Consider the following 57,549-nt stretch of genomic DNA (forward strand, 5'->3'; position numbering starts at 1 on the left):
TAACAAATTACTCGATGTTAGAAAGACTTCTCCTTCTTCCAAAATGGGCTGGCGTGTTTACAGGGAATTTAAAGTGGATCGTCATGGATGAAGTGCATAGCTATGATGGTACAAAAGGTATTGAGATAAGTCTGCTTCTTAGACGTTTGAAAGCTAGAACCGCCTCAAGTTCAGGAGTGAGATGTATTGCCGCTTCAGCAACTCTCGGCGATGGATCTGAAGCTGACATTTCTCGTGCCAGCAATTTTGCATCGATACTTTTCGGTGAAAAATTTGAGCCAGGAGATGTGATTCTTCCGGAGTATTCTAAGGATTCTCCAGAAGAGGAATTAGTAGACGTTTTGGACGAATCGAATTCTGGAAGTATAGAGAGATACAAAAAAGAGCAAGAGGGTGTGTATCACCTTTTCGTGAAAAATCCGGGCGGCGCATTTATATGCTTATCGACTAATCACCCATCTGGAAAGCCCAGAATGCGATTACAGCAACGCAAATGGTGCCCTGAGTGCATCCAACCTTCAAGAATGATTGAGATTGGAGCATGCAGATCTTGTGGAATTGAATATTTGATTGCAAAACAAGTTGGTGGCGAACTTCTTCCTGTTGACGAGTTTGACGAGGCAGCAAGGTACTTCAGATTAGTGAGCGCAGATTTGCCGGATTGGTCCTCTTCTGAACGTGAAATTCGATCAGATTCTCTCGATGAATCTGATGATGATCAAGTTACGGATTCGGACCAAAGAATGTTTCAGACAAACTGGTATTGCACTGCTTGTTCGACTTTGAACTCAAGTATGAAATGTAGAATGTGTAAGTCAGATTTGAGTATTGAATTGACTGAGGAATTGACAATAGGATCAAATGGAAAATTGAATTGTAATCGATGTAATAGTTCGGGTGGGCGTAGTGCATTTGGTGCCGTTATTCGACCTGTTTCTGGCGTTGATGCATTAACTTCAGTTATCGCGACTGCGCTCTATCAACATTTACCAATCGATAATGAGAAGTCTTTCAAATCAGGTGGAAGGCGTAAACTCTTATCTTTTTCTGACAATCGTCAAGATGCAGCATATTTCGCTCCATATTTGGAGGATTCGTATTTTGATATCTTACGCAGACGAATCATCTTTGAAAGTTTGGGGCGTCTCGAAAAATCTGAAATTCAGTCCCCACCTTTCATGATGAAAGATGTAGCCGCCACTATCCAAAAGTTCTATAAAGAGGTTGACCAAGAAGATGGTGACAATATTTGGCCGTGGACTTGGTTAAGAGGAGAACTTGTTGCAGTTGATAGCCAGCAGTCACTCTCTGGAACTGGCTTAATGAGATGGTTTGTACCAGAAAACAAACTTTCTAATACTTTAGAACTCTTAAAGTCACTTGGACTTACGCAGGAGTCCTCATTTGATCTTGCAAACGCTTTGCTTGAGAGTGCGGCATACGATGGAGCCATCGAATTGCCAGATGGTGTAGATGCCGCAGATCCTATTTTCGCACCAAAGGAAACTCTCAAAAAGCTCTATAAGGTTGGCAAGCGGCCTTCGAATTCTGCGGTCGCATGGACTTCTGAGGCAAGCCAAGGAAACAAAAGAACAAGCATGATTCAAAGAAGTTTTGACGTAGATAAAGTGCGAGGCGAAGAGATACTCAACTTGATTTGGGAATCACTTCTGGCGGATGAAGTCTTTGTCGACGAAGGCGCAGGTTTAAAATCACTATCAAATAAGATTTGGCGTGTTGAAGGCATGAATTCGCTAAGTGCCCCGCAGTTTATATGCCCTGTGTGTCGCCGTGTTTCTTGGTGGAAATTGCCAAATATGCGATGTGTCCAAAAAAATTGTGGCGGGGTTTCTGTCTTATTAACGGCGAAGCCAGATAGCCACTACAAAAAACTTTACATGAATTTGCCTCTAGCATCATTAAGAGCGAACGAGCACACAGCTCAATGGACACCAGAGAAGGCAGAGCAGATTCAAAATGAATTCATCGATGGGCACGTAAATGTACTTAGTTGCTCTACGACATTTGAAATGGGTGTTGACATTGGAGAAGTGGTTGCAGTTCTCTGTCGAAATGTGCCACCCACACCAGCCAATTATGTTCAGCGCGCTGGGCGCGCCGGACGTAGAAGTGGAGATAAAGCGCTAGTTGTCACATTCACGCGAAAAAGAAGTCATGATGCTCAGTTTGCGGCAGATCCAAAACGATTAATTCAAGGTCATGTACCCGTTCCTATCATAAATTTAGAAAATTACGATTTGGTTCGTCGACACATATACGCTCTAGCTCTCTCTGAGTATTTGCGATTAAGGAATCTGCCAGGCGATAAAGTAAATTCATTCTTTGGAGTTAATGATGCAGGTGTTGTGCCCGCTAATGACTTTATTGAATGGCTTATGACTCATCCAGAATCGATTAAAACCAATATCGAAAAGTTGGGACTACCCAGCGCAACTTTGATGCGCCTTGGAGTACAAGATTGGAGTTGGGTGGGTTTGCTCTCTACTCCAGATGTAAATGATAGAGGGGGCTGGCTTAAGTCGATTGAGGACATGTTTAATTCCGAAGATAAATCACTCGAAGAGTGGATAAATGAATTGATCAGGGAATTATCAACTCCGTCCAGTCAGTCTAAAAAAACGTCAGACCGACTTAGTCAAGCAATAACCGTTCGAGAGAACTTGAGGAATAGGCAGTTGGTCGAATTGTTAGCTAACGGTGGAATTCTTCCCAAGTATGGGTTTCCAGTCGATGTCGCAACTTTAACCCCCGGCTATAAGTCACAACAATCTGGTCGTGGTGTCGGACTCGAGTTAAGTCGAGACCTATCTCTTGCACTAACTGAGTATTCGCCTGGTAGCCAGGTAGTTGCTGGTGGAAAACTACTCACATGTGAAGGCGTTAAAAAGCCGAGTCACATTGATTTTGGATCTTTGAGATGGATTTCAATTACTTGCGATTCTTGCGGTTGGTTTTTCCACAAACGTGCTCCCTTTAGTGATTTACCGGACGTTTCTTTGCCCACAAGTTGTGGCAACTGCGGTTTGGATATCCAACAAGATAAAAAGCGACATTTTATAGAACCAAGATTTGGATTTATCGCGAGCATCGACACTAAATCTGCTGGCTCTAAGTCTCGACCAAGAAAACTTGCAACAGCTAAAACATATTTATCAACCGCATCAGGGGATGATGCAAATTGGCAAATTACGCCAAAAGGCATGGCTATTTCTGTCTCGCGAGATGCGCGTTTGCTAACTTTGAGTAATTCTTCCTATTGGTTCTGCTCAACCTGTGGTTATGCAAAACCGGTTCCTTCCCGAAATGCTCGTACAACAGCACCAACCGCAAAACACACTGATCCTCGACGTGAGCAAGATTGCACAAGTACGCGACCATTGGTTCGCACCACATTTGGTCACGAATATGTAACAGATGTGTTACGCATGAAATTCAATTTAGACTTGTTGCCTAAATGCATTTGCGGCGATGCACTGTGTTTAGGAGCACTCGAGTCTGCGGCAGCAGCGATAGTTGCCGGTGCCGTCCGAATTCTTGGCGTTGCGTCCTTCGATCTGAATTCTGCAGTGAACTCTAGAGATAGGTTCAATGAACACAGATTAATGATTTTTGATACGACGCCTGGTGGTGCTGGTTTAGCTCAAGCCCTCAATGAGAGACTAAATGAAGTCTTGGGGGCTGCATTAGGGCTAGCGGCAAATTGCTCAGATTGCACCAAAGATTCATCGTGCTACTCCTGCATTAGAACTTATGGAAATCAGTGGAGGCATGAGCATTTAACTAGGTTAAGTGCAACAGAAGTGCTCAATGGGATCTTGAAGTTAGTTTAATTATTTCCCATTAAAGGATTTTAGAAAAGCTGCTTACGGGTGTTAGGGAATGCTTACCTATTGTATTTGAACTGCTCAACCGAAAATTTGATTGAGCCATAAATGCGAGGGTAAAGTAGAACAGATATTCGCCAATGAAAGAATGAATGGAATGGTAAGGGCATTGTGAATAAGCGACTCGTCAAACTTGTTCAAAAATGGCAAGCAAATGGTTCACCGAGGCAAGAAGGTTTCGACTGGACTCCAAGTAAACATAATTGGATTAAGGCGTTTCCTAATGACAAGAAGTTTATTATGGCGTTACCTTCAGAAATAGACAGAGTCGCAGTTCGCAGAATTTGTGATGCGAAGAAATATTCTGTAAGGGAAAAGTTCTTATCAGTCATGATTTGGGGTTATGGGGATCGCGGCTACGGGCCTTACCGTGTAACCAAAATGCTGAATCAAGAAAATGCCGAAGAAATTTTGACTCAAGTGTTTGCAACTTGTCAAAAAGGTGACCCCAAGTTGGCATATGACTTTTTAAGACGTAATCGGATCCAAATACTAGGGCCATCCTATGGTTCTAAGTTCATTACATTTTGTACTCCTAGAGATATAGGCGCTCCGATCTATGATTCTCTAATAGCGATGTGGATAGGTGAATATGCCAGAAAAGACTTTTTAGATGTTCCAACATCTTCGGAAAATTGGAATACTAGAACCTACTCAAAATACTGGGATTGGGTGAAGAAACATTCTATTGAGCTTGAGTGCTATCCAGACGATATTGAACTCGTGCTGTTTAGAGATGCTGAAAGCAGGTATGCGCGCCAATCTTCATGGAAGGGAAAATAGCTTTAGTGCTTCATAATGAGGCAATAACCTGTTTTTCTCAATTCGAATAAGTAAATTTGTCAGTTCAATCCACTAAACTATTGGCATGAGTTTTACGTTTATAGATTTATTCGCGGGCATTGGCGGCATGCGGGTAGCATTTGAAAAGACTGGTGGCGAGTGTGTCTTTTCCTCGGAATGGGATAAGCATGCTCAAATAACTTATGCTGCGAATTTTGGCGAAACACCTCATGGGGATATCACGCTCGTCGAAGTCATGGACGTACCAAAACACGATGTCTTAATAGGTGGGTTTCCATGTCAGCCTTTTTCGCAGGCAGGATTAAAGAAAGGTTTTGAAGATACGCGAGGAACTTTGTTTTTTGATGTCGCTCGGATAATTGATCATCGGAAGCCTTCGATGGTTTTGCTGGAGAATGTGAAAGGCTTTGTCGGACATGACAAAGGTCGAACTTTGCAGATCGTTAAAGAAACCCTTGAAGATTTGGGATATAACGTTTTCTTCAAGGTATTGAACGCTAGAGATTTCGGTGTCCCGCAGAACCGTGAACGTGTTTATATAGTTGCATTGAATAAACGGAAGATGGGAAGTATTGGATTTCAGTTCCCTAATCCACCATGCAAAGCTACAAAACTAGGGGATATCTTAGAAAAGAATGTTGATCCAAAGTACACGATTTCAAATAAGCTTTGGGCGGGACATAAACGCCGCCTAAAAGAACATCGCGCAAAGGGTAATGGCTTTGGTTATAGCCTTTTCAATTCAGATTCAACTTATACAAGTACGATTTCAGCACGTTACTATAAAGATGGTTCGGAAATATTGATTGATCAAGTCAATTCAAACCCACGCAAAATCACGCCTCGAGAGGCAGCGAGACTTCAAGGCTTTCCTGAAAAATTCGTTATTCCAGTGAGTGATGCGCAAGCTTATAAGCAATTTGGAAACTCTGTTGCGGTCCCAGTGGTACACGCAATCGCTAAGAAAATGGTTGATTTGCTGTTGCATCCAGAGAAGAGAGTGCCATTTTCCGAATGGAAGCAATTGGGTCTCTTATAAAATGTATGGTCACCGAGTCATTTTTGTAGAATTCATCATTTCAATGAGCTAAATTTCTGTCATGGAGCTCGAGAGAGATTTGATCAAGAGTCTTATCGAAGAGCATTTTCAAAAGAATGTTAAAGGATTGATTCCCGATTTATCAGAGTTTAATTCAAACCATGACGGCGCTGAAGGTGATTGGTTAACCAAGAAAATGGGTCTCACGGTCAATGGTCGAAATGAACCAGACTTCAACGGATTTGAAATGAAGAAGGATTCCCCAAAGACAACTTTTGGCGATTGGGCGCCTGACATAGCACTCTATAAATCACCAGCACGTGGTGTGTTGGCGGAGCTAGGCAGGTCTGAATTTCTCAAGATATTTGGAACCCCAAAGAAACATTCTGAATCACGTAAAAACGGACGATTCTCATGGTCAGGTGAAGTTTTCCCGACAGTTAAAGGAGTGAATAAGTTTGGGCAGCTCATGCGGGTAGATGATGTTGGGAATATAGAGGCCACCTATGATTACGATTTTGATCATCGTGAGTCTAAAGTGTCTATTGTTCCTTCAAAATACAAGAAGGGCGAGATAATTCTCGCAAAATGGACGCATGAAAAGTTGAGATTAAGACTTGAAAGAAAGTTTAATCAACTTGGCTGGTTCAAGTGCCTTAAAGATTCAACAGGAGCATATTCTGAAATCCAATTTGGGCGTCCAATTAACTATGAAAACTTTCTTTCCTTAGTGAAAACAGGTGAAGTGTTTTGTGATTGTGGAATGTATGATGGAAATCCACGCCCATACATGACATGGCGCGCAAGCCATCGGGTGTGGGAGTTATTGAAGGAATAACGCATTCTTCGCTCTCAAGTTTAAAATAGAGAGGTAGAAGAGTTCTCGACAAAAGCCACAAATAAGCTAGCTTTCTGATATTACTCTGCGTAAGCTTCAAAAATGGAGATCAAGTGGCAATATTTCCCCAGGTTTGCGTCCGCACCTGAGCACCTTAAGCAAACTGTCATCGCTTTTGAGAATGCAGCTCATGAAATTGCTACGCCCAAACATCAACTATCGAGTAATGAAGTTTTAGAAAAGGTGGCAGATTTCTTAGAGGAATTGAACTACAAAGTCGAGCGAGGAAAGTCGCGTGCGGAAAAGATTCATAGACCTGTCCTATATGGGCGGGATGGTTCAATTGACAAAGCATTTGAAGTTGACGCGTGGCAAGAATCGACAGGAACAATCATTGAAGTTGAGGCAGGTAGAGCTGTTATCAATCATCAGTTCTTGAAGGACTTTTTTGAGGCTTGCGTCATTCAAGATGCAAAATATTTAGTTATTGCTGTTTGTAAAGCATATAAACCTGCTTCACTCAAAACGCCATCTAATGATTTTGAGATCGTTTCCACATTCATGGATACTTTATATTCCTCCGGGAGGCTTCAGGTTCCATTGGATGGAGTTTTAATTATTGGTTATTGAGCCAATAAACACTCTCACTATCCCTCTCTAAAATCCCATACTCAATCATGTAACGCCTGATAGCTGCGGTGTCATCGTGGTACTTGGCGATAATCGCGTTGAGTTCCTTCTCGGGATATTTGGCGGTCGGGGATAGATCTTGAGCAATGCGGTGCAGGACTGCGATCTTCTTGGCGGGTTTAACGGGGATGGAGATTAATGTGCCATCGGGGTTGAAGAACTGGTCGATCTGCTCGGTCATATCCGGAGTGTAAAAGGTATGTTTGCGCAATGAAGCTAATTGCGCGTATTCCGCAGATGGTGTTGGGCTCTGCCTTGGCGTATGCAGGTGTTGGGCACTTAACGACTAGTCGCGTGGAGTTTCGGGCGCAGGTTCCGAGTGTGTTTGCAGATTACGCAGACTTTGTTGTGTTGGCATCTGGGGTTGTAGAGATCGCCCTGGGTATTGGGTTGATTGCGCTGTGGAAGTACCGAGTGCAAATCGGGTGGTTGGTGGCAGCCTTCTTTGTGGCGGTGTTCTGGGGAAATATCTCTCAGTATGTAAATCACGTTGATGCATTTGGATTGGATACAGATACCAAGCGGTTGGTGCGGTTGTTCTTCCAGCCGTTGTTGGTGATGTGGGCGTTGGGAAGTACTGGGGCCTGGAAAAGTTGGCGCGGTAGGCTTAAACCATGACACAGCGGCAAGAGTTCACAGTTCTTAAGAAGTTTGGGGATTTTGAGTTACGTCAGTACTTACCGTGTGTGCTTGCCGAGGTAAAGGTTTCAGCTGATTACTCATCGGCAGGGAGCATCGCTTTTCGATCACTCTTTTCATATATAGCTCAAGGAAATAGCCGAGCAGAGAAAATTGCTATGACTGCGCCTGTAATTGCAGCAACTCAGGACACAACAATCGATGTCAATCAATGGAGTGTTTCCTTTGTAATGCCAGCAGGTAGCACCTTTAGTGATCTGCCTGATCCCAATGACCCGCGGGTGGTTTTGAGAGATTTGGACACAGAGATCTGTGTTGCAACATCATTTCGTGGTCGGGCTAATCAAGGAGCGGCGCAGAAGCAAGTTGCTGAATTACGAATGGCAGCTGCTAGAGAAAACATTAACTTGTCAGATGAGACCAGAATCTGTCGCTTTGATCCGCCCATGAAGCCAGGGTTTATGCAGTACAACGAGATAGTTATTCCAGCTTTCTTATAGACGAAGTTATACTTTCTGCATGACAACACTGGGGCGCACAAAGTCGGCACTGCTTGTAATTGATGTTCAGAATCAAGTTGTAGATGGTGCGTACAACAAGGACCAGGTAGTGGCCAATATCAATATTGCCGTGGATAAAGCACGTACTGCTGGTGTGCCAGTGGTGTGGGTGCAGCATTCAGATGAATGGATGCCGATTGGTTCCGATGATTGGCAGATTGTTCCTGAGTTAAATCCTGAAGCAGGGGAGGCGAAGGTCGGCAAGTTGTATCGCAACTCCTTTGAGGCAACTGATTTAGAGAGTGTTTTAAAGGGCCTAGATGTTGGGCATATCTATGTCAGCGGAGCACAGACAAATAACTGTGTGCGTTTTACCAGCCATGGAGCGTTAGATCGCGGCTATGACGTGACCTTGATTAAGGATGCGCACACAACAACTGATTACACATCAGGTGGGGCAATTGTTCCGGCTGAGGTATTGGTTCGCGACTTAAACGCATCATTTAGCGGTGAAGAGCTACCTGGTCGCTCAGCTAACGCAGTAACGGTGTCCGAGCTTTTTAATTAAGTTATTAGACAAAGCAAAAGCCCCGCAATAGTTTGCGGGGCTTTTGTTTCTAGTTCAACAGATATTAATGCACTTCCATCGCAGGGTGTAAAAAGAATAGCACCAGGCTGTTAAGGAAAAAAGTTATCCACCAAAAAATGCAACAAAAATTCTGAAAGACTTCAAGTCTCTATTTTTCCGTTGTGCCCTCGTAGCTCAACGGATAGAGCACTCCCGTCGCAGGGCAGAGGTTGCAGGTTCAAATCCTGTCGGGGGCACAACCTTGGTGGCTCTGCGTAACTTTTGCGCAGGGCCACTTCTATATTTCGCCGCGCTCTAAACCTTCTAGAACCTCTTGTGCGCGTTCCTTTAATTCAGGTAGATCAGATAAACGTTTTAATCCAAAGACCTGTTGGCTCATGCGATGGTTCTTCGCAAAAGTTTCTTTGTGACGATCTAAGAAGTCCCAGTACAAGGTTGTAAATGGGCAAGCTGTTTCACCGGTGCGAAGTTTTGGGTTGTATTGGCAAGGCTTGCAGTAGTTAGACATTCGAGAAATGTAAGCACCACCTGCTGCATAGGGCTTTGTCATCATCTGTCCGCCATCTGCGTGAACGCCCATGCCAATCACGTTCGGAACCATTACCCATTCAGATGCATCGATAAATACTTCGCGCATCCAATCTAGAAATTGTTGTGGGTTGGTGCCGGTGACTAAGGCAAGGTTGGAAAGCAGCATCAGGCGCGGGATGTGGTGAACCCAGGCGCGATCATTGATATCTGTAACTGTTTGCTTGATGCAGTTCATTTCTGTTTTCGAAGGATCAGAAAAAAGTGGCAGTAGTTTTCTGGTTGCGTTTAGCTGATTGTTGTTGCGGTATTCAGGGCCCAAGAACCAGTACATACCGTTTACATATTCACGCCAACCGATGATTTGGCGGATGAAACCTTCGGCAGATTCGATGGGGACTTTGCCATCGTTAAATGCTTTAACCGCTGCGTGAATGACTTCTGATGGATGCAACAGGTTGTTGTTGATGTAAGGGGATAGCAGACTGTGGTGAAGTGCCCAGTTGTCAGTTGTCATCGCATCTTCTAGCGGACCAAATTCGGCAAAGTGGTTATCGATAAAGTTTTTTAATTGGGCAAGTGCGCCCTTGCGGGTTGTGGCCCAGGTAGTTGTGGGTGTGTGGCCAAGTTCTTGTGCAACCTCTAGATCGATCTCATCGCGTTTGTGTTCTAGATATGCAGGGCCTTCATACTTCTTTGGGGGAGGCAGTCGGTTTTCTTTATCAAAGTTCCAGGCGCCTCCAACAGGTTTATTGCCCTCGGTTAGGATTCCTAACCGGATGCGTTGTGCACGATAAAAGGTTTCCATCAAGAAACTCTTTTGCGCACCTGCCCATTGGGCAAACAGGTCGCGTGGAGTTAAAAAGAAATCATTGGGAACAAAGATGGCACCGAAGTTTTTTAGCTGTTCGTACTGCGTGAATGAAGATGGCTCGGCGCAGGTGATGGGAAGTTGCTTGTACTTCTTCTGAATTGTTGTTAGGCCGTCAATAGTGGTTGGTGCCTTGATGTATTCAACGGTGAAACCTTCTTGTTCTAAGGACTGCGCAAAGTGGCGTGCGCTCGAGATTAAAAAGAGAAGGCGTTCTTTGTGCCAGTTACGCCCCGTGGTCATGCGAGCACTTTCGACCAGGACGATCACATCCTGCTTTGGGTCGGCATCTTTGAGGGCGCCGTACTTGCGGTGCAGGTGATCAAAGGGGATATAGATCAACCGCTGCATGGGTTAATCGTAAGTGCTGTGGTGAATTACTTCAGGTTGGAAAGTGATGCCTTGATCAGGGATTGAATCAACTTTGCATCAACTTCCCAATCAATAGGAAGCTGAATTGTTTTCTTGAGCGCATTGCCCTCTTTGAACTTAGGTGCGAATTGGTGAAGCACATCTTGATCCCATGGGGCGATCAACACGTGCTTAGTTGAAGCAGAGGCTCCGAAAATGTAGTGCTTATCGAGTTTGACCATTGGCTGGTTCCAGGCGATTACTAATTCCAGTTGAGGGTACTTAGTTGTAATCGCTTTGAAGATCGCCTTGATTGTCTTTGCTTGTGGCGCTGGGATTGATTTGTAAAACTCGGTCGGCGTATTGAAACGCTTTGATGATTCAGAACCGCGGCTATACATAACAAGTGCGTTGGCGTGGGCTTGAGAAAAACCGTAGTTCTCGCGCAGGTGTGCGACTTGTTCTGGGTACTTCTTGCCTTCAAGCTTTGCCATGACCTTGAACCAGTAGGCCATCTTTTCGCCGTATCGCTTTTCGATAGCGGGGAAGTGGGCTTCGCGGGATGAGTCTTTGGTCGTCACTGGTCAAGGTTAATGGACATGTGGATGTTGAAACACAGTTTGTCAGGGGTTGGAAATTACAATTTATGTACCGAGTTAAGGAGTTCCCCATGAAGATCCGCCTGGTAGCTGTTGTTGCATTGATTGCATCTGTCCTTGGTTTCGCGCCGGCACAGGCCGCTGAAACTCGAGTTGTGACAGGGGTTAGCGCATTCGTGCGCGTTGATCTTGGGTACATGGTGGGCTGGACAGTGCCTGCAGATACAAAGGGAATTACCGGATACACAGTTACTGCAAACCCTGGCGGGATTACATGTGCAGCTAATGGTGGTTTAACAAATAAATGTGTTTTCCCAATTGCGAAGTTGGGTTATGTAAATACGTATTCATTCACAGTGATTGCAAATACCGCTGCTGGAAGTGGACCTGGATCTGCTGCATCCAATGCGGTGAAGTATGCGTCGATTCCTTACGCGCCACAGATTCCATTGGCGAAGATAACAAGTGACACATCAATGGATATCGCATGGATTCCAGATCCCAATGATGGCGGAGCGCCGCTGTATGGATACAAAGTTAATGTGTGGACCTCTAATTCAATGGGCGACCCAACAATTGCCGTTTTCAACAGCGTTGTGACAAAGACCAATGTTTCAGTAACAGGTCTAGCGCCAAGTACTTTATATGTCATCAACGTTGCATCATGTAACGCTTATGGATGTAATTCAGCGGATAAGTGGACCTATATTTCAACAACAGGGCCAACCGGTGTGAGCAAGCTTCGCCCACCACGAGTTATCAGTGGTGGCAGTGCCACAACAACTTGCTGGAACGCGGTATTAGATGGCGGAAATGCAGCGTCAACTGGTGCAACATTTACCAAGACTGGAAATGTTTGCGGAAAAACAGTTGTTGACCCTGCCAAGTATCCAAAGATCGTTCCAACAGCTACTCAGATGGTTTCTGCACCACTTGCAACAAAGTTTGCCCAGAGCGTTTCCTTTGGTGGATGGTCCAAGACCTATTCGATGAAGGAGTGGGCCGCAACCGGCGGAAACAACTGGTTTGCGTACTTCTACGCATCATCGAAGACTCCTACATTGGGCTTTACGATCGAACCAACAATCACTTCAACAACACCTGCTGTATGTCGCATTGATGGACGCTGGGTGAAGTTTGTGGCACCTGGTGAATGTGTTTTGAATGGTTCAGTTGGTGGAGATTACATCTGGCTTCCATCAGGTGTAGCAACCAGCAAGTTCACAATCATTCCTTAAGAGTTAGCGTGTTCGGAGAACTAATCGCTTAATTGTGTGTGGTCAGGTGATTGTCTTTGATGAATTAGTTACTTAAGGTTTTGGCATGAGAAAAGCCATGCGCGCCCTACCAGTACTTCTTTCTTTAGCACTCGTAGCGACCATGGCTCAGGCAGCAACGGCTCCAAAAGCTGGCAGCGCTTGTAAGACTGTTGGGCAAACAATTACTGCTGGCGGAAAGAAATACACCTGTATTAAGAGCGGTAAGAAGCTTGTGTGGAATAAAGGTGTTGCAGTGCCTGCGCCAGTTCCTTCTGCAACTCCGACAGCTACGCCTTCGCCTTCTGCAACTCCAACACCGACTCCAACACCGACTCCAACAAAAACGCCCGAGCCAAAGCCTCTTATGGCCGGCGATCCATGTTCGGTTGTTGGTGATTCCTTGAACAATGCCCAGGGTTACCTTGAGTGTCGCGAAGTGGCTAATAATCAAAAGAAGTATTTCCAGCTATCCAATTCAGTAAGTGATTTAGCACCTCAAACTTCGCCACTTCCACTTGCAACCTGCCGAGTATCAGATCAAAGAGCCTCCATTTCGCCTTCGGATCCATATGCAATCGCCTATCCAATTACATGGGATGGGGTAGTGAAAAAAGAAAAATTGAAAGTCTTATTTATTCCATTCGACTTTTCCGACCATCCGGCAACAGGTAATCCAGCTTCAATCTATTCGCAGGACATTACGAAATTTAAAGAGTGGGTTAAGTGGTACTCAAATGGAAAAAAGAGTATTGAAGTTGAGACTTCAGAGCGCTGGATCAGGGCCTCTCAGCCCTCGGGTGCATATGAAGAGAGTTTGGGACATGGAAAACCAAACTCCAAAGCTGCCATGGAATTGTTATTAAAAGATTCAGAGAATATTTTTGATTACTCAACTGTTGATGTAGTTTTTTTGATTTTCCCCAAAGATCTAAAGACATTCCAGACTGAGACAACGCGAGTCGACTACATCCAAACTAATAAAGGCAAGCTTCGACTAGGAACTTATGCGACAGGGCTGCAGATTTACTTTCAGCCTCATGAGTTATGGTTTTGGTTAACTCACGAACTCTTGCACCATGTTTGGGGAATTCAGCAGCATGCTCCTGCATACCCGGTTTATCTAGGTATATCGACAGGTACTCCTGGCCCCGGCCAAAGCATTATTTCTTGGGATCAGATGGTTCTTGGCTGGACCAATCCTGAAGATATTTGGTGCAGCGATCTAAAAACTCTCTCTAGTTCTGAAGTCACACTCGTGCCCTTGGAAAGAGAGCAAGAAGGCGTGCGAGCGGCCATGATTAATCTGACGCCATCACGAACACTTGTTGTTGAATCACATCGGAAAGATAAGTGGGGCAAATTCAATGCTGGGACTTATGGATTGACTGCGTACATCGTCGATACACGTTATGCCACCGACCGCACTGGCGAATACGCAGGTAAAGATGATGGCAAAGGTATTTTGTATACCCGAGTAGCTAATTACATTGAATTCCCATTGAGACATTCGCAGTACATGGCCGAGTGGTTCAATTGGCAAACCGGTGAAAGCTACGGAGTATCTCCTCGCTTCACGATGAACTACTTCCTATACGAAGGTGAAAGCTTTACCTTTGACGGAGTGACAGTGAAGTTAGTTAAATCAGGGGACAACGACACAATTCAGATTAGTAAGAACTAACGAACTGAGCGAAGGACCGCTGTAACTTTTCCTAAGATCTCGCAGTTGTCGCCATCGATTGGTGCAAAATCATCATTGGCAGGAAGCAACCAGATGTGGCCGTTCTTGCGTGAGAAAGTTTTTACAGTTGCTTCTCCATCGATCATCGCAGCAACGATTTCGCCGTTGTTGCAATCCTTTTGTGAACGAATAACTACGTAATCGCCATCGCAGATAGCTGCGTTAATCATTGATTCACCAACGACCTTCAGCATAAATAGTTCGCCGCTTCCAACAAGTGATTCTGGAAGTGGGAAGGTCTCTTCAACTGATTGTTCTGCGGTGATTGGCCCACCTGCTGCGATGCGACCAACAAGAGGGATGTAGCGAGTTGCATCAACTGGTGTTGAGTTCTCAGCTGTCTTTTCATCGGGCATCAAAACTTCGAGTGCGCGGCCACGGGTTGGGTCGCGGCGGATAAAGCCCTTCTTTTCAAGGGCTTCCAGCTGGTACTTGACCGAGGCTGGGGAGGTCAGGCCGGCTACGACGCCGATCTCGCGCATTGAAGGGGGATAGCCGTTGGTCTCAAGGGCATCCTTGATCGCGCCAAGGATCTTGAGCTGGCGGGCTGTAAGGCCGTGTGGACCTTCTGGGCTATCGGGAAGTTCAGTTACTTTTGCCATGAGTAAAGAGTGACACAGCTTGGGAAAAAATTCAAACACCTGTTCGAAAAAATGTTGCACTTGTCAGTGGTGGGGTGTTTAATTGTCTTATTCGAACAGTTGTTCGAACACCTTCCCCAAGGTAAGACAGCAGGAGAAAAGACAATGAGCGCACTAACAATCAATTCATTTGGTTCAACAACAAGTGGAAAAAGCATTGTAAATCAAGGCTTTTCAGCCAATCCGTCCGGTCGATTGAATCGCCGTGGTCGTCTAGCTCGTACTCTCTTTGTTCTCTCGCTGACCGTTGTGATGGCAGCTGGCTTTGCTTCTCAGTCCGGGGCCGGACAGGTCGAGGCAAGCACAGCGCCTTCATACGAGATCGTGGTTGTAGCCCCTGGCGAGACCCTGTGGTCTGTAGCAGCAGCGTATGCATCGGGGGATGTGCAGGGTTTGGTTAACGATATTCGCGAGGCAAACAACCTCAAGGGTGTAGATCTACAGGCAGGTCAGAAGCTTCGTATCCCTGTGAAGTAACTGCGACACGCTCATAGCGGGGTAAATGCATACTCAACAGGCAGAGTCTCAAGAAATGCTTTATAGTTAACACAAGATGTAGGGGTCAGTCGGAGAAAAACTTCCATAAGTAGTGGTTTTACGGTAAGTTTCGCAATCCGGCCCAAAAAGCCCTTTACACCCGAAGTTATAAATATCGAGCATTGATTGGAGGACACGCCGAGATGAATTGCCCATTCTGTCGCAATGAAGATTCACGCGTTGTGGACTCTCGTCCCGTTGAAGATGGCACAGCAATCCGCCGTCGTCGCGAGTGCCCCCAGTGCGGCCAGCGATTCTCAACTCAGGAGCTCTCACTTCTTAACATTATTAAGCGCAGCGGGGCCACAGAGCCATTCAGCCGCGAGAAGGTCTTGGTTGGCGTTCGTAAAGCCTGCCAGGGACGTCCCGTCAACGAGGACGATTTAGTTTTGCTTGCTCAGCGCGTAGAAGAGACCCTTCGCCGCACAGGTCAGGCAGAGATCGAAGCACAAGATGTGGGCATGGCAATCCTTGCGCCACTCCGAGAGCTCGATGAGGTTGCTTACTTACGTTATGCCTCTGTGTACCGTAACTTTGCCTCCCTTGAAGATTTCGAAGGTGAGATCGCTCTTCTCCGCGCTCTGCCTTCAAGCAATTCCCCAATTGCTTCAGAATCAAAGAACAAAGAACAAAGTAATAACGCATCTCAAAACGCACCACAAAAATTAATTCATAAATAGAAGACGGGGAAATACACATGTCAGAGACGGTCATCAACCGACCAGCGAAGATCAAGGCTCACAACACCCTTAAGGGTAAGGGCTTGACCATCGAACGCATCTACACAAAGGAAGGCGTACACCCATACGAAGAAGCTAAGTGGGAACGTCGCGATGTGGTGCAGCAGAATTGGAAAACGGGCGAGACTGTTTTTGAGCAACGCGGAGTTGAGTATCCAGATACTTGGTCAGTAAACGCATCAACAATCGTTACAACAAAGTACTTCCGTGGAGCACTAGGTGCTGAAAACCGCGAGTGGTCTTTGAAGCAGGTAATCGATCGCGTTGTACTTACATACACAAAGGCTGGAAAAGAGCACGGTTACTTTGCAACCGATAAGGATGCCGAAATCTTCGAGCACGAGCTGACATACATGCTTATGCACCAGATCTTCTCATTCAACTCACCAGTGTGGTTCAACGTTGGAACACAGGAACCACAGCAGGTTTCAGCATGTTTCATCTTGTCAGTTGATGACACTATGGACAGCATTCTTAACTGGTACCGCGAAGAAGGAATGATCTTCAAGGGCGGATCAGGAGCAGGACTTAACCTGTCTCGCATCCGTTCTTCAAAGGAGCTTCTAAAGTCTGGTGGAACTGCATCAGGTCCAGTGTCATTCATGCGCGGTGCTGATGCATCTGCAGGAACAATCAAATCAGGAGGCGCAACCCGTCGCGCTGCAAAGATGGTTGTTCTCGATGTTTCTCACCCAGATATCGAAGAGTTCATTGAAACTAAGGTTAAGGAAGAGGACAAAATTCGCGCACTTCGCGATGCTGGCTTCGACATGGACCTAGGTGGAAAAGACATCATCTCTGTTCAGTACCAGAACGCAAACAACTCAGTTCGTGTATCAGATGATTTCATGCGCGCAGTTGAAAAGGGCGAGCAGTTCGGATTAACAGCACGCGCAACTGGCGAAGTTATCGAGACAATCGATGCACGCAAGCTATTCACAAAGATGGCTGAAGCTGCATGGGCATGTGCTGATCCAGGAATTCAGTACGACGACACAATCAATGATTGGCACACAAACCCAGAGACAGGTCGCATCAATGCGTCAAACCCTTGCTCTGAGTACATGTCACTTGATAACTCATCATGTAACTTGGCTTCACTTAACTTGATGAAGTTCCTCAAGGCTGATGGTTCATTTGATGCAAAGACATTTGGTAAGGCTGCAGAAATGATCATCACTGCGATGGACATTTCAATCTGCTTCGCTGATTTCCCAACAGAGGCGATCGGTGACACAACAAAGGCTTACCGTCAGCTAGGTATCGGATACGCAAACCTGGGTGCACTTCTTATGGCATCAGGTCTTGCATACGACTCAGAAGGTGGACGCGCTCTTGCTGGTGCGATCACATCATTGATGTCAGGTATTACATACAAGCGTTCAGCAGAATTAGCTGGAATCGTTGGACCATACGCAGGCTTTGCACAAAACGCTAAGCCACACGCACGTGTTATGCGCAAGCATGCATCTGCATCATCATCTGCAAAGTCAGAGACAACTCTTGACCGCGATGTATGGACAGAAGCAAACAAGGCGTGGGATGCATGTCTTTCAACAGGTGACAAGAACGGATGGCGCAACGCGCAGATCTCAGTTCTTGCTCCAACAGGAACAATCGGTTTGATGATGGATTGCGATACAACTGGTATCGAGCCTGACTTCTCATTGGTTAAGTTCAAGAAGCTTGTCGGTGGCGGATCTATGCAGATCGTTAACCAGACAGTCCCAGCAGCACTTCGCAAGCTTGGATATGCAGAAGAGACAATCGAAGCGATCGTTGAGTTCATCGCAGCAAACGGACACGTTATTGATGCTCCAGGGCTAAAGCTCGAGCACTACGACGTATTTGATTGCGCACTTGGCGCACGTTCAATCGCTCCAATGGGTCACGTACGCATGATGGCTGCATGCCAGCCATTCCTTTCAGGTGCGATCTCAAAGACAGTTAACCTTCCAGAGGATGCAACTGTTGAAGAGGTTGAAGATGTGTACTTCCAGGGATGGAAGCTAGGACTTAAGGCGCTCGCGGTTTACCGTGACAACTGCAAGGTTGGTCAGCCTTTGTCTGATGGAAAGGCGAAGAAGAAGGTTGTTGAAGTTGAAGAGATTGCAGCAACTCCAGTTCGCAAGCGTCTTCCAAAGTCACGTCCAGCAACAACAACATCATTCTCAGTAGGTGGCGCAGAGGGTTACATGACCGCTGGTGCTTACGCAGATGGTGCACTTGGTGAAGTGTTCCTGAAGCTTGGCAAGCAGGGCTCAACTCTTGCCGGTGTAATGGACGCGTTCTCAATCGCAGTATCTATCGGACTTCAGTACGGAGTTCCACTAGAGACATTTGTAGAGAAGTTCACAAACTTGCGCTTCGAGCCAGCAGGTATGACTGATGACCAAGATATTCGTATGGCGCAGTCAATGATGGATTACATCTTCCGTCGTCTTGCACTTGATTACTTGCCATTTGATTCACGTTCAGCGATGGGTCTATACACATCAGCAGAGCGTGCAGCAGCGCTAGACAATGGCGGCGAGTACGTAGAGATCGCAAAGGAAACCGATACCCCAAAAGCACAGACAGCTCCGGTTGCTGTGGCGGCTCCTGTAGCTGCTCCAAGTAAGCCAGCAGATGTGAAGATTGAAGCAGCACCAGTTGCTCAAACAATCGGATCTTCATCTGATCTACTTGAATCAATGGGAATCAAATCTGATGCACCACTATGTATGACATGTGGAGTGAAGATGCGTATGTCAGGTGCATGTTTCGTATGCGAAGGTTGCGGAAACACATCTGGTTGCAGCTAAGAAGTAAATTGCTTTAACCAACCCCGTTTAAAACCCCGTCAATCATTGCGATTGGCGGGGTTTTTTACTGTTCTGCGCCAGCTTCAAAGCGAGGTAGAATTACGACGTTGTTTTCGGGGTCGATGTAATTTCGAACCGGCGGTTAAAGTCCGCGACCCGATACCCGCCAGGTATCGGTTGACTCAGTGAAACTCTGAGACCGACGGTTAAAGTCCGGATGAGAGAAAACAAACAAAGGGTCGGCTTGCGCCTACCTTCTTTGTGCATTTCTACTTGTGCACCCACCCCGAGAACTCGTATCTAGAGTTGGGGGAATGTATGGATTACATAGTTGCAATGCAACGTGCCATTGCCCTTGCCGAAAAAGGTTTAGGAAAGACAGCGCCCAACCCAATTGTTGGCGCAGTACTTATTGATGCAACTGGCGCGGTTATCGCTGAAGGTTTTCATGACCGAATGAATAGCGCAGACCACGCTGAAGTTGTTGCGATTAAAGCAGCAGAGGATAAGGCCAAGGGCTCAACAATTGTTGTCACCCTTGAACCATGTAATCACACAGGTAGCACCGGTCCGTGTGCGCAAGCGATTATCGATGCCGGAATTACAACTGTTGTGTACGCCGTCAGTGATCCCAACGCGCAAGCAGCAGGTGGTGCAGCTACTTTGAAGGCTGCAGGAATAACTGTGATCAGCGGAGTTTTAGAAAAGGAAGCTGCATACTCAAACCGTGCCTGGCTCACCAAGATTGCCAAGAACCGCCCATTCTTTACCTGGAAGGTTGCAACTACTTTGGATGCAAAGGTTGCTGCAACTGATGGAACATCAAAGTGGATTACCAATGAAACATCTCGCGCCGATGTGCAGCAGCTTCGCCGCCAAGCAGATGCGATCTTGGTAGGCACTAACACCGTTGTGGCAGATGATCCGCATTTAATTCCACGAGGCGAATTTGCTGGTTACACACACAACCCAATCCGCATCATTTGTGGCGAGCAAGAACTACCTGCAGATGCGCAAGTATTTGATGCAGCCGCCCAAACAGTTGTTGTTAAATCAAAGGATCTCAATCTTCTAGTTGAAAAACTCAATGAACTCGGCGTTAACCATGTATTTGTTGAAGCCGGCCCAACGCTAGGCAGCGCTATGTTGGATGGCTGTTTATTAGATGAATTAATCATGTATCAAGCACCTTCGCTGCTTGGATCTGGAAAGCAGTTCTTTCTCTTTGATTACCCATCAACAATCAGCAATCAAATGCGCCTAGATCACATCAGTACCCAGGTTCTAGCTGGCGATGTTAAATCGGTGTACGGCATTAGGAATGGTGAGTGATGTTTACAGGACTTATTGCTGAATTAGGAGTTGTTACCGCGATCGCAAAGAGCGAAAGCTCTGCTGTCTTTACTATCGATGCACCGTTGTTAATTTCCGAAATCAAACTAGGCGATTCCGTTGCAGTAAATGGAGTGTGCTTAACGGCTACATCTATTAATGGAACAGCCTTTACCGCCGATGTCATGGTTCAAACTTTGTCATTAACCTCGCTTTCACAGATCGCTGTAGGCAGTCCCGTAAACCTTGAATTAGCAGCACAACTGAATGCGCGTATGGGTGGCCATATGGTGCAGGGTCATGTTGATGGCGTAGCAAACGTTGGTGGATTAACGCCGGGGGATAAGTGGGCTCAGTTTGATCTCACCGTGCCAGCGCATCTTGCAAAGTACATCGTCAATCAAGGTTCTATTTGCCTTGATGGTGTTTCGCTAACAGTGGGCAGCATCGATGATGCAACCAATGTAGTTACCGTGTGGCTGATTCCTGAAACACTAGAACGCACCAATCTTTCAACGCTAAAGCCAGGAGATTTAATTAACGTTGAAGTTGATGTCTTAGCAAAGTACGTAGAACGCCTTTTAGCCAAGGGAGATAAATAATGAGCAATCTGCAAGCCGCCCTTGATGCATATAAGAATGGCGAGCTGATCATTGTGACCGATGATGCAGATCGCGAAAATGAAGGCGACTTAATGCTGCGTGCAGATTTAGCGACAACTGAAAAAGTGGCTTTCATGGTGCGTCACACAACTGGAATTTTATGTGTAGCAATGACTCAGGATCGTGCCCGCGAGCTGGGTTTGCCGTTAATGGTTGAAGAGAACCAGGATTCAAAGAAGACCGCATTTACTGTCAGTGTGGATTACAAGGTTGGAATCACAACCGGAGTCAGCGCGGAAGAGCGTGCAAACACGGTACGTGCCTTAGCAAATAGCAGTGTGGTGCACTCAGATTTCATTCGTCCCGGACATGTGTTTCCGTTGATTGCTGACAATGGCGGGCTACAGGCACGCGGAGGGCATACCGAAGCTGGAGTGGCTTTGTCACAGCTAGTTGGCGCACCAGCGCTGTGTTTGTTATCTGAAATTGTTACAGAAGATGGCTCCATGGCTCGTGGGCAATCATTAATGGATTTTGCGGCGAAGAATTCAATCCTTGTTATTTCAGTTGAAGAGCTTAAGGCTGTTGCACCTGTTGTACCAGCCACTAAATCAACCTTTGAGTTTGCCTGGGCTGATCTGCCGTTGCGCACCGGAATGTGGAAAATCGCAACCTATCCGGGTCTTCGTCAACGTGAACATGCTGTAATTTCATTTGGAACACCAGGTGCAACACCGATGGTTCGCATTCACAGCGAGTGCTTTACCGGCGATGTTGTTCACTCACAGCGTTGTGATTGTGGAGAACAGCTAGAGCAATCAATCACCGCCATTCAAAACCACGGTTACGGTTTCATTGTTTACCTACGCGACCATGAAGGCCGAGGAATCGGTTTAACTGAAAAGATTAAGGCGTATCAATTACAAGATCAGGGCATGGATACCATCGATGCTAATTTGCACTTGGGCCATGAAATCGATGCACGTGATTGGTCTGATGCGATTGCAATCATTCATGCGCTCGGTTTAAGCGCAGTTCAACTGCTAACTAACAACCCGAACAAGGTTGCGGCTTTGGAGAATGCAGGAGTGGTTGTAACGCAGACCCCGTTGGTTATCGCCAGCAATAAATTTAATGAAAAATACTTAGCGACCAAGGAAGAAAAACTTGGCCACACACGAGGAGGCAAGTAAATGGCAGGACACGCACCAGCAATCGGAATCAAGCCACTGCCACAGGTAAAGGTCGCGATTATCTCCTCATCGTGGCACTTAGATATTTGTAATGACCTCATTGCAGGTGCACAGCGCGCCTTTGCTGAAGCACAGGTTGCAACGGTAGATGTGCAGTTTGTGCCCGGATCATTCGAGATTCCACTTGCTGCGCAGTACGCATTTGAAGCAGGTTTTGATGCAGTTGTTGCAGTGGGCTTAGTTCTCAAGGGCGAAACCCCACACTTTGATTATGTTTGCCAAGGTGTAACTCAGGGTGTGATCGATGTATCGCTGAAGTACGGAAAGCCAATCGGTTATGGCGTATTGATGTGTAACGATCTTGATCAAGCAATTGCTCGCAGCGGTCGCGCAGGCAGTAAAGAAGATAAGGGATATGACAGCGCAATTGCTGCGATTGAACTACTTCACTTACGCAACAAGAATTGAACGCTTCGATAGCCCCATAAAGTAGCCATCGATCAAAGTTTCAACTGGCGCATCTGCTTTTTGAGCTGCACCTAAGGTAATAAATAAAGGCGTAAAGTGTTCAACAGTTGGGTGCGCATAAGGCATTCCAGGTGCTTTTGATTTAAAGGCTGACAGTGTTTCCACATCGCCCTTTGCAAGTGCTTCAGCTGCCCAGGTATCAAACTCGCTGGACCATGTTGGAGCCTTTGCATCGGTGCTCCAGTCGCGCAAGTACGGCAAACCATGAGTCATAAATCCTGAACCAATAACTAGTACGCCCATGTCGCGCAGCGGTTGCAAACGACGACCAAGTTCTAACAAACGTGCAGGATCACTAGTTGGCATCGACATCTGTAAAACAGGAATATCAGCATTGGGGTACATCACTCTTAACGGAACCCAAGCACCATGATCTAAACCGCGATTGCTTTGAAAGACTTGTTCATTGTCAGGCATCATCGATGCAACTAAATTCATCAGCTCTGTTGCATCTGGAGTTTCATACGTCATCTCAAAAAACTTTTTCGCAAAACCACTGAAGTCATAGACCAGGGGAGTCCCAGCGATAGGACTGCTTAATGTGACAGGCGCTGATTCCCAATGAGCCGAGACAATCAGGATCGCCTTCGGTTTTTCGATCTGCCCAGCGATACTTTTTAACTGTGATGTCCATAACTCATCATCTAGAAGCATTGGCGCTCCATGGCCTATGTACAACGCGGGTAATTGAGCCATGCCGACAGGGTATACCTAAGTAGTTGAACATTCAACTACTTCCGGAGTTTGATAGGTACTTGCGGGTAGTTACACTCAACCTGTGAGCGTAACCAGCGCAGGTGCAGCCTTTAAAAAGGCGTTACTTGAAGAGTCCCCACTTCAAATTATTGGAACCATCAACGCTAATCACGCCTTGCTTGCTCAGCGCGCAGGATTTCGCGCAATCTATTTATCTGGTGGCGGAGTCGCAGCAGGCTCAATGGGAATTCCAGATCTAGGAATCACCACATTAGAAGATGTTTTAACTGATGTTCGTCGCATTACCAATGTCTGCGATACGCCATTGCTCGTTGATGCAGATACCGGATTCGGTACTTCGGCTTTTAACATCGGCCGCACAGTAAAGGATCTGATCAAAGCTGGAGCGGCCGCATTACATATTGAAGATCAGGTTGGCGCTAAGCGCTGCGGTCACCGCCCAAACAAGGAAATTGTTTCCAAGGCTGAAATGGTCGATCGCATCAAGGCAGCAGTAGATGCTCGTACAGATGACAACTTTTCAATCATGGCTCGCACAGATGCAATTGCCAATGAAGGTATCGAAGCCGCGATTGATCGCGTTCATGCCTACATTGAAGCTGGCGCAGATTTAATCTTCCCAGAAGCAATTCGTACTTTAGAAGATTACAAGCGCTTTAGCGCCGCGGTTTCAAAGCCAATCTTGGCCAACATCACTGAATTTGGAATGACTCCATTGTTTACCCGCGATGAATTAGCTGCCAACGGTGTGGGAATGATCCTGTACCCATTGTCAGCATTCAGAGCGATGAACAAGGCTGCAGAAAATGTCTACACAGCGATTCGTCGCGATGGCACTCAAGCCGGTGTGATCGACACGATGCAGACCCGCGAAGAGTTATACCAAGCTATTAATTACTATGAATATGAAAAAGCACTTGACCAAACACTAGGCAAAGACAACGGGTAAAAATCATGACAGAAATCAAAGTAAAGAAGTCAGTTGCACTCTCTGGCGTTCCAGCAGGAAACACAGCGCTCAGCGCAGTGGGTGGAGCAGATCTTCACTACCGCGGATACTCGATCAAGGACTTGGCTGCTAACTGCCAGTTCGAAGAGGTCGCATACTTACTAGTGCACGGCGCGCTCCCTACCCAGGCGCAGCTAGATGCTTACAAGGCAAAGCTCAAAGGTCTACGCGGGCTTTCACCTCAGGTCAAGACAGTTCTTGAACAACTTCCAGCATCTGCTCATGCGATGGATGTTTTGCGTACAGGCTTTTCAGCACTTGGTGCGGTCACACCAGAGTCAACAAAGCACACTGAAGAAGAGGCACGCGATATTGCAGATTCAATGCTTGCAAAGACTGGTTCACTCCTTGGTTACTGGCACCACTTTGCAAATAACGGAAAGCGCATCGAAGTAGAAACTGATGACAACTCAATTGGCGCACACTTCTTGCACCTCTTGCATGGCGAGAAGCCATCAGAGCAGTGGGAAAAGGCGATGCACGCATCTCTAGTTCTTTATGCAGAGCACGAGTTCAACGCATCAACATTTACCGGTCGTGTAATTGCAGGAACCGGCGCAGATATTTACTCATGTGTTACCGGATCAATTGGAGCACTTAGTGGTCCAAAGCATGGTGGAGCAAATGAGGTTGCACTAGAAATTCAACTTCGTTACTCATCACCTGATCAGGCTGAAGCAGATATTCGCAAGCGTGTAGAAGCAAAAGAAGTTGTTATTGGCTTCGGACACCCTGTGTACACAGTGTCAGATCCTCGCAACGAGATCGTCAAGGTCATCACAAAGGATCTTGCGGTAGCTGCTGGTAAGGAAAACTTGTACAACGTCGCAGAGCGCATCGAATCAGTAATGTGGGAAGTTAAGAAGATGTTCCCTAACGTGGACTGGTTCTCAGCTGTTGCATACGATGCAATGAAGATTCCAGTTAACTACTTCACTCCATTGTTTGTGATGGCACGTATTTCAGGTTGGACTGCTCACGTTATCGAGCAGCGCAATGACGGAAAGATCATCCGCCCAACAGCCACCTATGTTGGACCAGAAGATCGCGCATTCCTTCCAATCGAAAAGCGCTAAATATGTCCAGCCATGTAGCTAAGAACAACCAGCCGTACGATCAAGAAATAATCGATATCGTCGATTACGCACTGAACTACGAAGTTAAGTCGCCGGTTGCTTATGAAACTGCATGGAACTGTTTTATGGACACACTTGGTTGTGGCCTAGAAGCCCTTGAATATGAAGCCTGCACCAAGCTTTTAGGACCGGTTGTCCCAGGTTTAACAGTGGCAAACGGCGTAAAGGTTCCAGGAACAAAGCATGTTTTAGATCCAGTACAAGGCGCATTCAATATCGGGGCAATGATTCGTTGGTTAGATTTCAATGACACTTGGCTTGCTGCCGAATGGGGACACCCTTCAGATAACTTAGGTGCAATCCTTGCAACAGCAGATTGGTTATCACGTACAACTGATAAGAAGTTCACTGTTAAAGATGTTTTAACCGCCATGATCAAGGCGCATGAAATCCAAGGTTGTATTGCACTTGAAAACTCATTTAACAAGGTTGGTCTAGATCACGTTGTATTAGTAAAGGTTGCATCAACCGCTGTTGTTGCTCAGATGATGGGTCTTACCCGAGATCAAGCACTTGCCGCTGTTTCACTTGCCTGGGTAGATGGTCAATCACTTCGCACCTATCGTCACTTTCCAAACGCAGGTTCACGCAAATCATGGGCTGCCGGAGATGCAACATCACGTGCAGTGCGTCTTGCCTTAATCGCACAGACTGGCGAGATGGGTTATCCATCAGCGCTGACTGCAAAGACTTGGGGCTTCTACGATGTTTCCTTCAAGGGAAATCCATTTAAATTCCAGCGCCAGTACGGTTCATATGTAATGGAAAATGTTTTGTTCAAGATTTCTTTCCCTGCTGAATTCCACTCACAAACTGGTGTTGAAGCGGCGATGACAATTTACAAGCAGATGCAAGCAGCGGGTAAAACATCAGATGACATCAAGAAGGTCACGATTCGCACCCACGAGGCATGTATTCGCATCATCGATAAGAAGGGTCCGCTGAATAACCCAGCAGATCGCGATCACTGTATTCAGTACATGACCGCTGTTCCATTTATCTTTGGTCGTTTAACTGCTCGCGATTATGAAGATGACATCGCTTCAGATCCACGTATCGATGCATTGCGCGAAAAGATTGTCTGCGTTGAAGACACCAGCTACACAGCTGATTATCACGACCCAGAAAAGCGCTCGATTGCTAACGCAATAACAGTTGAATTCAATGATGGCACGACCTTTGACGAGGTTGCTGTTGAGTACCCAATCGGCCATGCACGTCGCCGCGTTGAAGGTATTCCGCTGTTAATCGAAAAGTACAAGACAAATCTTGCTCGTATTTATGATGCAGATAAGCAGAAGCAGATCATCGATCTTTGCCTTGATTACAACAAGTTGGCAGCTACACCTGTAAATGAGTTTATGGATTTGATGGCTCTTTAATGAGCGATATGTCAGCAAAGGTGCGTCGTGCACTGGATGTTGCCGTAGAAGCAATTGGTGGAAAGCCGCGTGAAGGCCAGATTGAAATGGCTGAAGCGGTTGCAAATGCATTAACTAATCGTCATCACCTGATGGTTCAAGCAGGCACAGGTACCGGTAAATCTCTGGCGTACTTAATTCCTGGAATCGTGCATGGTCGAAAAGTATTAGTTGCAACAGCAACAATCGCTTTACAACGTCAGTTAGTAGATCGTGACCTACCTGCCGTTGTTCCGGCATTGGAAAAAGAGCTAGGCCGCGATATTTCCTACGCAATTTATAAAGGCGTTGGTAATTATGTTTGTCTGCAAAAGTTGAACAGTGAAGATGTAGATCCTGACACTGAATTAGTCATGGAAGTCTCATCCCTTGAAAAGGATGCAAAGCGTTTAATTGCGTGGGCAAAGACACCGGGTGTGTCAGGGGATCGTGATGATGCCCCTGAAGTAGATCGCCGGGTATGGGCAGCAAACAGTGTTTCAGGCCGCGAATGCGTTGGTGCAGATGTGTGCGCATTTGGTTCACAATGCTTTGCCGCTAATGCAAAGGCCAAAGCGCAAACTGCAGATATCGTCGTTACAAACCACACCTTGCTTGCAATTGAAATTGTGGACTCTCATCCGATCTTGCCTGATCGTGATTGCATCATCTTGGATGAGGCGCACGAGTTCATGGATCGAGCAACTCAAGCGGTAACGGATGAACTTACCTCTAACCGAGTTTTGCGTGCTGCCGCAATGGCCCGAAAGTTCATGCCGGGTAAGCTTTCAGATGCCTTCCATAAAGCGGCAAATGATTTTCACGAATCTATGGTTGATTACGGCGAAGATATTAAGGGCGATTTCTCATCTCAAGGTCGACTGGAAGAGATTCCACAATCCCTTGAATTTTCAGTACGCAAAGTGATGGAAGCTTCTAAGGCGATCGTTCAGTTTATGTCGGCAGATGATGAAATTATCGATACCGATGTTTTAGCAGAGCGTGCACGAGTAAAGGGTGCGGTCACGGAAATTGCAACAACGGCCACGACCTTGCTGAAAATGGGCGATGGTTTAGTTCTTTGGTATGAACCAACATTTTCAACGCTGTATTTAGCTCCGCTATCTGTATCTGATGTTTTGCGCGAGAACATGCTGACCCAGACTCCTGTTATTGCGACATCTGCAACGCTAACGGTAGGCAATGGATTTGATGCGATGGCAAAGAGCATTGGTTTCTTAGTTAATGAAGAAATGAGCGCTGAAGTTAAAGAGGGCGAAGTAGATCCTGCAAATCTTCAAATGCTCGATGTCGGTAGCCCATTTGATTTTGCAAATCAAGGTGTTTTGTACATGCCTAAGCATTTACCAGAGCCTGGTCGTGATGGCCCAAGTCAAGAAGTACTGACCGAACTTGGCGAGTTAATTGATGCTGCCGGTGGACGCACACTGGCGTTGTTTTCATCATGGCGCGGGGTAGAGGCAGCAGATGCACATCTACGAAATGTTTTGGCAGAGCTTCCGATAAAGATCATCACGCAAAAGCGCGGAGATGCAGTCGGGCCGCTGGTTTCGCGTTTTGCAAAGGATGAAACTTCAGTTTTAATCGGCACGATGTCGTTGTGGCAGGGTGTAGATGTTCCGGGCAATAGTTGTATTTTGGTTGCGATCGATCGAATTCCATTTCCTCGTCCAGATGAGCCAGTTATGAGCGCACGTGCTGCACAAGCAGATGCAAAGGGCGGCAGTGGTTTTATGCAGGTTTCATTGCCACGGGCGGCGCTGTTATTAGCGCAGGGCACTGGTCGTTTGATCCGTTCAGTTGATGATCGGGGAGTAGTTGCAATTCTTGACTCTAGGATCGTGACTAAGCGCTACGGAAGTGTGTTGCTCAATTCAATGCCACCGCTGTGGCGCACATCTGATGCTGCAGTAGTTCGCGACTCTTTAAAGCGATTGAAGGAGAGCCTTTAATTCAGGCCAGGATTTAGCAAAGCTCGGATGAAGCGGAAGTTCATTAACTGTTTCAATATCAACCCAGCGAACCTCGTGGGATTCATCATTTACTTCATGCGCAATTAATCCATCATGGGCACGGGCAATAACTGTTTCGTACTTCCAATCACCATGGTTATCGGTGAAGGTATGAAGTGGGGACAGTAAGTCGGTATCGATACCGGTTTCTTCAACAGCTTCTCTGAACGCACCTTCAATTGTGGATTCATGAGAATCACGAGCACCACCAGGGATTCCCCATGTGTCTCCGTTATGAACCCATGGTGCGCGATGTTGTAACAAGATTTCATGGCCGCGCACAATCAAAATGCCGGCCGCACCGTTTAAGCCCCAGTGCTTATTTCCGCAGGCGCATTCAACCCATCCATCACCATCGCGCGCCGCCATGTTCGTAGCCTGTCACAACTATCCACAGTTGGCGCTGTGATTGTTACTACCGTATGTCGCTCAATTTATGGTGCCGCACATGGTCGCCTTACTTCTTGCGGTATTCCTGGTTATTTCAATCATCCCGGCTGGCGCGGCAGATCCATGTCAGGAAACCGCCTGCATCAATGTGTATACCGATAACAATCAAATCATTATTGAAGCTCACAAAGGCAACACCACCGTTAAGAAAAGCATTGCCCAAGCGCCAAAGAAGCCGGTTGTTAAGCAGAGCCCAAAACCAAAGGCTGTGCCCTTATTTTTCCCACCAACAAAGCCAAAACTTGTAGTTGTAAAACCAACTGTAAAACGCACCTATAAGCCACGAGTTAAAAAAGCTGTCACAAAGGTCAATTTGAGCGACAAGTTAACGAAAATGGTTCCAACAGCAGGTGTTGCCTATCAACCTGAATTTGAACCACTTGTACATGTGCCGGTGTATTTCTGGTGCGACCTGCCTTCACTATTTCAGAGCCGAGTCGACATCATCGGTGAAGTTGTAGATGTTGCGCTGCGCCCGTCTTTTGTGTGGAGCTTCGGCGATGGAAGCGTTTTTGCCACAACAGAAAACGGCGCTCCCTACCCAACCGGACCGATTCATCACACCTATGCAAAACCTGGAAATTATGTCGTCACATTACTAACTACCTGGAACGGCACCTACACACATAACGCAGAAGCCCGTGCAGTTTCAGGCACCGTTAAAAAGATCACCGTCGCAGCAATCACCATCGTTCAAGCCCCCACCCACTTCAAAGGATAAGAATCAATGACAACTGAAAACATGTATGTAAGCATCACTCCACTTCCACTTGCTGCGGATTCTGAATTCATCGAATCTGTACATAGCTTTGCGTTAACACCTGATTCTGCTGATTTGAACTTGCTCCAACGCGATGGTGCAACGGCTGTCATTGATCTATCAATGCAGTTTGCAGATCGCGGATACCAATGCGATATCGAATTGATGTCACAAGTGCTTGGTCGTTTAAGCGATATTCAAGTGCGTGATTTTGCATTAGGAACTCACAACGCAAAAACCTTTGATATCTACTGGAACATGTGGCTCTACCTGCTTCGAATTGCACCCACCGGATTTGTTGCACCGGTTGCTTGTTTATTTGCCACCTTGGCGTATGAACGCGGGGATTCAGAGCTGGCGTACCGTGCACTTGATCGAGCAACTGCTGATGATCCGAAGTACTCATTGACCATATTGCTGCGCAGAGTCTTTGGTTCAGGCTGGCCCGCCGCTGCATTTGCTGCAATGAGGGTGGAGCTTCACCCAAAGGTGACGGCTGGGATTTTTGAGGCGTAGTCGCTAGAATTACACCGTTCACGAGTCCTACGTATTAGCCCCGGCTTAGTAGGCGGCAACCCTCCACCGCGGCGGGGTGCTCCGGGTGACGAACAGGCCACTACGTGGCAAGCGCAGGTGAAGGATATTTATTTCTATGGCAACAGGTGCATGGCTCGAAACTCATGATCCGGGTGAACGTAAGTTCATCAAGATCGGTTTCATCCTTTTAGAAAATGGCGAAACTCTGCCCGATGTCACTATTGCGTATCAAACATGGGGCGTATTAAACGCGGCAAAAGATAATGCGATTTTAGTTAACCATGCGATGACCGGTTGGTCAGATGTTCCTGGATGGTGGCCTTCAATGGTCGGCCCAGGATTACCATTTGATACAGATAAGTATTTTGTTGTCTGTCCCAATGTGATTGGTGGCTGTCAGGGTTCAACCGGGCCATCATCTCTTGCACCTGATGGAAAGCGATGGGGTTCTCGTTTTCCTGCATTAACAATCCGCGACATGGTCGCTGCCGAAGTTGCATTTTCAAATGCCATTGGAATTGAAAAATATAAGTTGGCTGTGGGTCCATCACTTGGTGGAATGCGCGCTTTGGAATGGGCGGTGCAACTTCCAGAACGTGTTGGGGCAATCTGCACAATCGGATCATCTGCTGTTGCAACTGGTGATCAAATTGGAACCGCATCAATTCAAATTCGTGCCATTAAATCCGATCCCAACTTCAATAGCGGTGATTATTACGAGCAAGAGGTTGGCCCTGATGAAGGTATGGGAATCGCCCGTCGGATCGCCCATCTGACCTATCGAACTGAAGCTGAGATGGATATCCGTTTTGGTCGCCAGTTACAGGGAGATGACACAGGTCGTTATGCCGTTGAGTCCTACCTAGATCACCAGGCAAATAAGTTGGCCAAGCGCTTTGATGCCAACACCTACATCGCCCTGACAGAGGCGATGAATAGCCACGATATTGGTCGCGATCGTGGGGGAGTTGCCGAAGCTTTGGCCTCAATCACCATTCCAGTGGTAGCGGTATCGATTGATACCGATCGCTTGTTCCCACCTCGCCTGCAGGCTGAAATCGCTGAATTAGCCCCTGCAGCGGCCCCATTGGTCACCATTTCAAGCCCATTTGGCCATGATGGCTTTCTAGTTGAGGTTGAGAGTGTTGGAAATGTGATTCGAGAGGCGATAAAACTCTCTAAATAAGGGTCCAAATGGTGTTTTTGGATGTGCATTTACCCCTGTGGACAAATTATAATATAGCCATCGCTTCAGCGGATTCGCTGAAACAAATCAAAGGACAATTGTGGCTGTATTTAGTGCGCTCAAAAACAAGGTGAAGGCAAAGACTTCTGCAAAGAAGGAAGCACCTGCCAAAAAAGCAGCCCCAGTTAAGAAGGCTGCAGTGAAAAAAGCTGCACCCGTAAAGAAAGCTGTAGCTAAGAAAGCCGCCCCTGCGAAGAAAGCTGCGCCAGTTAAAAAAACTGCGCCAGTAAAGAAAGCAGCAGCGCCAGTAAAGAAAGCAGCAGCGCCCGTTAAGAAGGCTGCACCTGCAAAGAAGATTGAACTTAAAAAAGATTTAACTGCAAAAGATGTTCAGCAGATTGTTGATGCTAAGAACGCGGTACTTCGTCAAAATGAAGTTCTTGCAGAGCTTGAATCACGTGGCGTTACTTCGATCAACCGAATTCCTAAGAAGGTTGACAAGGATTTAGTTGATGAAGCACGCGCGCTCGCAAGTGATGTTCCACTTATGGTTGAACGTCTTCGCAAAGCAGGTCTTGGTTCACCTTCACGAATTCTTAAGAAGGCTGAATATGAATTAATCGCCCCAAAGCCAGAGCCAGTAAAGGCCGAAGTTGCGCCAAAGGTTGATGCAAAAACCGGTAAGGCAGTTGTCACAAAGATCGATGGCGAAGAAGTAGAGCTAGAAGAAGTTGAACTTGAAGATGTTGAAACACTAATCAAGGAAGTTGTCGAGATCATCGACAGCGAAGAAGAAGATAAGGGAAATCAGCCTCGCGTTGTAGATCTTTCAGCAGAGGATGCAAATCAAGGCAATGAAGAGAATGCCTTTACATTAAAGGCCTCTGAAGAGGATGACGCACCTGCACAGACTGTTATGACAGCTGGAGCTACCGCTGACCCTGTTAAGGATTACCTGAAGCAGATCGGCCGCGTAGCACTTCTGAATGCAGAGCTTGAAGTAGAGCTTGCTACACGCGTAGAAGTTGGTCTTTTTGCAGAAGAAAAACTGAAGCATGAAAAGAAGCTTGATAAGAAGTACAAGCGCGAACTTGAATGGCTAGTTGAAGATGGAAAGCGCGCAAAGAACCACCTGCTCGAAGCAAACCTTCGTCTTGTAGTTTCACTTGCAAAGCGTTACACCGGTCGTGGCATGTTGTTCTTGGACTTGATCCAGGAAGGTAACTTGGGTCTGATCCGTGCAGTTGAGAAGTTCGACTACACAAAGGGTTACAAGTTCTCGACATATGCAACCTGGTGGATCCGTCAGGCGATTACACGTGCGATGGCTGACCAGGCTCGTACGATCCGTATCCCTGTTCACATGGTTGAAGTTATTAATAAGTTGGCACGCGTTCAGCGCCAGATGCTTCAGGATCTTGGTCGCGAACCGACCCCAGAAGAGCTCGCTAAAGAACTAGATATGACTCCTGAAAAGGTTGTTGAGGTTCAGAAGTACGGCCGCGAGCCAATCTCACTTCACACACCACTTGGTGAAGAAGGAGATTCCGAATTTGGTGATTTGATTGAAGACTCAGAAGCAGTTGTTCCAGCTGATGCGGTTTCGTTCACATTGCTACAAGAGCAGTTGCACTCAGTTCTGGACACCTTGTCAGAACGTGAAGCAGGCGTAGTTGCAATGCGATTTGGTTTAACAGATGGACAGCCAAAGACACTTGATGAGATCGGAAAGGTTTACGGAGTTACTCGTGAACGTATTCGTCAGATTGAATCTAAGACAATGTCGAAACTTCGTCACCCATCACGTAGCCAGGTTCTGCGCGACTACCTAGATTAAAAATGACAAACCCAAAGGTTTTCATTAATCCAAAGAGCGGATCTATTCGCTTAACTGGAACGGTTGACATTGTTGATTCTGAAGGCAATGTCATTGAAACCATTGAAAACCCAAAGTTTTGTGGTTGTGGCCACTCACAAGAAAAGCCCTTCTGCGATGGTTCGCATAAGGGCTTTCTCGATCAAAAATAATTAGTTTTTAGATTCGATTAACTTTTCAGTTTCATCTTGAATCTTTGCGGCAACTGTCTTTAGCTTTTCAGCGTATTCCTTGCCATGATGAGCACAGAACATAAGCTCTCCGCCATTAAGTAACACTGCGCGCACATATGCCTGTGCACCGCAACGATCGCAGCGATCGAGGGCGTTAAGAGGTACTGATTCAAGCAACAACTGTTCTGTCATATCTCTCTCCGTATCCGTGTGAACTGCTTACTTCTATGGAACAGGAAACCACATTATTTTATTCCCCGCTCGTTAATATTTAACTTTTTTACTTAATTAACACTGATTTAACGCTGAGAGTCGACAAATTCCAATATCTGAGACCTTTTCGGCGCGCTTACGCTGAAAAATAGGGTGAGGAAGATAATCTTTCGCCCCATGGCCGAGAAAGATGCAGTTGCGACCCCTTCGCAAGATAGCTATACCGCAAAAGATTTAGCGGTCCTCGAAGGTCTTGATGCGGTTCGCAAGCGCCCCGGAATGTATATCGGTTCAACCGATTCACGTGGCCTCATGCACTGCCTATGGGAAATTATTGATAACTCTGTAGATGAGTCACTTGCAGGCCATTGCAAGAAGATCGAAATTAATCTTGAATCTGATGGTTCAGTTGAAGTTCATGATGATGGTCGCGGTATTCCAGTTGATAAGGAACCAAAGACAGGTTTAACCGGAGTTGAAGTTGTTTTAACAAAGCTTCACGCAGGTGGAAAGTTTGGCGGCGGTTCATATGCAGCATCTGGTGGTCTGCACGGTGTTGGTGCATCAGTTGTAAACGCACTTGCTTCACGTCTTGATGTTGAAGTTGATCGCGATGGAAAGATTTACTGGATGTCATTCCAGCGCGGAACTGCAGGTATTTTTGATGGCGATGGTCCAAAGGCACCATTCGAACCAAAATCAGGTTTACGGGTAATTGGAAAGATTTCATCAAAGGTAACTGGAACACGTATTAAGTGGTGGAGCGATCGCCAGATTTTCCTTAAGGAAGCAGAATTAGATCTAGAAGATATCTACGCACGCGCACGTCAGACTTCATATTTAGTTCCAGGATTAACGCTGATTGTTAATGACAATCGAACTAAGACAAAGACTTCAGAGACCTTCTTCCACAAGAGCGGTATTACTGAATACTGTAATTACTTGCAGCCAGATGAACCTGTCGGCGATGTAATTCGTATTTACGGTACTGGTCACTACCAGGAGACTGTTCCTGTTCTCGATGACAAGGGCCATATGGTTTCTACTGAAGTAGAGCGCGATATGGAAGTTGATATCGCGATGAAGTGGGGCAATGGTTTTGAGACCACGCAGCGCTCATTTGTAAACATTATTGCAACACCAAAGGGCGGAACCCACGTCGTTGGTTTTGAACGTGCATTGATCAAGGTTGTTAATGAGGCACTTCGTTCGACGAAGACTTTGGCTAACAAGGAAATTGATGTCATCAAGGACGATGTTCTTGAAGGATTAACAGCTGTCGTAACTGTTCGTATGTCTGAGCCACAGTTTGAAGGTCAGACAAAGGAAGTTTTAGGAACAGCAGCCGCTACCCGAATTGTTTCTGCAGTTGTAGCAGAAAAAATGAAGGAGTACTTCAACACTTCAAAGCGCATTGATAAGGCAAATGGTCGCCTGGTTCTAGAAAAGATTGCAGCTGCATCACGTACACGTATTAGTGCACGTGCCCATAAGGATCTACAGCGTCGTAAGAACGCATTGGAATCCTCATCGCTGCCTACAAAGCTCTCAGATTGCCGCTCAGAGGATGTAACACGTACTGAGTTGTTCATCGTAGAAGGTGACTCAGCACTAGGTACCACCAAGGCTGCGCGTAATAGCGAGTTCCAAGCGATCTTGCCTATTCGCGGAAAGATTTTAAATGTGCAGAAAGCATCACTTTCTCAGATGCTAGAAGACAAGGAATGCGGTTCGATTATTCAGGTAATCGGTGCGGGTTCTGGGAAATCTTTTGAATTAGATGAGGCTCGTTACGGTCGCATTATCTTGATGTCAGATGCTGACGTCGATGGTGCACACATTCGTTGTTTGCTTCTAACCCTTATGTATCGCTACATGCGCCCTCTGATTGATTCAGGCCGCGTATTTGCAGCGATTCCACCTCTACACCGCATCGAAGTTGTTGGCGGGGGAGGAAAGAAGGGTAATTACATCTACACATACAGTGATGACGAGATGAAGAAAGTAACTGCAGATTTGAAGAAGGATGGAAAGCGCTGGAAGGAGCCAATTCAGCGTTACAAAGGCCTTGGTGAAATGGATGCAGATCAGCTCCGCGAAACAACAATGGATCCAGATGCTCGCACATTGCGTCGCATCACCGTTTCAGATGCAGCTGCTTCAGAGGCGATGTTTGAACTATTGATGGGTAGCGATGTTGCGCCACGTAAGGAATTTATTGCGAACGCTGAAATCGATCGCGAGCACATCGACGCTTAAGTTTTAATCGATTGAAACTAGATCGAAGTACTCGTCTTTCCATAGATCCTCATCGCCATCTGGCAACAAGATAACGCGCTCTGGCTTTAGAGCCTGCACTGCACCCTCATCGTGAGAAACCATGATGACAGAGCCTTGGTATTCAGATAACGCACCAAGAATTTCAGCGCGAGATGCTGGGTCCAAGTTATTTGTTGGCTCATCAAGCAATAAAACATTTGCTGCAGATACAACGAGAACAGCAAGTGCTAAACGAGTTCTTTCTCCACCAGATAAAACCTTTACCGGCTTATGAACATCATCGCCAACAAATAGGAATGAACCCAAGGTATTACGAGCTTCAGGTTCGCGAATATCTGGGGTAGCAGACATCATGTTCTCTAAAATTGTGCGCTCAAAATCAAGTGATTCATGCTCCTGGGCGTAGTAACCGATCTTTAAGCCGTGACCATGTTCAACTTTTCCAGTATCTGATTCAAGTTCGCCAGCAAGAATTCGAAGAAGTGTTGTCTTACCGGCACCGTTAAGACCAAGGATTACAACGCGGGTTCCCTTATCAATCACACATGAAACATCGGTAAAGATTTCAAGAGATCCGTAGTTCTTTGAAAGCTCTTCGCCAGATAGCGGAGTCTTTCCGCATGGGGCAGGGGTAGGAAAGCGAAGCTTTGCAACCTTGTCAGCGACTCGAACATCATCAAGGCCACTGCGAAGTTTTTCGGCACGACGCAGCATTCCTTGTGCTGCTGTTGCCTTCGATGCCTTTGCACGCATCTTCTCGCCCTGCTTCTGCAAAATCTCTGCACGCTTTTCAGCGTTAGCGCGCTCCTTCTTGCGGCGATGCTCATCCTGCTCGCGCTGCAATAGATAGGCCTTCCAACCAAGGTTGTAGACATCGATGCAGTTTCGGTTCGCATCTAAGTAGAACACCTTGTTTACAACTGTTTCAATCAAGTTCACATCGTGGGAAATAATTACTAGTCCACCTGAGTACTTGGACAAGAACTCGCGAAGCCACATGATGGAATCAGCATCTAAGTGGTTAGTTGGCTCATCCAGCAAAAGTGTTTCTGCGCCGCTAAAGAGAATGCGCGCTAATTCGATACGACGTCGTTGACCACCAGAAAGTGTTGAGAGTTCATTGCCAAATACCGCCTCTGATACTCCAAGGGATGTTGCGATCGCTTCTGCTTCAGCGGTTGCTGCATAGCCACCTGCTGCTGAAAACTCTGCTTCAACGCGGGTGTAACGATCCATCGCCTTTTCCAGTGCTTCATCTTGCGCAGTTGCCATCTCCTCTTCAACAGCGCGCATACGTGATGCGATCTGATCAAGGTCACGTGCAGAAAGGATGCGATCAATAACTGTTCCAGGTTCATCACCAGTACGTGGATCCTGTGGCAAGTATCCGATTTTTCCTGTGCGATTTACTGCGCCACCTGCAGGCATAGTTTCACCAGCAAGGACCTTTGCAAGGGTTGATTTTCCAGCACCGTTACGACCAACAAAACCAATACGGTCGCCGCTATTAATACGAACAGTTACGCCCTTAACAAGAAGGCGAGCACCTGCACGTAATTCGAGGGCTTGGGTTGAAATCACACCCAAGTCTATCGGCTGGGTTTAAGCAGCACCAATTCGCGTACGACGAGGAGTAGCAAATGACTTACCAACAGCGGTTAATTCATCTGCAACTTGAGCCTTAATCGCATCTTCGCTCTTGAGTAACTTTGTTAGCTCAGCGATTGTTGCCTTAAGTTCCTTTTGCTCTGTTTCAAGTTCAATCTTGCTCATCTTTGTTAGACGACGAAGTGGCATGTCCAAGATATATGTTGCCTGCTCATCATTTAACTTGAAGTCTTTGATCAACTTTTCCTTGGCTTGAGATGCATCATCACTGCCACGAATAATTTTGATGACCTTATCGATATCGATAATTGCCTTCAGTAAGCCATCTACAAGACCAAGACGAGCTTCAGCCTTTGCCTTGCGGAACTCTGAACGACGACGAACAACCTCGATACGGTGATCGATAAATACGCGCAGTAGTTCTTTAAGACCAAGTGTTTGCGGCTTGCCCTTGACCAATGCAACAGCGTTGATAGCAAAGGCATCCTCCATTGGAGTTAACGCATATAGCTTTTCTAGAACCTCTTCTGGTTCGAAGCCATTCTTGATTTCAATAACAACATTTGTGCCTGTCTGGCCATCGGATAGATCAACGATGTCGCTGATTCCCTGAATCTTCTTTGCCTTAACAAGTGCTGCAATACGTTCAACAACCTTTTCAGGTCCGATTGTGTAGGGAAGCTCCTTGATGACGATACCCATCTTGCGAGATGTCACCTTTTCAATCTCAACAGTTGCACGAACCTTGAAGGATCCCTTACCTGTTGAGTACGCCTCGCGAACACCATCGAGTCCAACGATTTCTCCGCCTGTTGGGAAATCTGGCCCTGGAACAAACTTCATTAACTGCTTAACAGTTGCAGTTGGGTTTTCAATCAGAAACTTAGTTGCAGCGATAACTTCGCCCAAGTTGTGTGGAGCCATATTTGTCGCCATACCAACTGCGATACCTGAACCACCATTTACAAGCAGGTTTGGATATGCAGCAGGAAGAACAACAGGCTCTGAAAGCTGTCCGTCGTAGTTAGGACCAAAATCAACAGTGTCTTCATCAGCTTCTGCGACCATCGACATTGCAGCTGGTGCCAAACGAGCTTCGGTGTAACGCATCGCTGCAGGACCTGCATCTAATGAACCGAAGTTTCCGTGGCCATCAATTAATGGCAATCCCATTGAGAAACTTTGTGCCATACGAACAAGTGCGTCATAAATTGCACCATCACCGTGTGGGTGCAATTTACCCATCACTTCACCAACAACACGTGCGCTCTTTACATGGCCGCGCTCTGGACGAAGACCCATATCTGCCATCTGATGAAGAATGCGACGGTGAACCGGCTTTAAACCATCGCGTGCATCAGGAAGTGCGCGTGAGTAAATTACTGAGTACGCGTATTCAAGAAAAGATTCTGAAACCTCTTTTGAAACATCGATATCAACGATCTTTCCAGGGTATTCGCCGGGCTTTGGTCCAGCAGGTTTCTTACCCTTTGCCGCAGATTTCGCGGGAGTCTTCGCAGTTGCCATTGGGGCATTCTGCCAAGAGTCAGCCTTAATTTAGGGGAGGGCGCGCCCCAACTGATGAAACACACTTTGCTGCCAGCGATGCACCAGCCGATAGGGCCTGAGTTAAATCATTTGTTTCAAGCCACTTTGGAATAAAGCCCGCCGCAAATGAATCTCCGGCACCAGTCGTGTCGACAACATTAGTTGTGACAGCTGGCACCTTTGCAGAATCATTTCCGTTGACCGCCATTGCACCCTTGGAACCGAGTTTGATTACTACAAGCGGTGTGTACTTCTTCAAATTCTCTTCAGCCTCAATTAAATCCTTTGAGTTGCCAAGGTACAAAGCCTCTTCGCTGTTCAAAAGAATTCCATCCATCATTGAAACCCATGAAAGAGCCTCTTCTAAAGAAACTACCTTGAGGGCACCTGTTGTAGTTGGGTCAAAGAAAATTGGCTTGCCCGATGCTTTGATCTTCTTGATCATTGCAAGAACTGCATCACGACTGCGGAAATCTAGTAACGCATATCCTGAAAGATAAACACCATCGACATCATCCAGTGATGGAAGATCGCTGACCTCTAGATCAGCGTTAGCTCCATTGTCTGGAAACATTGTTCGCTCACCATTTGCATCAACCAAAATAACAACGACTCCAGTTGGGCGTCCGCTGTGCATCAAATTAAGGTGTTCTACGCCGTACTTATCAAGGTCTGAAATCAAGGCAAAACCAACAGGGTCATTACCTGTACGTGCGACTAGATGAGCCTTCGAATTAGTGCGGGTAATCCACGTTGCAACATTTGCTGCTTGACCACCAGGGTGACTTGAAATCTTGCTTGCAGTGTCATTGCCGTAATTAATTGGCTCTTTTAACTGAGAAATAACATCAAGTGCTAAATCACCGATACAAAGAATCTTTTTCATTACAAAGCTACCGCGATCTGTGCAGCTAACAAGCAGTTTGATTTAATAATTTCAGTGTTGATTGCCAATGATTCGCCCTTAGAAGTTGTGTGGAAGTGCTCAAGTAAGAATGGAGTTACAGCTTTACCTGCGATTCCTTCTTTTTCAGCCTTCGCCAAACCTGAAGCCAAGATCTCGTCATGACGAGCCTTGTCCATCTCTTTTTCTACTGGATTGGCAACAACAAGTGCCTTAGTCAAAGTACCAACAGATTTGCGGGCTTTGATGATCTCTGCAATTTCAGCGGGTGAATCAACTCGGTGTTCTAAGGTGTAACCAGAATCAGTTAGGTAGAAACCAGGGAATGCGTTTGTCTTGTAGCCAACTAAGGTGATCGCCAAAGTTTCTAAACGCTCTAATGTTGCAGGAACATCTAAGATTGATTTCACGCCAGCGCAGATCATGGTCATGTCAACATTTGCTAGCGCGGTTAGATCTGCAGACTCATCAAAGGATTCATTAGCGCCACGGTGAACTCCACCAAGGCCACCAGTTGCGAAGATGTGAATTCCAGCAAGTGCTGCGATGTGCGCTGTTGCCGCAACTGTTGTTGCAGCGCTCTTTCCTTGCGCAACGATGATCGCTAAATCGCGAATCGAAGCTTTTGAAATGTCATCACGGTTAGCGATAGCTTCAAGCTCTGCGCGCTCTAGGCCGACCAAAATCTTTCCATCTAGCAAAGCGATAGTTGCTGGGACTGCGCCTGCATCGCGAACTATGCGTTCACATTCCAGGGCGACTTCTAGATTCGATGGACGCGGAAGACCGTGGCTAATAATCGTTGATTCAAGGGCAACAATCGGCTTTCCGGCCTTTAGCGCAGCTTCAACTTCAGCAGATAACTTGATCGCTTTTTCCATACGCAAACTCTAGTGCACCGCCGTGGGAGAATAAGCACGTGCATTTGTCCCAGATAACCCCATCGATCTTTTCTTCGTTGGGCTTAGACAGTGCGGTTGATCACTTGGCGATGGGCCAATCGCCAATGGGGCGCGAACTGCTTTTCCTGATTGATGGTTTTGGTATCAACACATTTTCTCAATACGCAGAAGTCATGCCAACGATGTCTCGCATGTTTAATCATGGCTTAATTCAGACTGCGTTTCCATCAACGACTGCAACATCCCTTGCAACGTTAACAACCGGTGCAATGCCTGGTGCACATGGAATGTTGGGTTACACAGTGCAGGTTCCACGCAGTGGTGGACGTTTGCTCAATGCCTTGAAGTGGGATGAACGAGTTGATCCAGAAAATTGGCAACCGGTAGAAACTTTATTTCAACGTGCAACAGCTGCCGGAATAAATGTGACACATATTGCTGCAAAGCGTTATGAAAATTCAGGATTTACTCGCGCAGTATTTCGTGGTGCTAATTACAAAGGCGCAAATGTTGTTGCAGATTTAGTGAGCGAAACAAAAGTGGCGCTACAAGCAACACCTTCTTTTGTGTATTTGTATGTCAATGATTTGGATTCAGCAGGACATTCAGATGGCGTCGGTAGCGATAAGTGGATTGCTGCGCTTTCAATGATTGATCAAATGGTTTCACAGTTAATGAAAGAGGTTCCAAAGGGGACTCGAATCTGGATTACATCAGATCACGGAATGGTGAATGTTGAAGAAAAGGTAATTATCGGTCAGGACAATCCACTGCTTGAAGGTGTCAGTGTTGTTGCCGGTGAACCACGTGCTCGACATATCTATTTAACAAATGATTCACCCTCTGCACGTTCAGATGCTGCTTCATTATGGCAACAGTACTTGCAGGAAAAAGCATTGGTGTTAACCCGCGAACAAGCTATTTCTAGCAACTTATTTGGTGCCGATGTCAGTGCTGATGCGGTTGATCGAATGGGCGAAATTATCGCTATTGCACGTGGGGGATTGGTACTTCTAGATGCCGAACGTGCAGATAAAGAAGGTGGAATGGTTGGGCATCATGGTGGTGATAGCGATATTGAATCGCAGGTTGGATTACTAACTACAACGTTAAGTTAAAGAGTTACTTATCCTCTGGCTTAATACCGAACATGATTTCATCCCAGCTTGGAACCTTTGCTCGCGCAGTAATTCCATCGCGTGAAGCCTCATCATCTGGCTCTTCGCGGATAACTGCTAAGCGCGGAACTTCGCGAATCTCTTCGACGATTTCTTCAAGCTCATCTTCGGCAACTTCCTTGCGGAACTCGCTGTACACATCAATGACGCGGCGCTCAGAGGGGTGAGAAGCCTCAGTTGAGACTAACCCTGGAGTTGGAAGCTGACGTGGAGCTGGTTCATCACCCATCATCCAACGAGCATTTTCATCCATTGATGTAACTGTGCGAAGCGTTGCATCGAAACTCCACTGTGCAATACCAACACCAGTGTTATTTGGATAATGCAATTCGATTGTCCAGGTTCCATCTTCTAAGCGCCAGGTGTCCCATGACAATTCAGATGAATCAATATTGCGTGGTGCAAGACGTGAAATCACAACACCAAGCAAGGTAACTGCATCGCGTCCGCCTTCTTTGCGAACTGCAATCTGTTGCGCCTGATCGATGATGTAGATACGTTCAGAAAGAATTGGACCTGCGAAGCGTTCAACTTTGTCGATAGAAACATTGTTGTCGCGAGCGATTTGTTCTGCGGTTTGTCCTGCACGCAATAGTCGCTGAATCTCTTTGATTGAAACTGTCGGTTCATCTGTTGCTGGAACCGCCATCAATCGTTGCTGATTTACAGTTGAACGCAATGTGTCGCTTACACGGACAGTAAATTCATTGCCGTCATTGTCATGTAATGAAAGGTACAGACCATCTTCGGTCTTTCCATTTAGTCGTAGCTCAGTCACGAGCACGAGGGTAGCCGATGAGGGCCTTATAAGTGCTGAAGTACGGCAGCGTGGCTGCACATGCCGCCATCATGAATCCCAGCGGAACCCAAAATGCAATGTCGGCACCAAAGCGGTCGATGATCTGCCCAGATAGCGCGCTAGATATTGCACCGCCCATTGGCATTCCAGCCACGACCCAGGTAAGTGTTTCAGTGATTTGTTCAGCCGGAACAGCACCCTCTGCAACACCATAGGCGTTAATAACTAATGGTGCGATTGCAAAGCCATTGAAAAATAGCGCAACAGCTAACCAGGTAATTGAATGTGCAAAAAGCATCGGGATAGATAGAACTGTTAGCGCAAATAAGAAAATGAGGAATCGCGCGGCACTTGGCAGTTTCCATTTAATAACACCGTTTGCAATTGCAGCTACTGCGCTGCCCAATGCCCAAATCGCAAGCAGAACTCCAGATTGTGATTCATGCCCACGTGATTCGGCAAATGCAACTGTAACGATTGCAATTGAGCCAAAGAATCCACCGAGCAATGTTGTTGCAAGCACTACTGCCTGAACACGCTTGTTCCTGATTACCGCGGGATGTGGATCCACGTGGCGCTTAGGTGAGGCCGGTGGTTCTGTTGCCTTTGCTGTAATAAATAATGGAAAGCCGATTGCCACAAAGATGATTCCTGAAATTACTCCGGCAGCAGGTGCAATTGAGGTCGCGCACGCTGTCACGATGATTGGTCCAAGGATAAAGACGACCTCATCCATCAACGCTTCAAATGAATACGCAGTATTAACGATGTGGCGATCTTTTTCATCTTCAGCAGTTGTTGACTTATCTGGACTAAGAATATGCAACCAACGTCGTCGCACCAATCCACCAGTATTAACAGAAAATGCTTCAGCAATAATGATGGAAACAAACCAGGACCAGGTTGGAGTTTCTTGTAAGACTAAAAATGTGAAAGCAATAAAGGCGATGACTTTGATTGGAATAACCCGCACCAGCATTGCACTTTGACCAATGCGGTCTGCAACTCGCGACCAATGCGGTGTAGCTAGCGCCATCGTCACAGATGCAACAGCACTTAAAGCACCTGCTATTGCATATGAATCACTAACGGCTACAACAATGAAAATAAGTGCAAGTGAATCCATCGAAATCGGCATGCGGGCAATAACGCCCGGAATTGAAAATCTCAGCGCACCTGGCGTGCGAAATAAGGTCAGATAGGCCGAGAACATAGGCAAGAGTCTATCGAGAAGTTAGACTGCATCCATGACTGATAACCTGCAATTACTTGATTTAGCTTTATCTATTGCAAAGAAAGCTGGGGATTTATTAGTGGATCGTCCGGCTTCGTGGGACTTAACTGTTAAATCAACCGCGATTGATATTGCAACACAGATGGATATGGCATCTGAAAAGTTAATTGTTGAAAGTATTTTGGCTGCACGTCCTGATGATGGAATCATCGGTGAAGAAGGTGCATCACGTGAAAGCAAAAGTGGTGTTACCTGGGTGATTGATCCTGTTGATGGAACAGTTAATTACTTTTACGGATTACCTGGTTGGGCTGTCAGCATTGCGGCAAAGGATGAAAACGGAACTTTAGTTGGTGTAGTTCATTCACCAACAGTTAATTCCACCTGGCATGCAACAAAAGGTGGGGGAGCATTCCTGAATGATGTGAAGATTGCGTGCAACAACCCAGTTGAACTCAACCGCGCACTTCTGTCTTCTGGTTTTGCCTACGATGTTAAGAACCGCATTGAGCAGTTAAAGATTGTGAATGTCTTATTGCCTCAGATCCGCGATCTACGACGCATTGGATCTGCCGCAGCAGATATCTGCCATGTGGCCACAGGTCTGGTCGATGGCTACTTCGAAACTGGATTATTTGAGTGGGATCTAGCCGCAGCCGAACTGATCGCCCGCGAGGCTGGGGCAACGGTGACCACTCGTCCTTGGCATGGGCTCAATCTGACCGTCGCAGCTGGACCCCACTTATACGAGGCGCTGAACGCTCAGATCCCGCAGTAGCCCAGCCTCGATTTACGCTCAAGGCCTCTTTTATGGCAGGATACGCAGTCTGCACCGCCAAAGCGCGTGCTTAATAGAAATGACAAAAGGATCCGAATATGAACATTCTTGACGCCGTAGATGCAGCTTCGCTGCGCAAAGACATCCCACAGTTCCGCGCTGGTGATGAGCTCAAGATCCATGTTCGCGTTATCGAAGGTAACAAGAGCCGTCTTCAGGTTTTCCAGGGAATCGTTATCCGTCGCCAAGGTGATGGAGTTCGCGAAACTTTCACAATCCGCAAGGTTTCTTACGGCGTTGGTGTTGAGCGTACATTCCCAGTTCACACTCCAGTTATTGAAAAGATCGAGCTAGTAAAGAAGGGCGAAGTACGTCGCGCCAAGCTGTACTACCTACGCGATCTCCGCGGTAAGGCTGCAAAGATTCGCGAAAAGCGCGATGGCGTTGAAGGTTACGGCGATGGAATTCTTTCTACTCCAGAACCAGTTGTTATTCCTGAGCCTGTCGTAGAAGCAGTTGTAGAGGCGCCAGTAGTTGAAGCGGTTGTTGAAGCACCTGTTGCTGAAGCAGTTGTTGAAGCGCCAGCAGTTGAAGCGGTTGCTGAAGAAGCAACTGACGCTCCAAAAGCTGAATAATCTCTTCAATGCGCAATAAGGGATCGCTCCTCAAGGAGCTCCCAGTTCTAGTTGTTGTAGCACTTGTTGTTTCATTGTTAATCAAAACTTTCCTGGTGCAGTTTTTCTACATCCCTTCAGGATCTATGGAAAACACATTGCAGATTAAGGATCGCGTAGCGGTTAACAAGATTCCATTTATTTCAAAAACCATTAATCGTGGTGATGTTGTTGTATTCCGCGATCCCAACAATTGGCTTCCTGAAATTGTTGATTACGGAACAAACAAGTATGTGGCAAAGGCTAAGAGCGCATTAGTTGCAGTTGGAGTTCTACCAAACCCTGCAAAGCAGTACTTAGTTAAGCGTGTAATTGGCGTAGCTGGCGATCACATCGTGTGTTGTACAAAAGATGGCAATCTGAAAATTAATGATGTCGAAGTTGTTGAGCCTTATATCTATGCTGGAAACAAGCCATCTGAGATGACCTTTGATGTAACTGTGCCCGCTGGAAAGATTTGGGTTATGGGAGATCACCGCGGTGCAAGTGCGGATTCTCGTTATCACCAAGAGGACATCAACAAGGGTTTTGTGCCGATTTCAAAGGTTACTGGGCGTGTAGTCGCAGTTATCTGGCCCTTTAAAGATATTACTTACATCCCAAAAGTTGATGTATTAAAAAAGTAACCTCATGAAGGTTATTGAACAACTTCTTACCAACGCTGGAATTGCACCGATTGCAGGTGTTGATGAAGCAGGTCGTGGTGCATGTGCCGGTCCATTAGTAATTGCATCTGTTGTTCTGCATGATCCCTTTGCACCAGAGCTTGCCGTAGTGCGAGATTCAAAGGAAATTCCTGAAAGTAAGCGTGATGCTGTCTTTGAATTAATTCAATCAATAGCTGCATCTGTAAGTGTCGTGATTGTTCCGGCAGCTGAAGTTGATGCACGTGGTGTTCATGCAGCAAACCTAGATGGAATGCGTCGTGCAGTTCAGGGATTAAGTGTTGAACCCGCCTATGTTTTAACTGATGGTTATGCAATTGAAGGTTTAGGTGTTCCCAACCTTGCAGTGTGGAAAGGCGACCAAGTTGTTGTTTCCATTAGCGCGGCTTCAGTTATCGCAAAGGTGACTCGAGATCGCATCATGCGCGACATGGATACCGAGTTTCCGCAGTATGGATTTGCTGGGCATAAGGGGTACATCACCGCAGCTCACACAAAGGCGCTGAATGAATATGGTCCATGTGCCCAGCACCGCACATCTTTTGCCAATGTTGCTGCGTTAATCCACAAGTAAAACGCTGGTGTAACGCGGTATCGGTGGGGGTATTTATCGTCCCCAACCATGAAAACAAAAAGCAATCAAAGTACTGGCGCTATTGGCGAACAATTAGTCGTAGATTTTCTGCATCGCAAAGATATTGAAGTCATTGAAAGAAATTGGCGTATCCGCGAAGGCGAGATAGATATTGTCGCGCTCAATCCATCGGGTAAGTTTTCTTTTATCGAAGTTAAAACCAGAAGTTCTGTTGCATTCGGCCATCCCTTTGAAGCTATTGATCGCGATAAAGCCCGCAGAATGCAACGGTTGGCACTTGCCTGGCTAGCAACCCATGGCTGCTTGGGCTGTGAATATCAAATAGATGTTGCTGCCGTATTGCTGGCAGCAGATGGTGGTTCATCTATTGAATACCGAGCTAACTTGCTATGACGCTGGCTCTTACACAATCAGTTGCTTTGCTGGGTCTTGATGGCCATGTTGTAACAGTTGAAGTAGATATCGCAGATGGATTGCCAGGATATTCATTGTTGGGCTTGCCTGATGCAGCATTATCGGAATCTCGCGATCGAGTACGAAGTGCAATTGTTAACTGCGGCGAGGTGTGGCCCAATCGCAAGGTAACTGTTTCACTGTCACCGGCTTGGTTACCAAAGAGTGGTTCTAGCTTTGATTTAGCGATTTGTATTGCGCTGTTATCTGCCCATGAAACAGTTCCAACAGAGCGAATATCTGAAGTTGTATTTCTGGGCGAACTCTCACTTGATGGAAAGATTCGTTCAGTTCGAGGAGTTTTACCAGCGTTGATGGCTGCATTCAAAGCAGGGGTCACGACAGCTGTTGTACCTGCGGCAAATGTTGAAGAAGCGCAGTTGATGCAAGGTATGGAAATTGTTCCGATGCACCATTTGAAACAGGTGCTTCGCTGGTTACGTACCGGAGAACGGGAAGTTGAGCAGCAGATCGATTTACAGTGGCAGCCAAGTGATGAGCGTTTAGATTTTGCAGATGTCGCAGGTCAACCTGCTGCGCGCTTAGCAGCCGAGATTGCAGCGGTTGGTGGCCATCACATTTTGCTGATTGGCCCGCCAGGTGCTGGCAAGACAATGATCGCTGAACGTATTCCAACAATCATGCCTGCACTTTCAATTGCACAAGCGCTAGAAGTTACTGCGGTCCATTCGATTGCAGGAACTTTGACGCAACGATCACCATTGTCTTTGCTTGCGCCAATTGTTTCTCCGCACCACACAACAACGCGGGTAGCGATGGTCGGCGGGGGATCGCATTCAATAAAGCCAGGCGCATGCTCGCTGGCACATTACGGAGTTTTGTTTGTCGATGAAGCACCAGAGTGTGGCCCTGGTGTTTTAGATTCGCTACGCCAACCTTTGGAATCAGGCACGATCACGATTGCCCGAAGTATCGGCAACTTGACCTTTCCGGCGCAGTTTCTCTTGGTGCTTGCTGCTAATCCATGTCCTTGCGGCAAGTTCACCGGTCGTGGCCGCAACTGCACCTGTACTTCACAACAGGTGCGCAGATATCTAGGAAAACTATCTGGTCCTTTAATGGACCGCATCGACTTACGTGTACAGGTTGAACCAGTAGGTCGAGTCGATATGGCAAAGACTCAATTAGGCGAATCAAGTGCGGTAATTCGCGAAAGAGTAATTAAGGCCCGAAGTATTGCTGCTAAACGCTTTGAAGGAATGGGGTGGAGTTTGAACTCGCAGATTCCTGCACGTGCATTGCGCGCTGAGTTTCAACCAGAGCGCGCAGCTATGAATTTCCTGCACGATGAACTAGATCGCGAACATATAACTGCGCGTGGATTGCACAAGATTATTCGCACCAGTTGGAGCTTTGCCGATCTAAATGGGCATCTAATCCCGACGATGGAGGATGTAAATGCGGCGCACACCATGCGCGGAAAGGTTGAGGCATGAACGAACTACTTGCACGTGCTGCGTTATTTAGCGCAATTGAAGGCGGACATACCTTTTGGTCTCAAGAGATCTATAGCAATGGCGCACTACATGTTTATGAAAAGCTCATGAACAATGGCTACGACAGCATAAAATATGAAAAGTTAATTGCCGAATTAAAGCTTCATTCAGGCGAGCAGGTTGTTGCAAAAGTTGCAGAACATCACGCCCGACTTCTGACACCATTAGATTCAGATTGGCCTACGCAATTCAATGATTTGGTAGCACCACCTATCGCTTTGATAATGCGCGGAAATAGCGCAGCTCTTCACATGCCATCACTTGCCATTGTTGGAACTCGTAACCCAACAAGTTATGGGGCCCGTATTGCAGGAGATTTCGCTGCAGGTTTTGCAGATCGCGAATGGGGAATTGTTAGTGGCGGTGCTTATGGGATTGATTCATACGCCCACAAGGGTGCATTGGTCGCCGAAGGTATAACAGTTGCTGTTGTTGCATCTGGAATCGATATTAATTACCCCGCAGGCAATGCTCGCTTATTTGCTGAAATCTGCGAATCCGGTGCAATTATTACTGAGTTCATGCCAGGACATAAGGCGCTTCCCAATAGATTCTTAACTCGCAATCGATTAATTGCCGCCCTATCTAAAGCAACCTTAGTTGTAGAAGCTGCATTTCGAAGTGGCTCACTTCGCACAGCTCGAGATGCTGCAGAACTATTGCGTCCGGTAATGGCGATTCCAGGCCCCATTAACTCACCTCAAAGTGAAGGGTGTCATCGATTAATCGGAGAACGAGCCGCGGAAATCGTTACATCTGTAGCAGATGCTGTGGAGTTTGTCGGCGTTAATTAGTGAGAGAATAAGCCCATGAGTGAATTCCGTTCGGGCTTTGTAGCCATTGTTGGCCGCCCAAACGTTGGTAAATCAACTCTGATCAATGCTTTAGTTGGTAGCAAGATCGCAATTACTTCACACCACCCAAACACCACACGTTCTGCGATTCGCGGAATTGTTCATGGAGATAACTTTCAGGCGGTTCTTGTAGATACACCAGGTGTTCATAAGCCAAAGACATTGTTGGGTCAGCGCCTTAATCAAGTTGTAGATCAGAGCATGGATTCAGTCGACATCGTGATCATGTGTATTCCAGCTGATGAATCATCTGGCGCAGGGGATACCTTCATTGCTCAAGAAATTGCTAAGCACCCAAAGGCCAAGAAGTTTGCAGTCATTACTAAGACGGATTTAATTGCTAAGGAAAAGCTGGCTGTTCGTTTACTTGGAATTATGAAGATTGCCGAAGGATTTGTCTGGGATGAAATCATTCCGGTATCTGCAGCGATCCATGATCAAGTTGATTTACTCAATGAATTAATTGGCAAGAATCTGCCTGCAGGACCCGAGTACTACCCAGCAGGAACAACAAGTGATCAAGCAATCGATCAGTTGATCTGCGAATATATTCGCGAGGCAGCTTTGCAGGATGTACGCGAAGAGCTGCCCCATTCAATCGTTGTAACGATTGATGAATTTGGTGAGCGCGAAGAAAAGGGATCTCGTCCTTTCTACGATGTTCACGCAACAATTCACGTTGAACGCGATAGCCAACGTGCAATTTTGTTAGGTCACCAAGGTCAGCGTTTAAAAGAGATCGGTATCCGCGCACGTGGCGATATTGAGCGCGCACTTGGCGCAAAAATCTTCTTAGGTCTGCACATTAAGGTTTCAAAGGAATGGCAGAAGGATCCAAAACTTCTTGCAAAGTTAGGTTTTGGCGAGAAGGGTTAAGCGGTTTTTCGACTAGCTAAGTAAGATCCAACAAGCACTAACGGCAATCCAACAACGATTCCCACAGTTAACGGCTCTCTCAAGATAATGACACCTAATACAACTGCGATTGCAGTGTTTAAGTAGGTAACTAGTGATCCTCGCGCAGGCCCAATTTCAGCCATCACTTTAAAGAACAAAATAAATGCGAATGCAGTGCTGAATACTCCAAGTGCCAGCAAAGACAGCGTTGAGTTTAGGGAAATACTTGATGGCCATTGAGCAATTGCAACTGGTGCCCAGAACACAGAGGTAATTGCCATCGCTAAGCCATTGATTGCAATTCCATCAACTAGTGGCAAGTTAGAGGTCACCATGATTACCGCGTATGAGTAACCCATAGAAGCAAGAATTACCATCGCAATAGAAAGCGGATCGCTATTTCCTGAAAGACTTTCAATTCCAACAACCAAGATCAAGCCAATGAAACCAACAACGATTCCAAAGATTCGCTTGAACTGCCACACGGAGTGATCACCACGTAGTGAGGTAATAATTGTGGCAAAGATCGGAACGGTTGAAACCAAAAGTCCAGCTAATCCTGAATCAATCTTTTGTTCAGCGGTCGTAATTAAAATCCACGGACCGATCATCTCCATCAGTGCGTAGAAAGCAACGTACTTAAATCCCAGTACCGCACCTTTAAATGTCTTTCGATACAGAGCAACCGGAATCAAAATTGATGCACCAATTAATGTGCGGCCAGCAACTACAGCTGCAGGTGGAAAATCCTCAACAGCTACCTTCATCAGAAGATATGGGATACCCCAAAGGATTCCAACTAAAACAAAGTTAAACAGTGATTTACGGGTCATTTAGGCAATCACGCGGCGATAAAGATCCACTGTTAGGGCCGCAACTGCATCCCAACCAAAAAGTTTTTGAGCACGAACACGTCCAGCTGCGCCGTACTTTTTCAATAGTTCAGGTTGTGACATCAAACGGGTAATTGATTCGGTGAGCGCCTTTTCAAATGGAGCTGCTTCACCGTTGTAATCAACGAGTTCGCCGGTTTCTTTATCTGCGACAACCTCAGGAATGCCTCCTACGCGTGAACCAAGCACAGCTGTTTCACAGCCCATCGCTTCAAGGTTCACAATTCCCAGTGGTTCGTAAATAGATGGACACACAAATAGATCGGCAGCGGTCAACATTGCAGTTAGTTGGTCGTGCGGCAACATATCTTTGATCCACCACACATTGCTACGTTCTTTCTGTAATTCAGCAATTAGCGCAGCAACCTCGTTACCAATTCCTTCTTCATCAGGGCTTCCTGCAGCAAGAACTAAACCGTATTCAGCAGGAACATCCTTCCAAGCACGAAGTAGGTGGGCTAAACCCTTTTGACGGGTAATGCGACCAACAAAGATTGCATATGGTCCACTAATTCCAAAACTTTCCGGAACTGAAGTGTCATGGTTTGGGGCAAACTTGTTTGTATCTACACCGTTGCGAATTGTTACAACTTTTGCAGGATCAATAGCAGGGTATGCCTTCAATACATCTGCGCGCATTCCATCGCTAACAGCGATGATTGCAGCTGCTGCTTCATATGCAGTTTTTTCTGCCCATGAAGAAATTCTGTAACCGCCACCTAGTTGTTCAGCTTTCCAAGGACGCAAAGGTTCAAGTGAGTGCGCGCTAACAATGTGGGGGATTCCGTGTTGAAGTGCTGCAACATGTCCTGCCATGTTTGCATACCAAGTATGTGAATGAACAACATCAACATTTCCTAAATGAGTTGCCATTTCCAGATCAATGGCCAACGCCTGAACAGCTGGGTTTGCATCAGCAAAACCTGCGGGTAATGAATAGCCATAAGCATCATCGCGCTTTCCACCAAAGCAGTGGACATCTACTTCAACATTGTTAATTGTGCGAAGGGCTTGCGTTAATTGCAGAACATGCACCCCGGCGCCACCATAAATAGCTGGAGGCCACTCCTTGGTAACAATTCCAACCTTTAACGTGGTCATAATTGATGCAATCCTCTTCCTTCGACAAGGGTGAAAGGCTATCGTTAAGCCATGGCCAAACTGCAACTTCCGCTCAGCATTGTTCTTGCTGGTGGCGAAGGAAAGCGTCTTATGCCGCTTACTGCAGATCGTGCAAAGCCCGCCGTTCCATTTGGTGGCTCATATCGTTTGATCGACTTTGTTTTATCAAATCTTGCTAATGCAAATATGCTCAAGATTGCAGTACTGACTCAGTACAAGTCACACTCTCTTGACCGCCACATCACAACAACATGGCGCATGTCTTCATTGCTTGGAAATTACATCACCCCTGTTCCAGCGCAGCAGCGCCTTGGGCCACGTTGGTACACCGGTAGCGCCGATGCGATTTTGCAAAACTTCAATTTAATTCATGATGAAGATCCAAAGCATGTTTTGGTGTTTGGTGCAGACCACGTGTACCGAATGGATCCAATGCAGATGTTCCAGCAACATGTTGAATCTGGTGCGGGAGTAACCGTTGCAGCGATTCGCATGCCACGAGCTGAAGCCCACGAGTTTGGTGTTATCGAATTAGCAGATGATGGAATCACGATTAAGGCATTCCACGAAAAGCCAGCCAACCCACCTGCGATGCCAGGTCACCCTGAACTTTCATTAGTTTCAATGGGTAATTACATTTTCAAGCGCGATGTAATGGAAGAGGCGTTAATTCTTGATTCTGAAGATATTGAATCTCGACATGACCTAGGTGGAAACATCATTCCGTTCCTAACTTCACAAGGTCAGGCGATGGTTTATGACTTTGCAAACAACATTGTTCCTGGTGAAACAGAGCGCGATAAGGGTTATTGGCGCGATGTAGGTTCTATCGATGCTTACTACGACGCACACATGGATTTAGTCTCTGTTCATCCGATCTTTAACTTGTACAACCGCGATTGGCCGTTGCTTACAAATCCACCATCATTGCCACCTGCCAAGTTCAGCGAAGGTGGAGCTGCGCATGATTCAATCGTGGGAGCAGGTTCAATTGTTGCCGGCGGAATTCTGCATGGATCGGTAGTTTCATACGATGTTTCAGTCGGTAAGGCTGCAATTGTTGAAGGAACAGTATTGATGCCAAATGTGAAGATCGGCGAAAAGGCGATCATCCGCAAGGCAATTTTGGACAAGAGCGTTGTTGTAGATCCCGGTGCACAGATTGGCGTGGATCTAGAGCGTGATCGTCAGCGTTTCACCGTCAGCGAAGGTGGAATTGTTATTGTCGGTAAGGGCGTTCGCGTTACCGTTTAATCACCAATTGGTGGTGTTGTTCTTTAGCTCTTTGTACTTAGCCATTACATCTGGTGTTGCAACGCTGTTGTGATGAGTCACTTCACCCAAATCCCACGTTGGCATATTTCCTAATAGCGCCCACGCTGCTTGTTTTGATGCACCATCTGCAACATATTCACCTGCAGGTGGAACCAAAACTTCGCGACCAAACAAGGCACTAGCAATAACTGGAACAGCTGGGTTTTTCGCAGCTCCACCAATAAGCAGAATTCGATTAACTCCAACACCTAATGCAACAAGTGAATCAACGGCATCTGCTAATCCAGCAAGCATTCCTTCAACCATTGCACGTGCAATATCTTCAGGGTTTGAGTTATTTAAGTTCATTCCTGCAAATACACCAGTTGCTGTAGGGCGGTTAGGTGTTCGCTCGCCTTCAAAGTAAGGAAGAAGTGTTAAACCGTTAGCACCAGGCTTTGCTGCAAGTGCAAGCTGGCCAATCTCATCATGAGTCTTGCCAAGGATGCGACAGGCGGCATCCAAGATACGCGCAGCATTTAAGGTGCAGACAAGTGGAAGGTAGCGACCTGTTGCATCGGCAAAACCTGCAACCGCACCACTGGCATCATGGGTTGGAGTTTCTGAAACCGCAAAAGCGGTTCCGCTAGTTCCTAAAGAAACAATCACATCTCCTGGTTGTGCTTGCAGACCAAGTGCAGCACCTGCATTGTCACCAGCACCTGCAGCGATAGGAATTCCAGATTGAGTTGTTCCGCCAAATTGCGCAGGTCCAATGATCTGTGGCAATGAAAGCTCTTGATCATGGCGAAGTGCTAAACGAATAATGTCTTCGCGGTAATGCGATGTGCTGGGGTCAAAGTAACCAGTACCTGATGCATCGCTTCGATCTGTAAATAAGGTGTCAAAGTTTTTTCCGCCCTGCATCTGCCACGACAACCAATCGTGGGGAAGTGCAACGGATGCGACCTTTAATGCGTTTTCTGGTTCATGATCTGCCATCCAGCGAAGCTTTGATGCAGTGAAGGATGCAACTAACTTGGATCCAACTTTGCGAGCCATTTCGGCATCGCCGCCAACTTCCTGGTTTAAATCATCGGCCTCTTTTGCAGAGCGAGTGTCATTCCACAAAAGTGCTGGACGAATTACATCGCCTTCGCTTTCTAGTGCGACCATTCCGTGTTGCTGTCCTGCAATAGAAATCGCTTCAACATCTGCAATTCCGCCAGCTTCAGTAAGTGCGGTATTTAATCCATGTAACCAATGCTTTGGCTCGACCTCGGTGCCATCGGGGTGGGAGGCCCGCCCTTGGCGCACAAGTTCACCCGTATTGGCGTCACGAATAACCACCTTTACTGATTGGGTTGAAGAATCCACGCCGGCGATGAGTTGTCGATTAGCCATGGGGCAAGGCTAGACTGTGCCAGTCAGCGTTGACCACAGGTGGCGGTAAAAAATTGAGCCACTTAATCAAACAATAAAATTGTTGGAGTTAATCATGCGTATTGGTGTCCTCACTGGCGGCGGAGACTGCCCTGGTCTTAATGCAGTTATTCGTGCAGTAGTTCGTAAGGGTGTTAAAGAGTACGGCCACGAGTTTGTTGGATTCCGTGATGGATGGAAGGGACCTCTAGAGGGTCTAACCATGCCTTTGAACCTCGAGACAACCCGCGGCATCTTGCCTCGCGGTGGAACGATTCTCGGTTCATCACGTACAAACCCATTCAAGATCGATGGTGGCGTAGAAAAGATTAAGGAAAATCTAGAAAAGGCTGGCATCGATGCGCTGATCGCAATCGGTGGCGAAGACACTCTAGGTGTTGCAACAAAGCTTGATGCTCTTGGCGTCAAGGTGATCGGTGTTCCAAAGACAATCGATAATGATCTGAACAACACTGATTACACATTTGGTTTTGATACATCTGTAAACATCGCAGTTGAGGCGATTGACCGCCTACACACAACAGCGGAATCACATCACCGTGCATTGATCGTTGAGGTTATGGGCCGTCACGCAGGTTGGATCGCTCTTCATTCAGGTCTTGCAGGCGGAGCGGCATGTATCTTGATTCCAGAGCAGAAGTTCTCTGTCGACAAGGTGTGCGAATGGGTTGAATCTCGTTTCAAGTCTCATTACGCACCAATCATCGTTATTGCAGAAGGTGCGATTCCTCAAGATGGCGACATGGTTGTAAAGGATCAGACACTTGATTCATTTGGCCACGTAAAGCTTTCAGGTATTGGTGACTGGCTTGCAGGTCAGATTGAAGCCAAGACCGGCAAGGAAGCACGTACATCTGTATTGGGTCACATCCAACGTGGTGGTACTCCAACAGCATTTGACCGTGTTCTAGCTACTCGCTTTGGTCTACACGCAATCACAGCCGCTCATGAAGGTGACTGGGGCAAGATGGTTGCGCTACACGGCACAAACATCGCTCGCGTGCCTTTGGCATCAGCAACTGAGAAGCTAAAGACCGTTCCACTAGAGCTATACAAGGAGTCAGAGATCTTCTTCGGATAATTGCGTCTCGCAGTTACTTGTTGACACTCTAAACTTCTCCAATGAGCACAAACTTAGACTCCCTGTTCACACCTGGCCTTGTTGCTGCCCAGCAACCAATATGGCCAGGTGGAGCAGAGGGTGAACCGATCAAAGCAGCTGTGGCGCAACTAAAGGCGTTGCCACCACTTGTCTTTGCCGGTGAATGCGATGATCTAAAAGCTCGCATTGCGCTCGCAGCAGAAGGAAAAGCATTTTGGTTACAAGGTGGAGATTGCGCAGAAACATTTGCAGCAGCTACCGCTGATTCAATCCGTAACCGTATTAAAACAATTTTGCAGATGGCAGCTGTGCTTCAGTACTACTCAAGCCTTCCAGTTATCAAGGTTGGCCGTATGGCAGGACAGTTTGCTAAGCCTCGTTCAAGTGATTTTGAAACTCGCGGAGATGTAAAGCTTCCTGCATACCGTGGCGACGCTGTTAACGATATTGAATTCAATGAAGCTGCTCGTACTCCAGATCCACAACGTTTAGTACGTGTGTACAACACATCAGCTGCAACGCTGAACTTAGTTCGCGCATTTACACAAGGTGGATTTGCAGATCTTCGCCAAGTTCACGAATGGAACAAGGGTTTCATCCGTGATTCAAAGGTTGGCGATCGTTACGAA

55 protein-coding genes, 1 tRNA gene and 2 riboswitches (2 of these 58 cut by a window edge) are annotated in these 57,549 nt (G+C 46.6%); of the genes, 40 read left to right on the forward strand and 16 right to left on the reverse strand.

Going from position 1 to position 57,549, the window contains the following annotated elements; genetic code table 11:
* The 5 genes from AC8GFU_RS02500 to AC8GFU_RS02520 form a co-directional block, all read left to right on the forward strand.
* A protein-coding gene (locus AC8GFU_RS02500; RefSeq protein WP_506626927.1) for a DEAD/DEAH box helicase family protein crosses the window boundary here: on the forward strand, positions 1–3,851 show its 3' portion. 646 nt of this gene lie to the left of the window's left edge; only the last 3,851 of its 4,497 coding nucleotides appear in the window; its start codon lies off the left edge, out of view; the stop codon is at positions 3,849–3,851.
* A gap of 165 nt (positions 3,852–4,016) precedes the next feature.
* Positions 4,017–4,688: an 8-oxoguanine DNA glycosylase OGG fold protein gene (locus AC8GFU_RS02505; RefSeq protein WP_506626928.1), complete on the forward strand. Its 672-nt coding sequence runs from the start codon at positions 4,017–4,019 to the stop codon at positions 4,686–4,688.
* An 85-nt stretch (positions 4,689–4,773) separates the two neighbouring features.
* Entirely contained in the window at positions 4,774–5,748 is a 975-nt protein-coding gene (locus AC8GFU_RS02510; RefSeq protein WP_506626929.1) for a DNA cytosine methyltransferase, read from the forward strand.
* Between the two features lie 61 nt (positions 5,749–5,809).
* Positions 5,810–6,586 carry an LlaMI family restriction endonuclease gene (locus AC8GFU_RS02515; RefSeq protein WP_506626930.1) on the forward strand — a complete coding sequence of 259 codons (777 nt, stop codon included), beginning with the start codon at positions 5,810–5,812 and terminating at the stop codon, positions 6,584–6,586.
* A gap of 102 nt (positions 6,587–6,688) precedes the next feature.
* On the forward strand, positions 6,689–7,216 hold the full coding sequence (locus AC8GFU_RS02520) for a hypothetical protein (RefSeq protein ID WP_506626931.1): 528 nt from the start codon (positions 6,689–6,691) through the stop codon (positions 7,214–7,216).
* On the opposite strand, the gene AC8GFU_RS02525 is transcribed toward AC8GFU_RS02520, so the two are convergent.
* Positions 7,203–7,457, reverse strand: a complete 255-nt coding sequence (locus tag AC8GFU_RS02525; RefSeq protein ID WP_506626932.1) for a DUF2087 domain-containing protein — start codon at positions 7,455–7,457, stop codon at positions 7,203–7,205. The genes AC8GFU_RS02520 and AC8GFU_RS02525 overlap by 14 nt on opposite strands.
* A 29-nt stretch (positions 7,458–7,486) precedes the next feature.
* On the opposite strand from AC8GFU_RS02525, the gene AC8GFU_RS02530 reads away from it, so the two are divergent.
* The 4 genes from AC8GFU_RS02530 (at position 7,487) to AC8GFU_RS02545 (ending at position 9,240) form a co-directional block, all read left to right on the forward strand.
* On the forward strand, positions 7,487–7,894 hold the full coding sequence (locus tag AC8GFU_RS02530; RefSeq protein WP_506626933.1) for a DoxX family protein: 408 nt from the start codon (positions 7,487–7,489) through the stop codon (positions 7,892–7,894).
* The gene (locus AC8GFU_RS02535) at positions 7,891–8,415 is read left to right on the forward strand and encodes an SOUL family heme-binding protein (RefSeq protein ID WP_506626934.1); all 525 of its coding nucleotides are present in this window, start codon (positions 7,891–7,893) and stop codon (positions 8,413–8,415) included. The genes AC8GFU_RS02530 and AC8GFU_RS02535 overlap by 4 nt, the downstream gene beginning before the upstream one ends.
* Positions 8,416–8,434: 19 nt before the next feature.
* Positions 8,435–8,983, forward strand: coding sequence for a cysteine hydrolase family protein (locus AC8GFU_RS02540; protein ID WP_506626935.1), 549 nt, complete (start codon positions 8,435–8,437; stop codon positions 8,981–8,983).
* A 184-nt stretch (positions 8,984–9,167) separates the two neighbouring features.
* A tRNA-Ala gene (locus AC8GFU_RS02545) sits at positions 9,168–9,240 on the forward strand.
* Between the two features lie 41 nt (positions 9,241–9,281).
* On the opposite strand, the gene AC8GFU_RS02550 is transcribed toward AC8GFU_RS02545, so the two are convergent.
* Positions 9,282–10,754 (reverse strand): cryptochrome/photolyase family protein, encoded by a 1,473-nt coding sequence (locus AC8GFU_RS02550; RefSeq protein ID WP_506626936.1) that lies wholly within the window; start codon positions 10,752–10,754, stop codon positions 9,282–9,284.
* Positions 10,755–10,780: 26 nt separating this feature from the next.
* The gene (locus AC8GFU_RS02555) at positions 10,781–11,335 is read right to left on the reverse strand and encodes a DUF4287 domain-containing protein (protein WP_506626937.1); all 555 of its coding nucleotides are present in this window, start codon (positions 11,333–11,335) and stop codon (positions 10,781–10,783) included.
* Between the two features lie 89 nt (positions 11,336–11,424).
* Here AC8GFU_RS02555 and AC8GFU_RS02560 point away from each other — a divergent pair, with 89 nt between their 5' ends.
* Positions 11,425–12,591, forward strand: coding sequence for a fibronectin type III domain-containing protein (locus tag AC8GFU_RS02560; RefSeq protein WP_506626938.1), 1,167 nt, complete (start codon positions 11,425–11,427; stop codon positions 12,589–12,591).
* Between the two features lie 85 nt (positions 12,592–12,676).
* Positions 12,677–14,293: a hypothetical protein gene (locus AC8GFU_RS02565; protein WP_506626939.1), complete on the forward strand. Its 1,617-nt coding sequence runs from the start codon at positions 12,677–12,679 to the stop codon at positions 14,291–14,293.
* Here the strand turns inward: AC8GFU_RS02565 and lexA are convergent.
* The gene (gene lexA, locus AC8GFU_RS02570; RefSeq protein ID WP_506626940.1) at positions 14,290–14,955 is read right to left on the reverse strand and encodes a transcriptional repressor LexA; all 666 of its coding nucleotides are present in this window, start codon (positions 14,953–14,955) and stop codon (positions 14,290–14,292) included. The genes AC8GFU_RS02565 and lexA overlap by 4 nt on opposite strands.
* Positions 14,956–15,099: 144 nt before the next feature.
* Between lexA and AC8GFU_RS02575 the strand changes: the two genes are divergently transcribed.
* The 7 genes from AC8GFU_RS02575 (at position 15,100) to ribH (ending at position 22,670) form a co-directional block, all read left to right on the forward strand.
* Entirely contained in the window at positions 15,100–15,471 is a 372-nt protein-coding gene (locus AC8GFU_RS02575) for a LysM peptidoglycan-binding domain-containing protein (protein WP_506626941.1), read from the forward strand.
* 203 nt (positions 15,472–15,674) lie between these two features.
* Positions 15,675–16,211: a transcriptional regulator NrdR gene (gene nrdR / locus AC8GFU_RS02580; protein ID WP_506626942.1), complete on the forward strand. Its 537-nt coding sequence runs from the start codon at positions 15,675–15,677 to the stop codon at positions 16,209–16,211.
* A gap of 17 nt (positions 16,212–16,228) precedes the next feature.
* On the forward strand, positions 16,229–19,075 hold the full coding sequence (locus AC8GFU_RS02585) for a vitamin B12-dependent ribonucleotide reductase (protein WP_506626943.1): 2,847 nt from the start codon (positions 16,229–16,231) through the stop codon (positions 19,073–19,075).
* A gap of 105 nt (positions 19,076–19,180) precedes the next feature.
* Positions 19,181–19,308, forward strand: a riboswitch (FMN riboswitch).
* 85 nt (positions 19,309–19,393) lie between these two features.
* Positions 19,394–20,407 carry a bifunctional diaminohydroxyphosphoribosylaminopyrimidine deaminase/5-amino-6-(5-phosphoribosylamino)uracil reductase RibD gene (gene ribD / locus AC8GFU_RS02590; RefSeq protein WP_506626944.1) on the forward strand — a complete coding sequence of 338 codons (1,014 nt, stop codon included), beginning with the start codon at positions 19,394–19,396 and terminating at the stop codon, positions 20,405–20,407.
* Positions 20,407–21,009, forward strand: coding sequence for a riboflavin synthase (locus AC8GFU_RS02595; RefSeq protein WP_506626945.1), 603 nt, complete (start codon positions 20,407–20,409; stop codon positions 21,007–21,009). Before ribD ends, AC8GFU_RS02595 begins: the two co-directional genes overlap by 1 nt.
* Entirely contained in the window at positions 21,009–22,202 is a 1,194-nt protein-coding gene (gene ribB / locus AC8GFU_RS02600; RefSeq protein WP_506626946.1) for a 3,4-dihydroxy-2-butanone-4-phosphate synthase, read from the forward strand. The genes AC8GFU_RS02595 and ribB overlap by 1 nt, the downstream gene beginning before the upstream one ends.
* Entirely contained in the window at positions 22,203–22,670 is a 468-nt protein-coding gene (ribH, locus tag AC8GFU_RS02605) for a 6,7-dimethyl-8-ribityllumazine synthase (RefSeq protein ID WP_506626947.1), read from the forward strand.
* Here the strand turns inward: ribH and AC8GFU_RS02610 are convergent.
* On the reverse strand, positions 22,653–23,426 hold the full coding sequence (locus AC8GFU_RS02610; RefSeq protein WP_506626948.1) for a dioxygenase family protein: 774 nt from the start codon (positions 23,424–23,426) through the stop codon (positions 22,653–22,655). The genes ribH and AC8GFU_RS02610 overlap by 18 nt on opposite strands.
* Before the next feature lie 82 nt (positions 23,427–23,508).
* Between AC8GFU_RS02610 and prpB the strand changes: the two genes are divergently transcribed.
* From prpB to AC8GFU_RS02630, 4 genes are read left to right on the forward strand one after another with little or no spacing between them, the layout of a single operon-like run.
* Positions 23,509–24,396, forward strand: a complete 888-nt coding sequence (gene prpB / locus AC8GFU_RS02615) for a methylisocitrate lyase (protein ID WP_506626949.1) — start codon at positions 23,509–23,511, stop codon at positions 24,394–24,396.
* A 5-nt stretch (positions 24,397–24,401) separates the two neighbouring features.
* Entirely contained in the window at positions 24,402–25,532 is a 1,131-nt protein-coding gene (gene prpC, locus AC8GFU_RS02620; protein ID WP_506626950.1) for a bifunctional 2-methylcitrate synthase/citrate synthase, read from the forward strand.
* Between the two features lie 2 nt (positions 25,533–25,534).
* Positions 25,535–26,974: a bifunctional 2-methylcitrate dehydratase/aconitate hydratase gene (locus AC8GFU_RS02625; RefSeq protein WP_506626951.1), complete on the forward strand. Its 1,440-nt coding sequence runs from the start codon at positions 25,535–25,537 to the stop codon at positions 26,972–26,974.
* Positions 26,974–28,965, forward strand: coding sequence for an ATP-dependent DNA helicase (locus AC8GFU_RS02630; RefSeq protein ID WP_506626952.1), 1,992 nt, complete (start codon positions 26,974–26,976; stop codon positions 28,963–28,965). The genes AC8GFU_RS02625 and AC8GFU_RS02630 overlap by 1 nt, the downstream gene beginning before the upstream one ends.
* On the opposite strand, the gene AC8GFU_RS02635 is transcribed toward AC8GFU_RS02630, so the two are convergent.
* Entirely contained in the window at positions 28,939–29,394 is a 456-nt protein-coding gene (locus AC8GFU_RS02635) for an NUDIX hydrolase (protein ID WP_506626953.1), read from the reverse strand. The two genes, AC8GFU_RS02630 and AC8GFU_RS02635, sit on opposite strands and share 27 nt — an antisense overlap.
* Before the next feature lie 79 nt (positions 29,395–29,473).
* On the opposite strand from AC8GFU_RS02635, the gene AC8GFU_RS02640 reads away from it, so the two are divergent.
* The 5 genes from AC8GFU_RS02640 to AC8GFU_RS02660 all read left to right on the forward strand — a co-directional run bounded on the left by AC8GFU_RS02640 (position 29,474) and on the right by AC8GFU_RS02660 (position 33,986).
* On the forward strand, positions 29,474–30,196 hold the full coding sequence (locus AC8GFU_RS02640; protein WP_506626954.1) for a PKD domain-containing protein: 723 nt from the start codon (positions 29,474–29,476) through the stop codon (positions 30,194–30,196).
* 6 nt (positions 30,197–30,202) lie between these two features.
* The gene (locus AC8GFU_RS02645) at positions 30,203–30,751 is read left to right on the forward strand and encodes a DUF4192 family protein (RefSeq protein WP_506626955.1); all 549 of its coding nucleotides are present in this window, start codon (positions 30,203–30,205) and stop codon (positions 30,749–30,751) included.
* Between the two features lie 16 nt (positions 30,752–30,767).
* Positions 30,768–30,871: riboswitch (SAM riboswitch) on the forward strand.
* A gap of 16 nt (positions 30,872–30,887) precedes the next feature.
* Complete coding sequence (gene metX / locus AC8GFU_RS02650; RefSeq protein ID WP_506626956.1) at positions 30,888–31,958, forward strand: homoserine O-acetyltransferase MetX; 1,071 nt, start codon at positions 30,888–30,890, stop codon at positions 31,956–31,958.
* 100 nt (positions 31,959–32,058) lie between these two features.
* Positions 32,059–33,795 carry an RNA polymerase sigma factor gene (locus tag AC8GFU_RS02655; RefSeq protein ID WP_506626957.1) on the forward strand — a complete coding sequence of 579 codons (1,737 nt, stop codon included), beginning with the start codon at positions 32,059–32,061 and terminating at the stop codon, positions 33,793–33,795.
* A gap of 2 nt (positions 33,796–33,797) precedes the next feature.
* Positions 33,798–33,986 (forward strand): CDGSH iron-sulfur domain-containing protein, encoded by a 189-nt coding sequence (locus AC8GFU_RS02660; RefSeq protein ID WP_506626958.1) that lies wholly within the window; start codon positions 33,798–33,800, stop codon positions 33,984–33,986.
* Here the strand turns inward: AC8GFU_RS02660 and AC8GFU_RS02665 are convergent, their stop codons facing one another.
* Entirely contained in the window at positions 33,987–34,199 is a 213-nt protein-coding gene (locus AC8GFU_RS02665; protein WP_506626959.1) for a DUF7455 domain-containing protein, read from the reverse strand.
* 198 nt (positions 34,200–34,397) lie between these two features.
* Here AC8GFU_RS02665 and AC8GFU_RS02670 point away from each other — a divergent pair, with 198 nt between their 5' ends.
* The gene (locus tag AC8GFU_RS02670; protein WP_506626960.1) at positions 34,398–36,479 is read left to right on the forward strand and encodes a DNA gyrase/topoisomerase IV subunit B; all 2,082 of its coding nucleotides are present in this window, start codon (positions 34,398–34,400) and stop codon (positions 36,477–36,479) included.
* A 3-nt stretch (positions 36,480–36,482) separates the two neighbouring features.
* Here AC8GFU_RS02670 and abc-f read toward each other — a convergent pair whose 3' ends face one another.
* From abc-f to AC8GFU_RS02690, 4 genes are read right to left on the reverse strand one after another with little or no spacing between them, the layout of a single operon-like run.
* Positions 36,483–38,081: a ribosomal protection-like ABC-F family protein gene (gene abc-f / locus AC8GFU_RS02675; RefSeq protein ID WP_506626961.1), complete on the reverse strand. Its 1,599-nt coding sequence runs from the start codon at positions 38,079–38,081 to the stop codon at positions 36,483–36,485.
* Positions 38,082–38,102: 21 nt separating this feature from the next.
* On the reverse strand, positions 38,103–39,635 hold the full coding sequence (locus AC8GFU_RS02680) for a DNA gyrase/topoisomerase IV subunit A (protein ID WP_506626962.1): 1,533 nt from the start codon (positions 39,633–39,635) through the stop codon (positions 38,103–38,105).
* Between the two features lie 25 nt (positions 39,636–39,660).
* On the reverse strand, positions 39,661–40,542 hold the full coding sequence (locus tag AC8GFU_RS02685; RefSeq protein ID WP_506626963.1) for a carbohydrate kinase family protein: 882 nt from the start codon (positions 40,540–40,542) through the stop codon (positions 39,661–39,663).
* Positions 40,542–41,441, reverse strand: coding sequence for a pseudouridine-5'-phosphate glycosidase (locus AC8GFU_RS02690; RefSeq protein ID WP_506626964.1), 900 nt, complete (start codon positions 41,439–41,441; stop codon positions 40,542–40,544). The genes AC8GFU_RS02685 and AC8GFU_RS02690 overlap by 1 nt, the downstream gene beginning before the upstream one ends.
* 77 nt (positions 41,442–41,518) lie before the next feature.
* On the opposite strand from AC8GFU_RS02690, the gene AC8GFU_RS02695 reads away from it, so the two are divergent.
* Positions 41,519–42,580 carry an alkaline phosphatase family protein gene (locus AC8GFU_RS02695; RefSeq protein WP_506626965.1) on the forward strand — a complete coding sequence of 354 codons (1,062 nt, stop codon included), beginning with the start codon at positions 41,519–41,521 and terminating at the stop codon, positions 42,578–42,580.
* 4 nt (positions 42,581–42,584) lie between these two features.
* Here the strand turns inward: AC8GFU_RS02695 and sepH are convergent, their stop codons facing one another.
* Both sepH and AC8GFU_RS02705 read right to left on the reverse strand, forming a co-directional pair.
* Complete coding sequence (gene sepH, locus AC8GFU_RS02700; protein WP_506626966.1) at positions 42,585–43,418, reverse strand: septation protein SepH; 834 nt, start codon at positions 43,416–43,418, stop codon at positions 42,585–42,587.
* Positions 43,411–44,652 (reverse strand): MFS transporter, encoded by a 1,242-nt coding sequence (locus AC8GFU_RS02705; protein ID WP_506626967.1) that lies wholly within the window; start codon positions 44,650–44,652, stop codon positions 43,411–43,413. The genes sepH and AC8GFU_RS02705 overlap by 8 nt, the downstream gene beginning before the upstream one ends.
* A 34-nt stretch (positions 44,653–44,686) precedes the next feature.
* Here AC8GFU_RS02705 and AC8GFU_RS02710 point away from each other — a divergent pair, with 34 nt between their 5' ends.
* The 8 genes from AC8GFU_RS02710 to era all read left to right on the forward strand — a co-directional run bounded on the left by AC8GFU_RS02710 (position 44,687) and on the right by era (position 51,085).
* Complete coding sequence (locus AC8GFU_RS02710; protein ID WP_506626968.1) at positions 44,687–45,451, forward strand: inositol monophosphatase family protein; 765 nt, start codon at positions 44,687–44,689, stop codon at positions 45,449–45,451.
* Positions 45,452–45,549: 98 nt separating this feature from the next.
* Complete coding sequence (gene rplS / locus AC8GFU_RS02715; protein WP_506626969.1) at positions 45,550–46,086, forward strand: 50S ribosomal protein L19; 537 nt, start codon at positions 45,550–45,552, stop codon at positions 46,084–46,086.
* Positions 46,087–46,094: 8 nt separating this feature from the next.
* Positions 46,095–46,751: a signal peptidase I gene (gene lepB, locus AC8GFU_RS02720; RefSeq protein WP_506626970.1), complete on the forward strand. Its 657-nt coding sequence runs from the start codon at positions 46,095–46,097 to the stop codon at positions 46,749–46,751.
* Between the two features lie 4 nt (positions 46,752–46,755).
* On the forward strand, positions 46,756–47,364 hold the full coding sequence (locus AC8GFU_RS02725) for a ribonuclease HII (protein ID WP_506626971.1): 609 nt from the start codon (positions 46,756–46,758) through the stop codon (positions 47,362–47,364).
* A 48-nt stretch (positions 47,365–47,412) separates the two neighbouring features.
* The gene (locus tag AC8GFU_RS02730; protein ID WP_506626972.1) at positions 47,413–47,778 is read left to right on the forward strand and encodes a YraN family protein; all 366 of its coding nucleotides are present in this window, start codon (positions 47,413–47,415) and stop codon (positions 47,776–47,778) included.
* A complete protein-coding gene (locus AC8GFU_RS02735) occupies positions 47,775–49,295 on the forward strand; it encodes a YifB family Mg chelatase-like AAA ATPase (protein ID WP_506626973.1) in 1,521 nt (506 codons plus the stop codon). The genes AC8GFU_RS02730 and AC8GFU_RS02735 overlap by 4 nt, the downstream gene beginning before the upstream one ends.
* Positions 49,292–50,149 carry a DNA-processing protein DprA gene (gene dprA / locus AC8GFU_RS02740; protein ID WP_506626974.1) on the forward strand — a complete coding sequence of 286 codons (858 nt, stop codon included), beginning with the start codon at positions 49,292–49,294 and terminating at the stop codon, positions 50,147–50,149. The genes AC8GFU_RS02735 and dprA overlap by 4 nt, the downstream gene beginning before the upstream one ends.
* A 15-nt stretch (positions 50,150–50,164) precedes the next feature.
* A complete protein-coding gene (gene era, locus AC8GFU_RS02745; RefSeq protein WP_506626975.1) occupies positions 50,165–51,085 on the forward strand; it encodes a GTPase Era in 921 nt (306 codons plus the stop codon).
* Here era and AC8GFU_RS02750 read toward each other — a convergent pair.
* Positions 51,082–51,939 carry a DMT family transporter gene (locus AC8GFU_RS02750; RefSeq protein ID WP_506626976.1) on the reverse strand — a complete coding sequence of 286 codons (858 nt, stop codon included), beginning with the start codon at positions 51,937–51,939 and terminating at the stop codon, positions 51,082–51,084. The genes era and AC8GFU_RS02750 overlap by 4 nt on opposite strands.
* The gene (gene glgA / locus AC8GFU_RS02755) at positions 51,940–53,100 is read right to left on the reverse strand and encodes a glycogen synthase (protein ID WP_506626977.1); all 1,161 of its coding nucleotides are present in this window, start codon (positions 53,098–53,100) and stop codon (positions 51,940–51,942) included.
* 51 nt (positions 53,101–53,151) lie between these two features.
* Here glgA and glgC point away from each other — a divergent pair, with 51 nt between their 5' ends.
* Positions 53,152–54,375 (forward strand): glucose-1-phosphate adenylyltransferase, encoded by a 1,224-nt coding sequence (gene glgC, locus AC8GFU_RS02760; protein ID WP_506626978.1) that lies wholly within the window; start codon positions 53,152–53,154, stop codon positions 54,373–54,375.
* Here glgC and xylB read toward each other — a convergent pair whose 3' ends face one another.
* On the reverse strand, positions 54,376–55,779 hold the full coding sequence (gene xylB / locus AC8GFU_RS02765; RefSeq protein WP_506626979.1) for a xylulokinase: 1,404 nt from the start codon (positions 55,777–55,779) through the stop codon (positions 54,376–54,378).
* 94 nt (positions 55,780–55,873) lie between these two features.
* Here xylB and AC8GFU_RS02770 point away from each other — a divergent pair, with 94 nt between their 5' ends.
* Together AC8GFU_RS02770 and AC8GFU_RS02775 are read left to right on the forward strand one after the other, a co-directional pair.
* Positions 55,874–56,899 (forward strand): 6-phosphofructokinase, encoded by a 1,026-nt coding sequence (locus AC8GFU_RS02770; RefSeq protein ID WP_506626980.1) that lies wholly within the window; start codon positions 55,874–55,876, stop codon positions 56,897–56,899.
* A gap of 41 nt (positions 56,900–56,940) precedes the next feature.
* Positions 56,941–57,549 carry the 5' end (the start) of a class II 3-deoxy-7-phosphoheptulonate synthase gene (locus tag AC8GFU_RS02775; RefSeq protein ID WP_506626981.1) on the forward strand. Its footprint extends 738 nt past the window's final position, so the window shows 609 of its 1,347 coding nt (coding positions 1–609); it begins with the start codon at positions 56,941–56,943; its stop codon lies off the right edge, out of view.

Source organism: Planktophila warneckei (SeqCode), from assembly GCF_965234675.1.
GTDB classification, from domain to species: Bacteria; Actinomycetota; Actinomycetes; order Nanopelagicales; family Nanopelagicaceae; genus Planktophila; species Planktophila warneckei.

Excerpts from the sequence above, each read along its gene's own strand:
- AC8GFU_RS02665 (WP_506626959.1), bottom strand. The coding sequence starts at position 34,199 with ATGACAGAACAGTTGTTGCTTGAATCAGTACCTCTTAACGCCCTCGAT.
- AC8GFU_RS02670 (WP_506626960.1), top strand. The coding sequence starts at position 34,398 with ATGGCCGAGAAAGATGCAGTTGCGACCCCTTCGCAAGATAGCTATACC.
- AC8GFU_RS02540 (WP_506626935.1), top strand. The coding sequence starts at position 8,435 with ATGACAACACTGGGGCGCACAAAGTCGGCACTGCTTGTAATTGATGTT.
- AC8GFU_RS02610 (WP_506626948.1), bottom strand. The coding sequence starts at position 23,426 with ATGGCTCAATTACCCGCGTTGTACATAGGCCATGGAGCGCCAATGCTT.
- AC8GFU_RS02510 (WP_506626929.1), top strand. The coding sequence starts at position 4,774 with ATGAGTTTTACGTTTATAGATTTATTCGCGGGCATTGGCGGCATGCGG.
- AC8GFU_RS02550 (WP_506626936.1), bottom strand. The coding sequence starts at position 10,754 with ATGCAGCGGTTGATCTATATCCCCTTTGATCACCTGCACCGCAAGTAC.
- AC8GFU_RS02635 (WP_506626953.1), bottom strand. The coding sequence starts at position 29,394 with ATGGCGGCGCGCGATGGTGATGGATGGGTTGAATGCGCCTGCGGAAAT.
- AC8GFU_RS02625 (WP_506626951.1), top strand. The coding sequence starts at position 25,535 with ATGTCCAGCCATGTAGCTAAGAACAACCAGCCGTACGATCAAGAAATA.
- AC8GFU_RS02525 (WP_506626932.1), bottom strand. The coding sequence starts at position 7,457 with ATGACCGAGCAGATCGACCAGTTCTTCAACCCCGATGGCACATTAATC.
- ribD (WP_506626944.1), top strand. The coding sequence starts at position 19,394 with ATGGATTACATAGTTGCAATGCAACGTGCCATTGCCCTTGCCGAAAAA.
- AC8GFU_RS02595 (WP_506626945.1), top strand. The coding sequence starts at position 20,407 with ATGTTTACAGGACTTATTGCTGAATTAGGAGTTGTTACCGCGATCGCA.
- xylB (WP_506626979.1), bottom strand. The coding sequence starts at position 55,779 with ATGGCTAATCGACAACTCATCGCCGGCGTGGATTCTTCAACCCAATCA.
- metX (WP_506626956.1), top strand. The coding sequence starts at position 30,888 with ATGGCAACAGGTGCATGGCTCGAAACTCATGATCCGGGTGAACGTAAG.
- AC8GFU_RS02725 (WP_506626971.1), top strand. The coding sequence starts at position 46,756 with ATGAAGGTTATTGAACAACTTCTTACCAACGCTGGAATTGCACCGATT.
- AC8GFU_RS02660 (WP_506626958.1), top strand. The coding sequence starts at position 33,798 with ATGACAAACCCAAAGGTTTTCATTAATCCAAAGAGCGGATCTATTCGC.
- lexA (WP_506626940.1), bottom strand. The coding sequence starts at position 14,955 with ATGGCAAAAGTAACTGAACTTCCCGATAGCCCAGAAGGTCCACACGGC.
- AC8GFU_RS02690 (WP_506626964.1), bottom strand. The coding sequence starts at position 41,441 with ATGGAAAAAGCGATCAAGTTATCTGCTGAAGTTGAAGCTGCGCTAAAG.
- lepB (WP_506626970.1), top strand. The coding sequence starts at position 46,095 with ATGCGCAATAAGGGATCGCTCCTCAAGGAGCTCCCAGTTCTAGTTGTT.
- AC8GFU_RS02705 (WP_506626967.1), bottom strand. The coding sequence starts at position 44,652 with ATGTTCTCGGCCTATCTGACCTTATTTCGCACGCCAGGTGCGCTGAGA.
- AC8GFU_RS02565 (WP_506626939.1), top strand. The coding sequence starts at position 12,677 with ATGAGAAAAGCCATGCGCGCCCTACCAGTACTTCTTTCTTTAGCACTC.
- prpC (WP_506626950.1), top strand. The coding sequence starts at position 24,402 with ATGACAGAAATCAAAGTAAAGAAGTCAGTTGCACTCTCTGGCGTTCCA.
- glgC (WP_506626978.1), top strand. The coding sequence starts at position 53,152 with ATGGCCAAACTGCAACTTCCGCTCAGCATTGTTCTTGCTGGTGGCGAA.
- AC8GFU_RS02575 (WP_506626941.1), top strand. The coding sequence starts at position 15,100 with ATGAGCGCACTAACAATCAATTCATTTGGTTCAACAACAAGTGGAAAA.
- AC8GFU_RS02750 (WP_506626976.1), bottom strand. The coding sequence starts at position 51,939 with ATGACCCGTAAATCACTGTTTAACTTTGTTTTAGTTGGAATCCTTTGG.
- ribH (WP_506626947.1), top strand. The coding sequence starts at position 22,203 with ATGGCAGGACACGCACCAGCAATCGGAATCAAGCCACTGCCACAGGTA.
- ribB (WP_506626946.1), top strand. The coding sequence starts at position 21,009 with ATGAGCAATCTGCAAGCCGCCCTTGATGCATATAAGAATGGCGAGCTG.
- AC8GFU_RS02520 (WP_506626931.1), top strand. The coding sequence starts at position 6,689 with ATGGAGATCAAGTGGCAATATTTCCCCAGGTTTGCGTCCGCACCTGAG.
- AC8GFU_RS02515 (WP_506626930.1), top strand. The coding sequence starts at position 5,810 with ATGGAGCTCGAGAGAGATTTGATCAAGAGTCTTATCGAAGAGCATTTT.
- AC8GFU_RS02710 (WP_506626968.1), top strand. The coding sequence starts at position 44,687 with ATGACTGATAACCTGCAATTACTTGATTTAGCTTTATCTATTGCAAAG.
- AC8GFU_RS02770 (WP_506626980.1), top strand. The coding sequence starts at position 55,874 with ATGCGTATTGGTGTCCTCACTGGCGGCGGAGACTGCCCTGGTCTTAAT.
- AC8GFU_RS02530 (WP_506626933.1), top strand. The coding sequence starts at position 7,487 with ATGAAGCTAATTGCGCGTATTCCGCAGATGGTGTTGGGCTCTGCCTTG.
- AC8GFU_RS02735 (WP_506626973.1), top strand. The coding sequence starts at position 47,775 with ATGACGCTGGCTCTTACACAATCAGTTGCTTTGCTGGGTCTTGATGGC.
- glgA (WP_506626977.1), bottom strand. The coding sequence starts at position 53,100 with ATGACCACGTTAAAGGTTGGAATTGTTACCAAGGAGTGGCCTCCAGCT.
- AC8GFU_RS02645 (WP_506626955.1), top strand. The coding sequence starts at position 30,203 with ATGACAACTGAAAACATGTATGTAAGCATCACTCCACTTCCACTTGCT.
- AC8GFU_RS02630 (WP_506626952.1), top strand. The coding sequence starts at position 26,974 with ATGAGCGATATGTCAGCAAAGGTGCGTCGTGCACTGGATGTTGCCGTA.
- era (WP_506626975.1), top strand. The coding sequence starts at position 50,165 with ATGAGTGAATTCCGTTCGGGCTTTGTAGCCATTGTTGGCCGCCCAAAC.
- AC8GFU_RS02685 (WP_506626963.1), bottom strand. The coding sequence starts at position 40,542 with ATGAAAAAGATTCTTTGTATCGGTGATTTAGCACTTGATGTTATTTCT.
- AC8GFU_RS02560 (WP_506626938.1), top strand. The coding sequence starts at position 11,425 with ATGAAGATCCGCCTGGTAGCTGTTGTTGCATTGATTGCATCTGTCCTT.
- nrdR (WP_506626942.1), top strand. The coding sequence starts at position 15,675 with ATGAATTGCCCATTCTGTCGCAATGAAGATTCACGCGTTGTGGACTCT.
- AC8GFU_RS02730 (WP_506626972.1), top strand. The coding sequence starts at position 47,413 with ATGAAAACAAAAAGCAATCAAAGTACTGGCGCTATTGGCGAACAATTA.
- AC8GFU_RS02585 (WP_506626943.1), top strand. The coding sequence starts at position 16,229 with ATGTCAGAGACGGTCATCAACCGACCAGCGAAGATCAAGGCTCACAAC.
- AC8GFU_RS02535 (WP_506626934.1), top strand. The coding sequence starts at position 7,891 with ATGACACAGCGGCAAGAGTTCACAGTTCTTAAGAAGTTTGGGGATTTT.
- AC8GFU_RS02640 (WP_506626954.1), top strand. The coding sequence starts at position 29,474 with ATGGTCGCCTTACTTCTTGCGGTATTCCTGGTTATTTCAATCATCCCG.
- rplS (WP_506626969.1), top strand. The coding sequence starts at position 45,550 with ATGAACATTCTTGACGCCGTAGATGCAGCTTCGCTGCGCAAAGACATC.
- dprA (WP_506626974.1), top strand. The coding sequence starts at position 49,292 with ATGAACGAACTACTTGCACGTGCTGCGTTATTTAGCGCAATTGAAGGC.
- AC8GFU_RS02680 (WP_506626962.1), bottom strand. The coding sequence starts at position 39,635 with ATGGCAACTGCGAAGACTCCCGCGAAATCTGCGGCAAAGGGTAAGAAA.